Genomic DNA, 57,671 nt, shown 5'->3' with positions numbered 1-57,671 from the left:
CGTCCTCGGCGAAGCCGCACGGCACCGACGCGGCCGGTTGCTGGGTGAGGTTGAAGGGGTAGCTGAAGGGCGTCCATTCCATCCATTCGCCCAGGCCGGAACCCGGCGGCACGTTGTGCCCGGCGGCGAAGGCGGTGAGCGGCAGCATGGGCGAGACCAGCAGGTCGTAGCGCCTGTGGAACCCGGCCATGTGCGCCACCAGCGCCGCGCGGGCTTCCAGGGCCAGGGTGTAGTCGTGAAGGCTGATGCCTTGGCCCTGCCGGGCAATGCGCAGCAGGCCCGGGTCGAGCTGCTGGCGTTGCTCCTGGCTCAGTTGCCCGGCCAGCCGCGCGGCGCCGGCGAACCACAGGGTATTGAACAGTTCCAGCGGGTCGCTGAACCCCGGGTCGACCTGCTCGACGTCGGCGCCCAGTTGCGCCAGGCGTTCCACCGCCCGGGCCACCACCCGTGCTACCTGTGGTTGCACCTTCACGTAGCCGAAATCGGCGCTGTAGGCGATACGCAGGCCTTTGAGATCAGTGCTCTGCGGCAACCAGGGCGTGCTGCGTGGGGCCCCGGCAAGGCCGTCGCGGGCATCCGGGCGGGCGACGGTTTGCAGCATCAGCACCGCATCGTCGACGGTGCGGGTCATCGGCCCCAGGTGCGAGAGGATAGTCATGGCGCTGGCCGGCCACTGCGGCACGTAGCCGAAGGTCGGCTTGATCCCGAAGGTGCCGGTGAAGGCGCAGGGAATGCGGATCGAACCACCGGCATCGCTGCCCTGGTGCAGCACGCCGAGGTTCAGCGCGGCCGCGGCGGCCGCGCCGCCGGAGGAACCGCCGGCGGTGGTGCGGGTGTCCCAGGGGTTGCGGGTGATGCCGTACAGCGGGTTGTCGGTCACGCCTTTCCAGCCGAATTCCGGGGTGGTGGTCTTGCCCAGCAGCACCGCGCCGGCGTTGCGCATAAAGGCCGGGAAGGGCGCATCGACGTCCCAGGGGCCGCTGGCGGAGGTGGTTTTCGAGCCCTTGCGGGTGGGCATGCCACGGGTCAAGGTCAGGTCCTTGATCGAGGCCGGCACGCCGTCCAGCGCACCGCAGGGCTGGCCCTTGAACCAGCGCTGCTCGGAGGCTTTTGCCGCGTCCAGCGCGCCTTGCGGGTCGACATGGCAATAGGCGTTGACCTGCGGGTTGAAGCGCTCGATGCGCGCCAGGGCGTCTTCGGTCGCTTCCACCGGCGACAGGCGTTTGTCACGGTAATGGGCGAGCAGTTCGACGCCGCTCATCTCGGCGATTTCGCGGTGTCGGGTCATGCCGTCGCTCCTGCTTGCGCCGCGTTGACCATGGCCCGCAGCAACACGGCGCAACCGTCGGCCAGGTCCTGGGGCGCGGCGTTTTCGATTTCGTTGTGGCTGATGCCGCCTTCGCAGGGCACGAAGATCATTCCGGCCGGGCCCAGCTCGGCGATGAAGATCGCGTCGTGCCCGGCGCCGCTGACGATGTCCATATGGCTCAGGCCCAGCTGTTCGGCGCCCTGGCGTACCGCGGCGACGCAGGCGGGGTCGAAGTCCAGTGGCGGGAAATCGGCGGTGGGGGTCAGCTCGAAGCCCAGGCCGTGCTGCTGGCAGGTGTCCTCGATCACCTGGCGCACCTCGTCGACCATGGTTTGCAGTTTGTCGGCATGCAGGTGGCGCAGGTCGAGGGTCATCTGCACCTGGCCGGGAATCACGTTGCGCGAGCCCGGGTGCAGGCTCAGGCAGCCGACCGTGCCACAGGCGTGGGGCTGTTGCTCGTGGGCGATGCGGTTGACCGCGCTGACCACCTGGGCGGCGCCCACCAGGGCGTCCTTGCGCAGGTGCATCGGCGTCGGCCCGGCATGGGCCTCGACCCCGGTCAGGGTCAGGTCGAACCACTTCTGGCCGAGGCAGCCCATGACCACGCCTATGGTGGTCTGGCGGTCTTCCAGCACCGGGCCCTGTTCGATGTGCGCCTCGAAATACGCGCCCACCGGATGGCCGAGCACCGCCCGCGAGCCGGCATAACCGATGCGCCGCAACTCGCTGCCCACCGACAGCCCCTGTTCGTCCTGCTTGCGCAGGGTGTCGTCGAGGTCGAACTTACCGGCGAACACCCCGGAGCCCATCATGCACGGCGGGAAGCGCGAGCCTTCTTCGTTGGTCCAGACCACCACCTCGAGCGGCGCCTCGGTCTGCAGGCCGAGGTCGTTGAGGGTGCGGATCACCTCCAGGCCGGCCATCACCCCGTAGCAACCGTCGAACTTGCCGCCGGTGGGCTGGGTGTCGATATGGCTGCCGGTCATTACTGGCGGCAGCTGCGGGTTACGCCCGGCGCGGCGGGCGAAGATATTACCGATGCCGTCGATGCTGACGCTGCACCCGGCCTCTTCGCACCAGCGCACGAACAGGTCGCGGGCCTGGCGGTCGAGGTCGGTCAGGGCCAGGCGGCACACGCCGCCCTTGGCGGTGGCGCCCAGCTGCGCGAGGTCCATCAGCGATTGCCAGAGGCGTTCGCGGTTGACCAGCGGGGTGGCGTCTTGCAACGGGGGTACGGACACAATCGGACGGTTCATTTCACTCTCCCCTCAGGCGCTCAGGGCCAGGTAGCGGTTCTTGATGCTTGGGTCGGCGCGAAAGTCCGCGGCGCTGCCCTGGTAGACCACGCGCCCCTGTTCGAGGACGTAATGGCGGTCGGCGAGCTTGTCGCAGACCATCAGGTTCTGTTCCACCAGCAGCACCGGCAGGCCGTCGTCCTTGATCTTGCGCAGGATCTTCACCAGCTCGTCGACGATCACCGGGGCCAGGCCTTCGGTGGGTTCGTCGAGAATCAGCAGCTTGGGATCGTTGAGCAGGGCACGGGCGATGGCGAGCATCTGCTGCTCGCCGCCGGACAGCGCGTGGCCGGCGTTTTTGCGCCGCTCCTTGAGGCGCGGGAACATGCCGTAGACATCCTCCAGCTGCCAGCGGCTGCTCTTGCGCTGGGCGATGCGCAGGTTTTCCTCGACGCTGAGCAGGCGGAAGATGCCGCGGTGTTCCGGCACCAGCGCCAGGCCCTGGCGGGCGATCTCGAAGATCTTCTTGCCCACCAGCTCCTGGCCGTTGAAGCGGATCTGCCCCTGGCGCGGGCAGATGATCCCGAGAATGCTGCGCAGGGTCGTGGTCTTGCCTGCGCCGTTGCGCCCCAGCAGGGTCACCAGCTCGCCGGCGTCGACCTGCAGTGAGACGCCTTCGAGGACGTGGCTCTTGTCGTAGTAGGAATGGATATTCTCGACGGTCAGCATCAGGCGGCTTCTCCCAGGTAGGCGCTGCGCACGCGCTCGTCGGCGCGGACGAATTGCGGTGTGCCCTCGACCAGGATCTGGCCGTGGCTCATGACGGTGATGCGTTGGCTGATGGACATGACGATGCTCATGTTGTGTTCGATCAGCAGCACCGTGTGGTCGCGGCCCAGGTCGCTGATCAGCTGGGTCATAATCGGGATGTCGTCGATGCCCATGCCGGAGGTCGGCTCGTCGAGCATCAGCAGTTTCGGTCTGGAGCAGATCGACATGCCGACTTCCAGCACCCGCTGCTGGCCGTGGGACAGTTCGCCGGCGAGGGTGTCGGCGCGTGCCGTCAGTTGCAGGCGTTCGAGCACCTGGTCGGCCATCTCCAGATGTTCGCGGCGGCTGTCGACGTGGCGCCAGAAGTTCAGCGCCGCCAGGCCATCGCGGCCCTGGGCGGCCAGGCGCAGGTTTTCCCGCACGCTGAGGTTCTGGAACAGGCTGGTCAGTTGGAACGAACGGGCCATGCCCAGGCCGACCCGGCCGTGGGCCGGTTTCTTGATGATGTTCTTGCCGTTGAACAGGATCGCCCCGGCGGTGGCCTGGCGTTCGCCGGTCAGGCAGTGGAACAGGCTGGTCTTGCCGGCGCCGTTGGGGCCGATGATGGTGTGGATGGTGCCGGCCTCGACCTTCAGGTTGACGCCGTTGACCGCGTGGAAGGCGCCATAGGCCAGCTCCAGGTCCTGGGTTTGCAGCAGGTACTGCGTCATGACAGTTTCTCCTCGGTCGGCAGGGCCGCCTTGCGTGGCCCCCGGATGCGTTCGAACAGGCTCGACAGGCCGCCCCACAAACCGCCACGCATGAACACCACCACCAGGATCAGGATGATCCCCAGCAGCATCAGCCAGCGTGGCCAGAGGTCGGACAGGAACTCGCCGAGCAGCACGATGGAACCGGCGCCCAGCAGGGAGCCGAACAGCGAGCCGGTGCCGCCGACTATGGTCATGATCAGGATGTTTTCCGACATCGCCAGGTCGATGTTCGACAGCGGTACGAAATGCAGGAGCATGGCGTACAGCGCCCCGGCGATCCCGGTGACCGCGCCGGACAGCATGAACACCAGGATCTTGAAGTGCCGGGTGTCGTAGCCGATGGCGGCGGCGCGGGTTTCGTTCTCGCGGATCGCCATCAGCGTGCTGCCGAACGGCGAGGCGATCACCCGGCGCGCGCCGATGAAGATCAGCAGGAACAGCACCGCGACAAAGGCGTAGAAGTAGCGCGCATCGCCGAGCGACAGCAGCACGGTGTCGCCGAGGCGGATCTCCGGGCGCGGCACGCTGAGCAGGCCGTTGTCGCCGCCGGTCCAGTCGCTCAGGGTGTAGGCGATGAAGTAGGCCATCTGGCTGAAGGCCAGGGTCAGCATCACGAAGTAGATGCCGGTGCGCCGGATCGCCAGGGCGCCCACCAGCAACGCCAGCAACGCGCCCACCAGGGCCGCGCCGAACAGGGCGCTGAACAGGCCCAGCTGCAGGTGGATCATCAGCAGCGCGGCGCAGTAGGCCCCGGCGCCGAAGAAGATGCCCTGGCCGAACGACAGCAGGCCGGTGTAGCCCAGCAGCAGGTTACAGGCCAGCGCCGCGAGGGCGAAGATCAGGATCTCGGTGGCCAGGGTCGCCGACGGCAGCACCAGCGGCAGGCCGATCAGTACCGCGACCACCAGCCACGGCAGGGCGCGCGACTGGGTCTTGGCGAACGGCAGGGGATTTTTCTCGCTCATGTTCATGCTCTCCCGAACAGGCCGTAGGGACGGACCAGAATCACCGCCGCCATGGCGCCGTAGATCATCAGGCTGGCGCCTTGCGGCCAGAGGGTGGTCATCAGGCTCTGCACCACACCCACCAGCAGGCCACCCACCAGCGCGCCGCTGAACGAGCCCATGCCGCCGATCACCACCACCACGAAGGCCACGCCGAGGATTTCCGGGCCGACAAAGGGCTGGGCGCCGCGCAATGGGGCGAACAGCACCCCGGCGATCCCGGCCAGGGCCACGCCGAGGGCGAAGGTCATGGAGAACAGGCGAAAGATGTTGGTGCCCAGCAGCGACACGGTCTCGGTGCTTTCGCTGCCGGCGCGCACCAGGGCGCCGAAGCGCGTGCGCTCCAGCAGCAGCCACAGCGCCAGCCCGACCAGCGCCGAGAAGACGATGAGGAACAGGCGGTAGTAGGGGTAGACGAAGTCGCCGACGATCAGCACGCCGCGCAGCAGTTCCGGCACCGCGACGCTTTTGCCGACGGGGCCCCAGATCAGCACGCTGGCTTCCTGGATGATCAGCGCGATGCCCAGGGTCACCAGGATCTGGAAGGTGTGGGGCAGGTGGTAGATGCGCTGGATCAATAATCGCTCGATGGCCCAGGCCAGGGCCGCGACCACCAGCGGCGCGACCAGCAGCGCCAGCCAGAAGCTGCCGGTGAGGCTGACGGCGGTGTAGCAGATGTAGGCCCCAAGCAGGAAGAACGCGCCGTGGGCGAAGTTGACGAAGTTCAGCAGGCCGAAAATGATCGTCAGGCCCACCGCGATCAGGAAGTAGATCATCCCCAGGCCGAGGCCGTTGAGGATCTGGAACAGGTAAAGATTGAGCATGCGGGTACCCTCGACAGGGGGCCGGCGACTGTCGTCGGGCGGCCCGCTGCCTCTAGCCAGCGATGAAAAGGTCGGTCGGGGTCAGGCCAGGTTGCAGCCGGTGGCGCCGACATCCGGGAACGAGCGCCCGGAGCTGAGCACTTCGGCCAGGTCGTCCTTGTCGCGCATGCTGGCCGTGGCCTTGCCCTGCAGCAGGTAGTAATCCTTGATCACCTGATGGTCGCCGGCACGGATGCTTTCCTCGCCGGTCGGTCCCTGGTATGTCAGGCCTTGCATGGCCTTGGCCACGGTTGCGCCGTCGAAGCTGCCGGTGGCGACTATGGTGTCGAGCATGATTTTGGTGCCGATGTAGTCGGCGGCCAGCGGGTAGGTGGGGTTGATGCCGTACCTGGCCTGGGTCAGCTTGACCAGCTCGCGGTTGAGCGGGGTGTCGACCTGGTGCCAGTACTGCGCGCCGAGGTAGATGCCTTCGAGCACGTCGCTGCCCAGTTCCTGGAACTGGTCGAGCCCGGCGGACCACACCAGCAGCACTTTCATGCGTTCCTTGATGCCGAAGTTGACCGCCTGGCGCAGGGCGTTGGAGGACTGGCTGCCGAAGTTGAGCAGCACCAGCACGTCGGGCTGGGCGGCGATGGCGTTGGTCAGGTAGCCGGAGAATTCCTGCTCCTGCAACGAGTGGTAGCTGTTGCCGACGTGCTCGATGCCATGCTCGGCGCACACCTGTCTGGCGCCTTCCAGCAGTGCTTCGCCGAATACGTATTGCGGGGTGATGGTGTACCAGCGCTTGGCCTCGGGCAGGCGCTTGATCAGCGGCACCATGGTTTCGCGAATGGCGCCGTAGGTCGGCACCGACCAGCGAAAGGTCGAGGCATTGCAGTCCTTGCCGGTGACTTCGTCGGCGCCCACCGGGGTCATGAACACGCCGTTGACCTTGCCCACCTCCTTGGCCACCGCCAGCGCCGAAGACGACAGGGTGCAGCCCTGGAAGAATCGCGCGCCGTCCTGGGCAATCGCCTCCTGCACCTTGCGCACCGCCTTGCCGGCGTTGCCTTCGGTGTCGATCACCTTGTAGTTCAGCGGGCGGCCGAGCAGGGTCGGGTACTGTTCCACTGCCAGGCGCGAGCCCATGTCGGCGAACTTGCCGTAGCTGGCGAAGGCTCCGGACATCGACTTGAGCCCGTAGAAGGTAAAGGGTTCGGCGGCAAAGGCGTTGCGCACCCCCAGCGGAAGGCTGAGGCCTGCGGCAACGGTCAGACTGGCTTTCAACAACGTACGACGCTGCATGGGGTAACTCCCTGGTTTAGTTATTGGCAGGAGTGGCAATGGCAAAACGGCGCAGCAGCCTGTGTTCAGGCTTTGTTATTGGCGAAGCGGCGTGTGGCGGGTACGGCGGTTATCAATGGTGGTGGTCGAACTCCAGCAGGAAGTGTTGGGTGACCTCGCCCTCGAGGGCGCTCATATGGTGTTCGGCGTCGCACATGTGCTCGTGCATCAGCTGGCGTACCGCGGTTTCGTCCTCGGCTTTGAAGGCCAGCAACAGGCGCTTGTGGTAATCGAGGTTGGCGGCGTCGAACTGCTTGCGCTTGGGCTTGTAGGCTTTCTTCAGCACCACCAGGTCGCGCAGCAGGTCGTTGAGGAACTGCGCCATGAAACTCAGCAGCGGGTTGGGGCAGGCGCGGCCCAGCAGGTTGTGGAACTCCAGCTCGGCGATGCGCTGTTCGCGCTGGCCGGCCTCGCTGTCTTCCGGGGCGCTGCAGAAGTCGATATTGGCCTGCAGCGCCGCAAAATCGTCAGCGCTCAGGCGGCCGATCACCGACACCGCCAGCTCCACCTCGATGACCTTGCGCAACTGGTACACCTGCTCGCCGTCCATCTGCTGGAAGTGCAGGTAATTGCGCAGGGCGCGGCTCGCCGGTTCAGTGCCGGCCTGGTTCAGGTAGGCGCCGCCGCTGGGGCCGGTGCGGGTGTTGACCAGCCCTTCGACCTCCAGCGCCTTGAGCGCTTCGCGGGCCGAACCCTTGGAACACTGGAAGCTTTCCATCAATTCGCGCTCGGTCGGCAAGCGATCGCCGGGACGCAGGGCGTTGATCACAATGGAACGCTTGACCGACTCGACAATCACGTCGGAAAGCTTCTGGCGTTTGCGGCGAACAGGTCGTTTGAGCATGTTTTCGATTTATCGTATTAATGCGGATAAATAGTACTTAATAGGGCTGGGCCCGCTGCGTCAATCGTCCTGGGGGCGAGCTGTCGTTTTCGATGTGGGAGGGTCGTAATCAGAACCAGGATGAGTGGCGGCGAGGCGCTTGCCGAAGGTCCTCCATCCTGTGTCCAGCCACTAAGCTGATGGCAGGCCATGCGCTGCCATAGACGGGAGGAAATCATGATTCTGTGCAAACGTGCCTACGAGCCGGCGAGCGCCGACGACGGCTATCGGGTGCTGGTGGATCGCCTGTGGCCGCGCAACTGTCGCAAGGACCGATTGCCGCTGGACGAGTGGTTGAAAGACCTGGCGCCGTCCAGCGGATTGCGTCGCGCCTTCAAGACCGGCGAGCTGGATTTCGCCACCTTCCGCAGCCGTTACCGCCAGGAACTGGCGGCCCGCCCCGAGCATTGGTGGGCGTTGCTGGAACGCGCGCAAAAGGGTCGCTTGACCCTGGTGTATTCGGCCCACGATGAAGCGCACAACAATGCCCGGGTGCTGGCCGAGTGGCTGGAGGACGAGCTGGACCGGCAGGGCGAGGGCAGTTCGCCGGTCTGTTATGCGCATCTGTCGCCACCTGAATGAAGGCGCTGCGCTTCAGAGTTGCTTCAACATCACATAAGCCTCGCCGCCGCGTCGGTCGTGCATCAGCAGGAAGGTCTGGTTGTCGAGGGTGATTTTCGCCGGCAGGTGCTGCGCCACCGGGGTGCTGGAGAACTGCTCGGCCAGCTTGAGAAATTGCTCGGTCAGGGTCTTGTCCCGCTGCGACGGCGTGGTCACCGCGCATTGCTTGCCTTTCTGCACCTGGACCCCAAGGCTGTGGTCCGGCCTGAGCCCCATCCGCGCGTACCCGGCATCGTCCAGCCTGGCGATGCCATAGGCCTTGGCCGCGTTGTCGGCCCCGGCGAAGGAGGGCGCGGACTTCAGGCAGATATCGCGAAAGGCCAGCACGCCTTCGGCGATGGCTGCCGCTTCCTTGTCGATGACTTCGGGCGGGCTGGCGCAGCCGGCCAACAGGGCCAGGACCAGGCTCAAAGGGCTCAGGATCGCGCGGTTCATCGGACCTCCCAGGCATTCACGGGGCATGCTTATAGCCTAGCCAAGCTTCAGCCTGCGGGGGGGCCTGGGTGATGGGCGCCTCGCACCATGAAACATTTGTCATGGGCCGCCGGCGCCACCAGCCCCGACACTGGCTTTCACCTCCATGGCTCACGGACACCCCATGACGGCAGCAGCGGCGGCAAGCATCCTCGAAACGGTCGAAGGCCAGCGCCTCAATGGCGAGGCCTGCGAACCCTGGCGCGAGTGGGGGCCGTATCTGAGCGAGCGGCAGTGGGGCACGGTGCGCGAGGACTACAGCGCCGATGGCGATGCCTGGGCCTACTTTCCCCACGACCATGCGCGCAGCCGTGCCTACCGCTGGGGCGAGGACGGGCTGGCGGGGTTCTCCGACAAGGCCCAGCACTGGTGCCTGGGGCTGGCCCTGTGGAACGAGCGCGACAGCATTCTCAAGGAGCGCCTGTTCGGCCTGAACAACGCCGAAGGCAATCACGGCGAAGACGTCAAGGAGCTGTATTTCTACCTCGATGGCGTGCCCAGTCATGCCTATATGCGCATGCTCTACAAATACCCGCAGGCGGCCTTTCCCTATGAGGACCTGCTGCGGGAAAACGCCCGGCGCGGCCTGGACGATACCGAGTACGAGATCCTCGACACCGGGGTATTCGAGGACGATCGCTACTTCGACGTGACCGTGGAATACGCCAAGCACGCGGTCGACGACATCTTCATGCGGGTCACGGTGCACAACCGTTTTCATCAGCCGGCGCGTTTGCGGGTCTTGCCCCAGGTGTGGGCGCGCAATACCTGGAGCTGGGGCGGCGACTCGCGCAAGCCGAGCTTGCGCCTGGAGGGCGAGCAATTGCTGGCCCGGCATCCGCGGTGCTCGCCGATGCAGGTCAGCGCCTGGGGGCCGGAGCGTTGCGAGTGGCTGTTCTGCAACAACGAAACCAACTTCCCGAAGCTCGATGGCCTCGCCGCGCCCGGCCCGTTCAAGGACGGCATCAACGACTACTTGCTGGGAGGTTCCGCCAGCGCCATTGCCCGTGACGGCGGAACCCGCGCCGCCGCCCACTTCACCCTGGAGCTGGCCGGGCTGGAGAGCAAAAGCGTATACCTGCGTTTTGCTCCGACTGGCTCGCCCCAGGTCAGCGCCAGGCGCCTGTTCGAACAACGGCGGGCCGAGGCCGACGCGTTCTACGCCGCGCTGCAACAGGGCATCGCCGATGCCGACGCGCGCAATGTGCAGCGCCAGGCCCTGGCCGGGCTGCTGTGGTCCAAGCAACTCTACGATTTCGACGTCAACCGCTGGCTCGATGGCGACCCCGGCCAGCCCGCGCCGCCGGCGCCACACGCGCATCTGCGCAACAGCCATTGGCGGCACCTGGCGAACTTCGACATCGTGGCCATGCCCGACACTTGGGAATACCCCTGGTACGCCTCGTGGGACCTGGGTTTCCAGGCGGTGGCCCTGGCCTTGATCGATCCGGGCTTCGCCAAGCACCAGCTGTTGCTGCTGGTCAAAGACCGCTTCATGCATCCCAACGGGCAGTTGCCGGCCTACGAGTGGCGCTTCGACGACGCCAACCCGCCGGTGCATGCCTGGGCCAGCTGGCGGGTGTACCTGCGGGAAAAGGCCCTGACCGGCCAGGGCGACATGGACTTTCTCGAGCGGATCTTCCACAAGCTGCTGCTGAACTTCTCCTGGTGGGTCAACCGCAAGGACGCAGAAGGGCGCAACCTGTTCCAGGGCGGTTTCCTCGGCCTCGACAATATCGGCCTGTTCGACCGCTCGGCGCCCTTGCCGCCGGGCTACACCCTGGACCAGGCCGACGGTACCGCCTGGGTCGCGGCCTATGCCCTGGACCTGATGCGCATTGCCCTGGAACTGGCCAGGCGCAACCCGGTGTACGTGGATATCGCGGTGAAGTTCTTCGAGCACTTCCTGTACATCGCCGGGGCCATCAACCGGCTGGACAACGACGACACAAGGCTGTGGGACGAGCAGGACCGGTTCTTCTACGACGTGCTGCATCGCCCCGACGGTGGCAACGAACCGCTGCGCCTGCGCTCCATCGTCGGCCTGATGCCGCTGTTCGCCGTGCAGGTGCTGGAACAGCATGAACACGAATGCCTGCCGGGGCTGCGTGAGCGCTTGCTGGAGTTCATGCACCATCGGCCGGACCTGGCCAGCCTGGTGTCGCGCTGGAACGAACCGGGGCAGGGCAATCGCCTGTTGCTGGCACTGTTGCGTGGTGAACGCACCAAGGACCTGCTCAAGCGCATGCTCGACGAGGCGGAGTTTCTTTCCGACTTCGGCATTCGCTCACTGTCCAGAAACTTCGCCGAACAACCCTTTGCGCTGCAGGTCGACGGTCACCAACTGTGCGCCCGTTACGCGCCGGCCGATTCCGACTCACGGCTGTATGGCGGCAACTCCAACTGGCGCGGGCCGCTGTGGATGCCGATCAACTACATGCTGATCGAATCGCTGCGCGAGTTTCATCGCTACTACGCCGACAACTTCTCGGTGGAATACCCCAGCGGTTCCGGTTACCTGGCGTCCCTGGAGGAAGTCGCCGACAGCCTGAGCCAGCGCCTGACCCGCCTGTTCCTGCGCGACGAGGACGGACGACGCCCATCGATGTGCGCCTACGCGCAGTTGCAGGCCGATCCCCGGGACCGGGATCTGCTGCTGTTCCACGAGTACTTCCACGGCGACACCGGCCGCGGCCTGGGGGCCAGCCACCAGACCGGCTGGACGGCGCTGGTGGCGTTGTTGTTGCAGCCTGTAGCCGCTGCCGAGCCTGCGAGGCTGCGACAAGGCCTGCAGGGCCTTCAGCGGTCTTGAGAACGCTGCGCCCCTGCGGGTCGATCGCAGGCTGCGCCAGCGGCTACAGGGACGGGGGATCAGGCGCTCAAGGTATCTGGCTGCGGCACCGCCCAATCCTCGATCAACCGCTGCGGGGTGCAGCAGGTCTTGCGCTTGTAGACGAAGCCGGCGCATTTCTCGGCGAAGCCGTGGCGGTTCTGCACCATGTCCAGGTGCATCTGTTCCAGCTCGGCGTTGCGGCAGTGCTGCATCAGTTGCGGGTCGGCGTTGGCCTTGCGCTCGCGCAGGGCCTGGTATTTCGGTTCGGTCAGCACGGCGTTGGCCCGTTGCAGCAACCACAAGCCGAATTCGTCGGGGCAGCGCGGGCCGACTTCCTGGACCATGCCCATCTGCAGGGCCTGGAAGGCGTTGATCGGCAGGCACTCGTTGGTGAGTTTGTGCGCCATGGCGTGGCCGACGGCGCGGGGCAGGCTGTAGGTCCAGTATTCCGAACCGTACAGGCCCATGCTCTTGTAGTGCGGGTTGTAGACGGTATTGGCCCGGGCCAGCACCACGTCGGCCGCCAGCGCCAGCATCAGGCCGCCGGCCCCGGCATTGCCGGTTAGGCCGCTGACCACCAGCTGGCGGGCGCTGAGCAGCTCCTTGCAGACGTCGTCGATGGCCTGGATATTGTTCCAGGCTTCCAGGCCCGGCACCGGCGCGGCCTGGATCACGTTGAGGTGCACGCCGTTGCAGAACGCGCCACGCCCGCCCTTGATCAGCAGCACCTGGGTGTCCCGGGCCTTGGCCCATTGCAGCGCGCTGACCAGGCGCTGGCAGTGTTCGGTGCTCATGGCGCCGTTGTAGAACTCGAAGGTCAGCTCGCCGACGTGGCCCGACTCGCGGTAGCGGATCGGCTGGTAGGCCTCGTCGCTGAACGGCTCGCTGGCGACCGACCAGTCCAGGTGAGGGACGCCGTCCAGTTGGCCGGCCAGCACATGGCGGGCCGGCAGCTTGAAGTGTTCGGTGCCTGGCCGGGCCTTGCGCTTGAGGGAGCCGATCCACAGGCTGCGGTCGCCGCAGGCCACCAGCACGGCATCGTCGTGCACCGCCAGCAGTTCGCCGGGGATGCCGCTGCGGTTATCCAGGTGCGCGTCATACAGGTAGTACTGGCCGCCGGCGAGGCTGGCCAGGACCCCGGGCTGGCCATCGGCGGCGTCGATGCAGCGCTTGATGAAGGCGGCGCTGTCGTGCCAGCTGAAGCTGCGGTCGTCCTGTTTCATGTTCGGTTGCAGGCGGCCGCGCACTTGCGGCTGGCTGTAGTCCAGGGGCACAGGGACGAAGTCGCTGCCGAATTTTTCCACCACATCGCGGATGCAGTAGATCGCCGCGTCGGCCACCGGCCCGTTGTACAGCTCGGACTTGCGCACCTGCGCTGGCACCTTGAATTCCCAGGTGGACCAGACCGGCCCGGCGTCCATTTCTTCCACCGCCTGCAGGGCGGTGACGCCCCAGCGTTCGAGGTTGTTGCTGATGGCCCAGTCCAGGGCGCTGGCGCCGCGGTCGCCGACGATGCCCGGGTGAATGATGATCACCGGACGGGTCGGGTGGCGCCACAGCTGCTCGGGCACCCGGTCCTTGAGGAAGGGACAGATCACCAGGTCGGCGTCGGCCTGTTCGATCTGCCGGCAAACGTCTTCTTCGTTGGTGAACAGCACCACGCTGGGACGATGGCCGGACTGGCGCAGGTCCAGCCAGGCACGCTGGGTGAGACCGTTGAAGGCGGTGGACAGCAGAATGATCTTCAGCGATTGCATAGCGACTCTTCCTTGAGGATGAAGCGGGGCCGGCCGTTCCGAAAGCCGTCCCTGGCCGATGGAGGCGCCAGAGTAGTGGGGCTGCGCATGCGGTCTGCTGATCGAGATCAATCAAGTGTGTGGCGTGGTTTTTTGAGGCGCGGGATTGCCCGACTGAGGATTCAAGATTGCCGTCGATGGGCTGGAGGACGCAGGCGTCAGAACGACGTCGCTGAAACGACGAATCCCGCCGGAAGGCGGGATTCGTGGACAAGACAAGGGCTTCTCTGGGGAAGCGCTTACTTAGGCCGGGAACAGTTCGCTCAGCTTCATCGCCAGCATCATGTCGCCTTCGGCGCGCAGCTTGCCGCCCATGAAGGCCTGCATGCCGTCGGTTTCGCCGCTGACGATGCCTTGCAGGGTTTCGCCGTCCATTACCAGCGTGACCTGGGCGTCCGGGTTCTCGCCTTCCTTGAGCTCGCAGGTGCTGTCTTTGACGATCAGCGAGAAGTTCTTGGTGTCATCGATACGGAAACCGAAAACCAGGTCCAGGCCGGCAGCGGCAGCTGGGTTGAACTTGGCTTTCATGGCTTGTACGGCGTCGGCTACGGAGGTCATGGTTCGATCCTTTTATGGGTTGTTACAGCAAGGGTCACAGTGATCCGGACTCAGCGGAAAGTGATGAGTTCCGGGGCCTTCAACAGTTGCAGGTGGGCATGGCTGTTGAAGGAAGCCAGGGCAACCTCGCGACCGCGAAACTTCAGCAGGTTGAGCGAGGTATTGACGATTTGCCAATTCAGTTCGAAGGCCTGGGCGGCAGGCATCCGGGTAATCAGGTGGAGCAGGGCGGTGATGGTGCCGCCGGAGGTGAACACGGCGATTTTCTGAGTGTTGTCGGCCTGTTCCAGAATTCGCTGCAGGCCGGCCTGCACCCGTTCGACGAACCCCAGCCAACTTTCCAGGCCCGGTGGATCGTAGGTGCCGGCCAGCCAGCGGTCGATGATCAGGGCGAAGATTCTTTGGAACTCGGCGCGGTTCTGCGCGGCGTTGCGCAGGATGTCCAGGGCGTCGGGCTCCTCGGACAACATGGCGGGCAGCAGGGCGCGGATTACCGCGTCGGCATCGAATTCGTTGAACGCCGAATCGGTTTCCAGGATCGGCGTGGGCAGGCCCGCGGCGCTGAACTGCTGCAGGGCGGAATTGGCGGTGTGTTGCTGGCGACGCAGGTCGCCCGCCAGGCAGCGGTCGAAGTTCACGCCCAGTTCGACCAGGTGTTGACCGAGCACTTCGGCCTGGCGAATACCCGTGGTCGAGAGGACGTCGTAGTCGTCCGCACCGAAGGAGGCCTGGCCATGTCGAATCAGATAGATGCTGCCCACGTCCGCGTCATCCCGGTACGTTGAAAGTTTTGCGAGGTTATGAGGATGCCGGTGAGCTGTCAATGAAAAAACATACGCTTGTTTGAAATGCCCGTTAGAGCACGGTAACAGGAGGTTTCGCGACTGGCCGACGCCTGTCTGCGCCGGTATGCTGGAGCCATTCCGCCACGTGTTGGCAGTGATGCACGTCTTTAAGGAGTCCCTGTGGAGTTTCTCTCCGAGTACGCCAGTTTCCTGGCCAAAACCGTCACCCTGGTCATCGCCATCCTGGTGGTGCTGATCACCGCTGCCTCGCTGCGCAGCAAAGGCCGGCGCAAGGGCGCCGGGCAGTTGCATGTGAGCAAGCTCAACGATTTCTACAAGGGCCTGCGCGAGCGTCTGGAGCAGAGCCTGCTCGACAAGGACCAGCTCAAGGCACTGCGCAAGTCCGAGGCCAAGGCCGAAAAAAAACACAAGAAGCAGCACGAGGAAAAACCGCGGGTGTTCGTGCTGGATTTCAGCGGCGATATCAAGGCTTCGGCCACTGAGGGGCTGCGCCACGAAATCACCGCGCTGCTGAGCCTGGCCACGCCCAAGGATGAAGTGGTGCTGCGCCTGGAAAGCGCCGGCGGCATGGTGCACAGCTATGGGCTGGCCTCGTCGCAACTGGCGCGGATTCGCCAGGCCGGCGTGCCGTTGACGGTGTGCATCGACAAGGTCGCGGCCAGCGGCGGCTACATGATGGCGTGCATTGGCGAGAAGATCATCAGCGCGCCGTTCGCCATCCTCGGCTCGATCGGCGTGGTGGCGCAGTTGCCCAACGTCAACCGCCTGCTGAAAAAGCACGATATCGACTTCGAAGTGCTGACTGCCGGGGAATACAAACGCACCCTGACCGTGTTTGGCGAAAACACTGAAAAGGGCCGGGAGAAATTCCAGGAAGACCTGGATGTCACCCATCAGTTGTTCAAGAACTTCGTCTCCCGTTACCGGCCACAGCTGGTCATCGACGACGTGGCCACCGGTGAAGTCTGGCTGGGTGTCGCGGCGCAGGAGAAAAAACTGGTCGATGAGCTGAAAACCAGCGACGAATACCTGGCCGAGCGCGCCAAGAGCGCCGAGCTGTTCCACCTGCACTACGCCGAGCGCAAGAGCCTGCAGGAGCGGGTAGGGCTGGCGGCCAGCAATTCTGTCGACCGTGTGCTGCTGACCTGGTGGAGTCGCTTGACCCAGCAGCGTTTCTGGTAAGGGACACTGCGGGAACGAGTTTCTTCTGTAGGCGCGAGGCTTGCCCACGATCGCGGGCACCGCGTTAAAGATGCCGCGTTTAAAGATGACAGACACAAAAAAGCCCTGAACCGGTTTCCCGGTCCAGGGCTTTTTGTTGGCTCGGGCCTTAGCGGCGACGGAACAGCGGCAGCGGTTCGTCGGTGGCGGCCTGGTAGGTCACGGAGAAGTCCTTGAGGCTTTCCAGGGCTTCGTACGGGTCCTTGTCGGCGCGCAGGGCGTAGGCGTCGAACCCGCAGCGGCGCAGGTAGAACAGCTGGTCGCGCAGCACATCGCCGATCGCCCGCAGTTCGCCCTTGAAGCCGTAGCGGTCGCGCAGCAGGCGGGCGTTGGAGTAGTTGCGGCCGTCGGTGAAGGCCGGGAAGTTCAGGGCGATGACCTGGAAGTGCTGCACGTCATCGCCGATCTCCTCGGCTTCTTCATCGGCGTCCAGCCACACGCCCAGACCGCCGTCGCGGGCCTTGAGGGCGTGAGCGTGCTCGCGCCACAGGGCCAGCGGCACGATCAGGTCGTCGCAGTTGGAAATGCCGTCGAGGGTCGCGTCCTTGGGCAGCAGGTGCCAGGTTTCGTCGATGACCTCGTTGTTCTTAATGATTCGCTGCATAGACGCGCTCCTTGAAGAGGTCGATGCCAATACGTTGGTAGGTGTCGATGAAGCGCTCGTCTTCGGTACGTTGCTCCACGTACACGTCGATCAGCTTCGAGATCACGTCGGGCATGTCGTCCTGGGCGAAGGACGGACCGAGGATCTTGCCCAGACTGGCGTCGCGGCTGGCGCTGCCACCGAGGGAAACCTGATAGAACTCTTCGCCTTTCTTGTCCACCCCGAGGATGCCGATATGGCCCACGTGGTGGTGGCCGCAAGCGTTCATGCAGCCGGAGATGTTCAGGTCCAGCTCGCCGATGTCGAACAGGTAGTCCAGGTCGTCGAAACGGCGCTGGATGGATTCGGCGATCGGGATCGACTTGGCGTTGGCCAGGGAGCAGAAGTCGCCGCCCGGGCAGCAGATGATGTCGGTCAGCAGGCCGATGTTCGGCGTGGCGAAACCTTGTTCGCGCAGCTCGCCCCACAGGCTGAACAGCTGGCTCTGCTCGACGTCGGCGAGAATCACGTTCTGCTCGTGGGAGGTGCGCAGCTGGCCGAAGCTGTAGCGATCGGCCAGGTCGGCGATGCCGTCCAACTGCTTGTCGGTGACGTCGCCCGGGGCTACGCCCGTGGGTTTCAGCGACAGGGTCACGGCGACATAGCCCGGCTTCTTGTGGGCCAGGGTGTTGCGCGTGCGCCAGCGGGCGAAGCCCGGATATTGTTTGTCGAGTTCGGCCAGTTCGGCATCCTGGTTGACCAGGGCCTTGTAGTCCGGATCGACGAAGTGCTTGGCCACGCGATGCACTTCGGCTTCGGTCAGGGTGGTCTGGCCGCCGCGCAGGTGAGCCATTTCCGCTTCGACCTTCTCGGCGAACACCTCTGGGGTCAGGGCCTTGACCAGGATCTTGATCCGCGCCTTGTACTTGTTGTCACGCCGGCCGTAGCGGTTGTAGACCCGCAGGATGGCGTCGAGGTAGCTCAACAGGTCCTGCCACGGCAGGAACTCGTTGATGAAGGCGCCGACCACCGGGGTCCGGCCCAGGCCGCCACCGACCAGGACCCGGAAGCCCAGCTCGCCGGCGGCGTTGTGCACCGGCTCCAGGCCGATGTCGTGGACTTCGATGGCCGCGCGGTCCGAGGTCGAACCGTTGATGGCGATCTTGAACTTGCGCGGCAGGTAGGCGAATTCAGGGTGGAAGGTGGTCCACTGACGGACGATTTCACACCAGGGGCGCGGATCGATCAGCTCATCGGCGGCGACGCCGGCGAACTGGTCGGTGGTGACGTTGCGCAGGCAGTTGCCGCTGGTCTGGATGGCGTGCATCTGTACGGTTGCCAGCTCAGCCAGGATGTCCGGGATGTCTTCCAGCGCCGGCCAGTTGAACTGCACGTTCTGCCGGGTACTGATGTGGGCGTAGCCCTTGTCGTAGTCGCGAGCGATCTTGGCCATCATCCGTGCTTGGCGCGAAGTCAGCTGGCCATAAGGCACCGCCACCCGCAGCATCGGGGCAAAACGTTGGATATAGAGGCCATTCTGCAGGCGCAGAGGGCGGAATTCTTCTTCGCTCAGCTCGCCTGCCAGATAGCGCCGGGTCTGATCACGGAACTGCTTGACGCGGTCCTCGATGATCCGCTGATCGTACTCGTCGTATACGTACATATAGATCCTGTTCTCAGGCTTATCAGGTGACGCAGAGGCGGATGTCACCCAAGAAATTCTGCGCGCACGGCCGCGCACTCCCAACGGAGCCGGGCGAAGATACCAGTTTGCAGTTATGCGCAAAAGTGATGTTTGAGTATATGCAAAGAACCAAAACGACTAACGGTATCCAACCGGCTCAAACCCACATTTGTGGTGAGGGCAATCCTCGACTTAACTGTGCTCGAGTCTTTGTGCAATCACCGATAAAACCGACAAGAGGCGATGCTATGAGCAATCCAACCAAAGCAAGGAAAAGCGACAGCGCTGTCGATGCTTGGGCCATTCTCTTTCTGATCATTCTGGTCGTGGGAACGGCGGTGTTCTGGGTCAGTCATCAATAGTTGCGGTCAAGCGATGAGCAGAGTCCGAATTGTCTGTGGGAAATGACGATTTGCCGACATTGGCCAGTATTTTGCCAGTTATACTGCGGGGCAATATTCCGGGGCTCTGGTCGCAATGTTCAAGGTGTTTGGTAAGTGTCTGCTGCTGGTGCTGCTTGTACTGAGTCCAGCGTTCTGGGCCATGGCCCATGCCACCTCGGTGGTGTTTTTGAACCCGGGCCACTCCACTGAAACCTTCTGGGTCGGTTATTCACAGTTCATGCAGGCCGCGGCCAACGACCTCGGCCTGGATTTGCGCGTGCGTTATTCGCAGCGCGATTCGCAAACCACCATCCGCCAGGCCCGGGAAGCCCTGCAGGGCCCGGACCGGCCGGATTACCTGGTGGTGGTCAACGAGCAATATGTCGCGCCGGAGATCCTGCGCCTGTCCCAGGGCAGCGGGGTGAAGCTGTTCGTCGTCAACAATGCGCTGACCGCCAATCAGCAACGCTTGCTGGACGAGCGCCAGAGCCGTTATCCCGACTGGATCGGCAGCATGATCGGCAACGACGAAGAAGCCGGCTACCTGATGCTCAAGGAGCTGATTCGCCGTCATGGCCCGCTCGCTCCCGGGAAGTACATCGACCTGCTGGCGTTCTCGGGCGTGAAGAACACCCCGGTGGCGCAATCCCGCGAACAAGGCTTGCAGCGGGCATTGGCGGAGCACCCCGAGGTGCGCTTGCGGCAGATGGTGTATGGCGAGTGGAATCGCCAGCGCGCCTTTGAGCAGGCCCAGCAGTTGCTCAAGCGCTATCCGCAGACGCAGTTGATCTGGTCGGCCAACGACGAGATGGCCCTGGGGGCGATGGAGGCGCTGGAGCAGCAAGGGCGGCGACCGGGCAAGGATGTGCTGTTCAGCGCCCTGAACAGCTCGCCGCAGGCCTTGCAGGCATTGATCGACGGACGCCTGACGGCGCTGATCGCCGGGCACTTCACCCTGGGGGGCTGGGCGATGGTGGTGCTCAACGATGATGCCCGGGGGCTGAACCCTGCGGCCCATGGTGGCCCGAGCTGGCAACTGGGCGTGTTCCGGCTCCTGGACAAGGTCCAGGCGCAGCGTCTGCTGGAGTTGCAGGGGACACAGCAATACGGCGTGGACTTTCGCGGGTTGTCGGCCGAGGGCAAGCCGGCCGGCTACCCTTATCCCTTCTCGCTGAATCTATTACTGCACTGACAGGCGTTCAAAGCCCCGCCAGGTGCACGACCAGCTTGACGATACCGAACAGGGTCAAGGCGAACACCGCCGTGAACAGAATGCCCAGGATCATGAAATGGCTGGGCTTGCCGTGGGTGAAGTCGCGCTTGCGGTTCTTGCCGCTCTGCACGCCAAAGGCCGCAGCGGCGACGCTTTGCAGCATCTGCCAAAGGGTCGGCGGCTTGTCGTTGGTGGGGTCGTCCATAAATCCCTCGACACAAATGGGTGTGGGGAAAGCATAGACAATATTCGCGTAGCTCCCGCCCACACACTCTGTAGGAGCGAGCTTGCTCGCGATCAAAACGTCAAGACAGCGCGATTCTTCAGATTCACCGCGTCATCGTTGACGTCTATCGCGAGCAAGCTCGCTCCTACAATTTAGTTGTCGTAGCCCAGGTTCGGCGCCAGCCAGCGCTCGGTCACGGCCAGGTCCTGGCCTTTGCGCGCGCTGTAGCTGCTGACCTGGTCCTTATCGATCTTGCCCACGGCGAAGTACTGCGCCTGCGGATGGGCGAAGTACCAGCCGCTGACCGCCGCCGCCGGGAACATGGCGAAGTGTTCGGTGAGGAACACGCCGCTGCGCCCGGCCTTGCCTTCGGATGCCTCGGGATCGAGCAGGGCGAACAGGGTGCTCTTCTCGGTGTGGTCCGGGCAAGCCGGATAACCCGGGGCAGGGCGGATACCGCTGTACTGCTCCTTGATCAGCGCCTCGTTATCCAGTTGCTCGTCCTTGGCATAGCCCCAGTAGTTTTTACGCACTTGCTGGTGCAGCCACTCGGCGCAAGCCTCGGCCAGGCGGTCGGCCAAGGCCTTGACCATGATCGAGTTGTAGTCGTCGCCCTTGTCCTGATAGGCCTTGGCCACTTCTTCGGCGCCGATGCCGGCGGTAGTGATGAAACCACCGACGTAGTCGGTCACGCCGCTGTCCTTGGGCGCGACGAAATCGGCCAGGGAGAAGTTCGGCTTACCGTCGGTCTTGATGGTCTGCTGGCGCAGGTGGTGCAGCCTGGCCAAGGGCTGGCCGTCGTCGCCATAGACTTCCAGGTCGTCGTCCTGCACCTGGTTGGCTGGCCAGAAGCCGAACACCGCGCGGGCGCTGATCAGCTTCTCATCGATCAGCTTGTCGAGCATTTCCCGGGCGTCCTTGTACAACGCGGTGGCGGCTTCACCCACCACTTCGTCCTCGAGGATGCGCGGGAACTTGCCGGCCAGGTCCCAGGAGATGAAGAACGGCGTCCAGTCGATGTATTCGGCCAGGACCCGCAGGTCGATATTGTCCAGCACCTTGGCGCCGGTGAAGGTCGGCACGGTCGGCTGGTAGCTGCTCCAGTCGAACTGCGGCTTCTTGGCCACGGCCGCCGGGTAGCTCAGGCGCTCGGTGCGGGCGCTGCGGTTGGCGGTGCGCTCGCGGACTTCCACGTACTCTTCGCGGGTGCGCTGGACGAAACCGGCCTTGAGCTCCTTGGACAGCAGCTGGGTGGCCACGCCCACGGCGCGTGAGGCGTCGGTGACGTAGACCACCGCGTCATTGCTGTACTTGGGCTCGATCTTCACCGCCGTGTGCGCCTTGGAAGTGGTGGCGCCACCGATCATCAGCGGCAGGTGGAAGTCCTGGCGCTGCATTTCCCGGGCGACGTGGACCATCTCGTCGAGCGACGGGGTGATCAGGCCGGACAGGCCGATGATGTCGCACTTCTGTTCCTTGGCCACCTGCAGGATCTTCTCCGCCGGCACCATCACGCCGAGGTCGACGATGTCGTAGCCGTTACAGCCCAGGACCACGCCGACGATGTTCTTGCCGATGTCGTGCACGTCGCCTTTCACCGTGGCCATGAGGATCTTGCCCTTGGCTTGCGGCTTGTCGCCTTTTTCCAGCTCGATAAAGGGAATCAGGTGGGCCACGGCCTGCTTCATCACCCGGGCGGACTTGACCACCTGGGGCAGGAACATTTTGCCGGCACCGAACAGGTCGCCGACGATGTTCATGCCAGCCATCAGCGGGCCTTCGATCACTTCGATCGGGCGGGCGAAGGACAGCCGCGACTCTTCGGTGTCCTCGACAATGTGGGTGGTGATGCCCTTGACCAGGGCGTGCTCCAGGCGCTTGTTGACGTCCCAGTTGCGCCACTCTTCGGTCTCGGCTTCCTTGACGCTGCCGTCGCCCTTGTACTTGTCGGCGATGGCGAGGAGGGCGTCGGTGCCTTCCGGTGTGCGGTTGAGGATCACGTCCTCCACGGCGTCGCGCAGCTCCTGTGGGATCTGGTCGTAGATCTCCAACTGGCCGGCGTTGACGATACCCATGGTCAGGCCGTTGCGGATCGCATACAGCAGGAACACCGAGTGGATCGCCTCGCGCACCGGGTTGTTGCCGCGGAAGGAGAACGACACATTGGACACGCCGCCGGAACTCAGCGCATAGGGCAGCTCGTCGCGGATGTAGGCGCAGGCGTTGATGAAGTCCACCGCGTAGTTGTTGTGTTCCTCGATACCGGTGGCCACGGCGAAGATGTTCGGGTCGAAGATGATGTCTTCCGGCGGGAAGCCGACGTCGTTGACCAGGATGTCGTAGGAGCGCTTGCAGATTTCCTTCTTGCGCGCCTCGGTGTCGGCCTGGCCGGCTTCGTCGAAGGCCATCACCACCACGGCGGCGCCGTAGCGCTTGCACAGCTTGGCGTGATGAATGAACTGCTCGACGCCTTCCTTCATGCTGATGGAGTTGACGATGCCCTTGCCCTGGATGCACTTGAGGCCGGCTTCGATCACTTCCCACTTGGAGGAGTCGATCATGATCGGCACGCGCGAGATATCCGGCTCGCCGGCGATCAGGTTGAGGAAGGTCACCATGGCCTTCTTCGAGTCCAGCATGCCTTCGTCCATGTTGATGTCGATCACCTGGGCGCCTGCTTCGACCTGCTGCAGGGCGACTTCCAGGGCTTCGGTGTAGTTCTCTTCACGGATCAGGCGGGCGAACTTGGCGGAACCGGTGATGTTGGTGCGTTCGCCGACGTTGACGAACAACGACTGGCGATCGATGGTGAACGGCTCCAGGCCCGACAGGCGGCAGGCCTTGGGAATGTCCGGGATCTGCCGCGGGGCATAGCCGGCGACGGCCTTGGCGATGGCCTCGATGTGCCCCGGGGTGGTGCCGCAGCAGCCGCCGACGATGTTCAGGAAACCGCTCTGGGCGAACTCTTCGATGACCTTGGCGGTTTGCGCCGGCAGTTCGTCGTACTCGCCGAATTCGTTGGGCAGGCCGGCGTTGGGGTGCGCGGAGACGTGGGTGCTGGCCTTGTTCGACAGCTCTTCCAGATAAGGGCGCAGTTCGCTGGCGCCGAGGGCGCAGTTGAGGCCGACGGAGATCGGCCTGGCGTGGGCCACCGAGTTCCAGAAGGCTTCGGTGGTCTGCCCGGACAGGGTGCGGCCCGAGGCGTCGGTGATGGTGCCGGAAATCATGATCGGCAGTTCGAGGCCCAGCTCTTCGAACACGCCCTGCACGGCGAAGATCGCCGCCTTGGCGTTGAGGGTGTCGAAGATGGTCTCGATCAGGATCAGGTCGGCGCCGCCCTCGATCAGGCCCTTGGTGGCCTCGGTGTAGTTCTCCACCAGTTCGTCGAAGGTGACGTTGCGATAACCGGGGTTGTTGACGTCCGGCGACAGCGAGCAGGTGCGGCTGGTCGGGCCCAGGACGCCGGCGACGAAGCGCGGCTTGTCCGGGGTCTCCAGGGTCTTGGCGTCGGCCACCTGGCGGGCCAGGCGCGCGCCTTCGACGTTGAGTTCGTAGACCAGCGCTTCCATGCCGTAGTCGGCCATGGAAATCTGCGTGGCGTTGAAGGTGTTGGTCTCGAGGATGTCGGCGCCGGCATCCAGGTAGGCTTTCTCGATGCCGCCGATCACGTCCGGACGGGTCAGCACCAGCAGGTCGTTGTTGCCCTTGACGTCGCTCGGCCAGTCGGCGAAGCGTTTGCCACGGTAGTCCTGCTCCTCGAGCTTGTAGCTCTGGATCATGGTGCCCATGCCGCCGTCGAGAATCAGGATGCGCTCTTTGAGGGCTTGCTGAAGGGCTTGGAGGCGCGTGCTGCGATCGGACATGAAAGACTACCTGGAAGGGCCATTACGAAGGGCGAGGATCATAGCAAACCTGTGCGCTTTTAGAGCATGCGGCGCTTTTGCATGAATATCGCTCATGTTGGTGGCCGTGCTGGCCCGGTAGAATCGCCGGATTTTCTTATGGATTGGACCAGGGATATGTCTTACCGCGTTGTCATCGGCAGTGTGTTGCTGCTTTTAAGTTCGCTCGCCAGTGCCGAGGGTCCCGCGCCAGCGATCTCCTACACCCGCGATATCCAGCCGATCTTCACCGAGAAGTGCGTGGCCTGCCACGCCTGCTACGACTCGGCCTGCCAGCTCAACCTCGGCAGCGGCGAGGGCGCGGCCCGCGGCGCCTCGAAGATCCCGGTGTACGACGGCGAACGCAGCAAGGCGCAGACACCGACCCGCTTGTTCTACGATGCTTCCGGCAAGCACGCCTGGCAGGGCATGGGCTTCTACTCGGTGCTCGACGCCCAGGGCAGCCAGGCGGCGCTGATGGCGCGCATGCTGGAGCTGGGCCACAAGACGCCGTTGCAACCCAACGCCAAGCTGCCGGACAACATCGTCCTGGGCCTGAACCGCGAGAACATGTGCGCGCAACCGGCCGAATTCGACGGTTATGCCAAGGCCCATCCGCGCGAAGGCATGCCGCTGGCGGTGACCGGCCTGACCGATCAGCAATACCAGACCCTGCAACGCTGGCTGGCCTCCGGTGCGCCGATCGACGAGCAGGGCCTGGCGCCGAGCGCCAGGGAAGCGATGCAGGTGCTGCAATGGGAAAACCTGCTCAATGCCCCGGGCGCCCGGGAAAGCCTGGTGGCCCGCTGGCTGTTCGAGCACTGGTTCCTCGCCCATATCTACTTCGAGGGCGGCGAGCCGGGGCATTTCTTCCAGTGGGTGCGTTCGCGCACGCCGAGCGGCCAGCCGATCGACCTGATCAACACCCGCCGGCCCAACGACGACCCGGGCACCCAGGTGTATTACCGCCTGTGGCCGGTGCAGGGGGTGATCGTGCACAAGACCCACATCACCTACCCGCTGAGCGCGGCGAAGATGGCGCGGGTCAAGACCCTGTTCTACAGCGGCGATTACCAGGTCACCGCGCTGCCGGGTTATGGCCCGGGCCGCCGCGCCAACCCGTTCGAGACCTTCGAGGCGATTCCGGCCAAGGCCCGCTACCAGTTCATGCTGGATAACGCCGAGTACTTCGTGCGCACCTTTATCCGCGGTCCGGTGTGTCGCGGGCAGATTGCCACCGACGTGATCCGCGACAACTTCTGGGCGCTGTTCCAGGCCCCGGAACACGACCTCTATATCACCGACCCGGCCTACCGCGGCCAGGCCACGCCGCTGCTGGCCATGCCCGGGCAGAACGACGACGTTGGCAGCGTGCTGAGCCTGTGGCTGGCCTACCGCGACAAGCGCAACGAATACGAGATCCTGCGTCGCGATTCCTACGCCGATGCGCCGCCACCCAGCTGGTCGACCCTGTGGGCGGGCAACGACAATGCGTTGCTGAGCATCTTCCGTCACTTCGACAGCGCCTCGGTGACCAAGGGCCTGATCGGCGAGGTGCCGCAGACGATGTGGCTGTTCGACTACCCGCTGCTGGAGCGCACCTATTACCAGTTGGCGGTCAACTTCGATGTGTTCGGCAACGTCTCGCACCAGGCGCAGACCCGGCTGTACTTCGACCTGATCCGCAACGGCGCCGAGCAGAACTTCCTGCGCCTGATGCCTGCCGGCACCCGCGAGGAGTTTCTCGACGATTGGTACCAGAACAGCGGCAAGTTCAAGATGTGGCTGGACTACGAGTCCATCGACGACGACAAGGCCAGCGCCCTGGTGCTGGACGAAAAGGACCCGAAACGCGACTTCGCCAACCAGTTGCTGAACCGTTACGGCGACCTCAATGCGCGGCCCGATCCGATCAACCGCTGTGATGGCGCCTACTGCTCGCGGCCGAATATCGACCCGGCGCTGCAGAGCGCCGAACAGGCCCTCAGCGGCCTGGTTTCGCGGCCAGCGGCCGGCATGCGGGTCATCGACCTGTTGCCGGAAGCCACCATGCTGCGCATCCAGGCGCCGAGCGGCAAGCGGGTGTTCTACAGCATGCTGCGCAACCGCGCCCACAGTAACGTGGCGTTCCTGCTGGGCGAGTCGCTGCGCTACCAGCCCGGCCTGGACACCCTGACCATCTATCCGGGCGTGCTCAGCAGCTACCCGAACTTCATATTCAACATTCCCGCCGGGCAGGTGCCGGAGTTCGTGGCCGAGATGGAAAACGCCAAGGACGCCCACCGTTTCGAGAAAATCGTCGAGCGCTGGGGGATCCGTCGCAGCCATCCGCAGTTCTGGCAGTACTTCCATGACCAGACCCAGTACATCCTCGAGACCGATCCGAAAGAGGCGGGCGTACTGGACATGAACCGCTACGAGAACCTCTGAAGGCGCCAAGCCCTTGAAATCCCGGGTCGCAGCCCTCAGGTTGCGGCCCGGCCCATTCCGGAAAAGCCTTGTAAAAAATCCCAGGCGTTGCGTTGACCACGCAGCGCGGGCCTATCGACCAAGGTCTATCCCGACAAAAATACTAGGACTTTGTCCGGCACGCCGATTGGCGTAAACTGCGCCCACGCCTGCGAGGAATTTCCATGACCGCTATTACCATTACCGACGCCGCCCACGATTATCTGGCTGATCTGCTCTCCAAGCAGAACACCCCGGGCATTGGCATCCGCATCTTTATCACCCAGCCAGGGACTCAGTACGCCGAGACCTGCATTGCCTATTGCAAGCCGGGTGAAGAGAAACCCGAAGACAAAGCCCTGGGGCTGAAGAGCTTCACCGCCTACATCGACGCCTTCAGCGAAGGTTTCCTCGATGACGCGGTGGTCGACTACGCCACCGACCGCATGGGCGGCCAGCTGACCATCAAGGCACCCAACGCCAAGGTGCCGATGGTCAACGCCGACAGCCCGGTCAACGAGCGCATCAACTACTACCTGCAGACCGAGATCAACCCGGGGCTGGCCAGCCATGGCGGCCAGGTCAGCCTGATCGATGTGGTCGAGGACGGCATCGCCGTGCTGCAGTTCGGTGGTGGTTGCCAAGGCTGCGGCCAGGCCGACGTGACCTTGAAGGAAGGCATCGAGCGCACCCTGCTCGAGCGCATTCCCGAGCTCAAGGGGGTACGTGACGTCACCGACCACACGCAGAAAGAAAACGCCTACTACTAAGGCGTTCGCTGCGAACATGAAAAACGGCGCCCCGTGAGCGCCGTTTTTTTATGCCCATTATTCCAGGTGTCTTGCGGCGCCTGGATCGCGAGCAAGCTCGCTCCCACAGGGGGGCACGATCAACTGTAGGAGCGAGCTTGCTCGCGATACACCCTCAAGGCCGATACAGGTGCGCATGCCCCGCGCGATACAACGACGACTCGCTGAAACTGTCCGTGGCCAGCACCCGGCCCACCAGGATCAGCGCCGTGCGCCGAAAACCCTTGGCCTGGACCTTTTCGGCAATGTCCGCCAGGGTGCCCAGCACCCAGTCCTGGTCCGGCCAGGTCGCCCGGTGCACCACGGCAATCGGGCAGTCGGCGCCGTAGTGGGGCAGCAGCTCGGCGACAATCTTTTCCAGATGGTTGACCCCCAGGTGAATCGCCATGGTGGTGCCGTGGGCGGCCAGGCTGGCGAATGCCTCGCCGGCGGGCATCGAGGTCTTGTCGGCATAACGGGTCAGGATCACGCTCTGGGCGACGTCCGGCAGGGTCAGTTCGGCCCCCAGCAAGGCCGCGCAGGCCGCGGTGGCGGTCACGCCGGGGATGATCTCGAAGGGAATGCCCAGCTCGCGCAGGCAGCGGATCTGCTCGCCGATGGCGCCGTACAGGCTGGGGTCGCCGGAATGTACCCGGGCCACGTCCTGGCCTTTGCCATGGGCGTCCTTGATCAGCTCGATGATCTGTTCCAGGTGCAGCTCGGCGCTGTTGACCAGCTGTTCGGCGCGATGGCCCTGGAGCACGGCTTCGGGCACCAGGGAACCGGCATAGATGATGACCGGGCAGCTGTGGATCAGCCGCTGGCCCTTGACGGTGATCAGTTCCGGGTCGCCGGGACCTGCGCCGATAAAAAAGACGGTCATGGCGTTCTCCTGTGAAAAAAGGGGCGAGGCAACCTCACAGATGAAGATTGCTCATGATCAGCGGCGGGGATTATCGAAGATTTACCCGGAGCAGGCCAAGGCGAGGGTTGCCTGGGCGTATTTCTGCCGAGGGACCAGCAGCTTTGCCGGGCTTCGGGCCAGCTGTTCGGCCAGGGCCAGGGCGGCACTTTCGGCGACCCCGTAGCAGCCGGTGTGCTCGTAGGCGATCTGCGAACGATGGCTGAGTTGCAGCACATAAGGCGTCAGCTGGTTACTGCTGAAACAGGTCAGGGGCAGGTCCAGTTGCGCGGCCAGGGCCAGCAGGCCGGGTTCCTCGCGTTTCAGGTCGATGCTGGCCAGGGCCTTGATCTGCCCGAGGTTGATGCGATGGGCACTCAGGGTCTGGTCGAGCAGGGCGCGCAAGGTCTCCACCGGGCAGCCCCGCTGGCAGCCCAGGCCGACCACCAGGGTCGGCGCTGTGCTGGCGTGCGTCATGCCGAGTATTGATCGTCGCTCTTGCGGCGGAACAGCCAGGCGCTGATCAGGCCCAGGGCCAGCCAGAACGCGGCGTTGGTCAGCTGCGAAGCGATCTTGAACTGCGCCTCCAGCTCCTCCGGGGCGAGCATCGAATGCACTTGCGGCTGTGGCGCGCCGATGAGATGCGGCACGGCGAGGATAGCCACGCCCAGCACTTTCAGCAGCCAGTTCCGGGCGAAGACGATCAGGGCAATGCCGACCGCGGTGGAAGCGGCGGTGCCGACCCACCAGATCTGCCGTTGCGCCAGGTCCGCGGCGGCGGTGCCCGGCAGTTCGGGCGGCAGGCCGAGGGTCGGCGCCAGGCAGAAAGTCGCATAACCGGCCAGGCCCCAGAGCAGGCCCTGGGACGTACGGTTCGGCGCGCGCAGGGTGTAGAGACCGGCGAGCATCAGGGCGAAACCCACGGCGACCACCAGGTTGCCGCCGGTGGTGGACAGCACGCGCTGCCAGCCGTCTTGCGGCTCCCAGGCTTCGGCGTCATGACTATGGGCGGCGCTGCCGGCGGCATGCTCATGCACTGCTTCATGCTGGGCGGCCGGGGCCTTCTCGTAGGTTTCCGCCTCCAGGATCAGCGGCGCGACCCAGAAGCTTTGCAGCAGGGTCAGCAGCAGGGCCGCCAGCAACCCGGTGAAACCCGCGGTTTGCGCGATACGCTTGATCATCTCGGCAGGTCTCAGTGGCAAGGGAAGGCGGCGCTGTGACGGGTATCGTGGGCGGCGTTGTGCACCGCTTCGATATGGGAGAAACCGGCGAAATACACAAGGCACGCGCCGAGGATCGAGGCGCCGATGGCGACGACCAGGCGTTGGCTCAGAGTGGCGGTACTGCTGCTGGAATGGCTGGTGCTGCTGATGATCGACATGGCGCTTCCCTCTGGTGTGTCAGCGGGTGAATCGAGCGCAGCAAAACCCCGCGAGACGGGCCCGCGGGGAATTAACAGCGCCCGCCCACCGCGGGTTTGTTATGACTGTGTAGCGGGCCGGTCTCCGGGCTCGCGAGGGGCGGGGCTTGCGCCACGCCTGCAAGAATCGCCTTCCCATGCCGGACTGCTGGCACAGTGGATCTGATTCTTCGCTCGCTTACCGTTGCGGGGGCAGCACCGGACTGATCAAGGCTTTTGGCCTGTGACGCACCGGTTTCCCGTTTCACCCTGTGAAGGGCACCCGTAACAAGGTGTGTAGGAGAGCATGGGCGAGGGAGGGGCGTCAATTGGCAAGGGTTCTCGTTTTCGATCGCAATTGGCCTGTCCTCGTGCTGCATGAACATTGACCGCCCCCCAAGCTCTGCGTAGCCTTGCGCTCTCGAGGTTCTTCGGCGTCTGCCGAAGCTAAGAAGGGAACGCGGTCCAAGCCGCGGCTGCCCCCGCAACTGTAAACGGTGATGAACGATGCAAGGCCACTGCCAGGCGGCGGGAAGGCGCATCGTTGGCCAGTCGAACGACCGGCACGCCGTCAGCCAGGAGACCTGCCTCGGACCTGATTCTCACTACAACCGGGCGGGGTGATCCGGTGGCGAACCTTTCCGTGCAGCTGCCTGCGCGGTTCTCGTCCCGTATGCCCGCCACCTTGCCAAAGGGCATCCGATGAAAACACTGGCCAAACTTCCCGTCACCATCGTTACCGGCTTCCTCGGCTCGGGCAAAACCACCTTGCTGCGGCACATGCTGGACAACGCCCAGGGCCGACGCATCGCGGTGATCGTCAACGAGTTCGGCGAGCTGGGCATCGACGGCGAGATCCTCAAACAGTGTTCCATCGGTTGCACCGAGGAAGAAGCCAGCGGCCGCGTCTACGAGCTGGCCAACGGCTGCCTGTGCTGCACCGTGCAGGAAGAGTTTTTCCCGGTGATGCGCGAGCTGGTGGCCCGTCGCGGCGACCTCGACCATATCCTGATCGAAACCTCCGGCCTGGCCCTGCCAAAACCTTTGGTCCAGGCGTTCCAGTGGCCGGAAATCCGCAGCGCCTGCACTGTCGACGCGGTGATCACCGTGGTCGACAGCCCGGCCGTGGCCGCCGGCACCTTCGCCGCCTTCCCGGACCAGGTCGACGCCCAACGCAAGCTCGACCCGAACCTGGACCACGAGTCGCCGCTGCATGAGCTGTTCGCCGACCAGTTGTCCAGCGCCGACCTGGTGATCCTCAACAAGGCCGACCTGATCAGCCCGGCAGACCTGGCCAAGGTGCGCCTGGAAGTGGCCGAGGAGCTGCCGCCGGCGGTGAAAGTCATCGAAGCCAGCAGCGGTCGCCTGCCGCTGGACGTGCTGCTGGGCCTGGGCAACGGCTCGGAAGAACACATCGACGGCCGCCACAGCCATCACGATCATCACCACGATGGCGACGATCATAATGATCATGACCACGACGCCTTCGATTCCATCTCCATCGAGCTGCCCCAGGCCGACGAAAGCCTGCTGCTGGACGCCCTGACCCAACTGGTGGTGCAGCACGGCATCCTGCGGGTCAAGGGTTTCGCGGCGATCCCCAACAAGCCGATGCGCCTGTTGATCCAGGGCGTGGGCACGCGTTTCGACAAGCACTTCGACCGCCAGTGGGGTGCCGACGAAGCCCGTACCACGCGCCTGGTGCTGATCGGCCAGGCGCTGGACGCTGTGCTGCTCGAAGCGCAATTGCGCGCCGCGCTCAGCGTGTAAGCCATGCACCTGCTCAGGACCCAGCCCGGCGGTTTCGTGTCGGATGACAACATTGCCGACCTTGGACAGACCCCCGCCGAGCTGGTGATCCTGTGCAGCGGCGACTCCAGCCTGGCGCTGCTGGCCGAAGCGGCGCAGCAACTGCCAGAGGACTACCCGAGCTTTCGCCTGGCCAACCCGATGCAGGTGCAGAACCATGCCTCGGTCGACCTGTATGTCGACCAGGTGCTGCGCCACGCCAAGGTGATCCTGCTTTCCCTGCACGGTGGCATCGCCTATTGGCGTTATGGCATCGAGCAACTGGTGCAGCTGGCGCAACGCGGCGTGCAGCTGATCCTGGTGCCGGGCGACGATCGTCCGGACCCGGAACTGAGCGACCTGAGCACGGTGCCTGCCGGCGACCGCGAGCGCCTCTGGCACTTTCTGCGCCAGGGCGGCATGGGCAATGCGCTGAACCTGTACCGCTGCCTGGCCAGCGGCTGGCTGGGGCGCGATTACCCTTGGTCCGAGCCGCAGACCCTGCCGCGCACGGCGATCTACCACCCGCACAAAAGCAGCGCCGCCCTCAGCGATTGGCAAGCCGACTGGCGGGCCGGCCAACCGGTGGCGGCGCTGCTGTTCTACCGCTCGCATTTGCAGGCGGCCAACACTGCCTTTATCGATGAGTTCTGCCGGCGCTTGTTAGCGGCGGGCCTGAACCCGCTGCCGATTGCCCTGGCCAGCCTGAAAGAGCCCGGTTGCCTGGCGGTGGTCGAGGACCTGCTGGATGAAGTGCAGGCAGGGGTGATTCTCAACACCACCGGTTTTGCCCAATCCAGCCCGGAGGCGCCGCACCTGCGACCGTTCCGCCGCGATATCCCGGTGATCCAGGCCATCTGCGCCCAGGACAACGAACCCGGCTGGCGCGCCAGCGAGCAGGGCCTGGGGCCGCGGGACCTGGCGATGCACATCGCCTTGCCGGAACTGGACGGGCGCATCATCAGCCGGCCCATCAGCTTCAAGGACCTGGCCTGGCGCAGCGAGCGCAGCCAGTCGGACGTGGTCTGCTACCGCCCGGCCCCCGAGCGCATGGATTTTGTCGCCGAACTGGCACGGCGCTGGGTCGATCTGGCCCGGCTGCCGAATGCTGAAAAACGCATCGCCCTGATCCTCGCCAACTACCCGACCCGCGACGGTCGTATCGGTAATGGCGTGGGCCTGGATACGCCGGCGGCGGCGTTGAATATCCTGCGCGCCCTGCACGCCGAGGGTTATCCGTTGCCGGCCGAGTTGCCGGACAGCGGGACGGCGCTGATCCAGCAACTGCTCGGCGGGGTCAGCAACGACCTGGACAGCCTCGACCTGCGCCCGTGCCAGCAAAGCCTGGCGCTGGAGGAGTACCAGGCCATGTTCGACGCGCTGCCTGAAGCCAATCGCCTGGCGGTGACGGAACGTTGGGGCGGGCCGGAAAACGACCCGATGTTCCGCGGCGGGCGGCTGATGATCGCCGGCCTGCGTTTTGGCCTGACCTTTGTCGGCATCCAGCCGGCACGCGGTTATCAGGTCGATCCGAGCGCGGTCTATCACGACCCGGACCTGGTGCCGCCCCACGGGTACCTGGCGTTCTACTTCTGGCTGCGCCAGACCTACGGCGCCCACGGGCTGATCCACGTCGGCAAGCACGGCAACCTGGAGTGGCTGCCGGGCAAGGGCGTCGGCCTGTCCGAAAGCTGCTGGCCGGACGTGCTGCTGGGGCCGCTGCCGAATATCTATCCATTCATCGTCAATGACCCGGGCGAGGGCGCCCAGGCCAAGCGCCGGACCCAGGCGGTGATCATCGACCACCTGATGCCGCCGCTGACCCGCGCCGAAACCTACGGCCCGCTGCGCGACCTGGAACTGCTGGCCGACGAGTACTACGAAGCCCAGTTGCTCGATCCGCGCCGCGCCCGCGAGTTGCAGAAAGACATTCTCAAGCTGGTGCGGGTGACCCGGATCGACCGTGAACTGCAACTGGACGGGCAGCTCGACGGCGAGGCCGACGCGGCGCTCTGGCTGCCGCGCCTGGACACCTACCTGTGCGACCTGAAGGAGTCGCAGATCCGCGATGGCCTGCATGTGTTCGGCGAATCGCCCGTGGGCCGTCTGCGTATCGACACCTTGCTGGCCTTGCTGCGCATTCCCCGTGGCGATGGCCGGGGCGGGCAGTCGAGCCTGTTGCGGGCTCTTGCCAAGGCTTTCGAGCTGGGTTTCGATCCGCTGGATTGCGCCCTGGCCGAGCCCTGGAGCGGGCGCCGGCCACAGGCCTTGCAGGATCTCAGTGAGCAACTGTGGCGCACCGCCGGCGATGCCCGCGAACGCCTGGAGCTGTTTGCCGGGCGCTTGATAGAAGCGGCCTTGGCCGGTGAGGTCGAGCAACTGAGCGAGTCCGGCTGGAGCGAGGTCAAGGCGATCATCGACAGCCTGCGCGAAGTAGTGGCGCCGCGCCTGGATGCCTGCGGTCCGGCGGAGATGGGCGGCTTGCTGGCTGCCCTGGACGGGCGTTTCGTGCCGGCCGGGCCCAGCGGCGCACCGAGTCGCGGGCGCCTGGACGTGCTGCCCACCGGGCGCAATTTCTACTCGGTGGATGTGCGCAACCTGCCGACCACCACCGCCTGGCGCATCGGTTTCCAGTCGGCCAACCTGATCCTCGAACGGCACCTGCAGGACCATGGCGACCACCTGCGTCAGCTCGGCCTGTCGGTGTGGGGCACCGCGACCATGCGCACCGGCGGCGACGATATCGCCCAGGCCATGGCGTTGATGGGCGTGCGCCCGGTGTGGGCCACCGGTAGCCAGCGGGTCGACGACTTCGAGATCCTGCCGCTGAGCCTGCTGGACCGCCCACGGGTAGACGTGACTTTGCGGGTGTCCGGGTTCTTCCGCGATGCCTTCGCCAACCTGATCCGCCTGTTCGACGCCGCGGTGCAGGCGGTGGCCGCGCTGGACGAGCCGGACGACCTCAACCCGCTGGCGGCCAAGGTCCGCGCCGAGCGCCAAGCGCTGGAGCAGTCCGGCCTGGATGCCGAGGCCGCGCGGCGCCAGGCCGGCTGGCGGATCTTCGGCGCCAAGCCCGGGGCCTATGGCGCGGGCGTGCAGGGCGCTATCGACGCTCGCCTGTGGCAGAGCCGCGAGGACCTGGCCGAGGTCTATCTGAACTGGGGCGGCTACGCCTATGGCGGCGCCGACGAAGGCACCGCGGCCCGTGGCCAGTTCGCCCAGCGCCTGAGCCAGGTGCAGGCGGTGCTGCAGAACCAGGACAACCGCGAGCACGACCTGCTGGATTCCAACGACTACTACCAGTTCCAGGGCGGCATGCTCGCGGCGGTGGAAAGCCTCAGCGGCAACACGGCCGCCAGCTACCATGGCGACCATAGCCAGCCGGAGCTGCCGAAAATCCGCAGCCTCAAGGAGGAGCTGAACCGGGTGATCCGCTCCCGCGCGGCCAACCCGAAGTGGATCGCAGGGGTGAAACGCCACGGCTACAAGGGCGCCTTTGAAATGGCCGCCACCGTGGATAATCTGTTCGCCTTCGACGCCACCACCGAACTGATCGACGATCACCAGTACGCCCTGCTGGCCGATGCCTATCTGCTGGACCCGGCGACCCGCGAATTCATCCGCCAGCACAACCCCCATGCGTTGCGCGACATGACCGAGCGCCTGCTCGAGGCCCAGCAGCGCGGGATGTGGCAGGCGCCCGGCGAGTACCGCGAGGCCCTGGAAAACCTGCTGCTGGATATTGAAGAAGATGGCTGATGCTCCTGTAGCCGCTGCCGCGGGCTGCGATCGGGCCCGCAGGGCCCGCTGGGGCAGGCGACGCGGCCGGTCAGATGCCAAAGCGTCGTCTGTTTTATGCCGACTGCGTCGTCAATTGCAGCCTGCGGCAGCGGCTACATCGATTGATGTTCGTGCACCCCTTTACCGAGAACCGACATGAGCGATACCCCACATTTCCCGCTGTCCGCCGTGGTCGGCGCCGATGACCTGAAACTGGCGCTGTGCCTGACGGCCATCGACCCGAAAATCGGCGGGGTGTTGATCGAAGGCCCGCGGGGCATGGCCAAGTCGACCCTGGCCCGCGGCCTGGCGGACCTGCTGGCCAGCGGGCAGTTCGTCACCTTGCCCCTGGGCGCGACCGAAGAGCGCCTGGTCGGCACCCTGGACCTGGACGCGGCGCTGGGCGAAGGCCGGGCGCAGTTTTCCCCGGGGGTGTTGGCCAAGGCCGATGGCGGGGTGCTCTACGTCGACGAGGTGAACCTGCTGCCGGACCATCTGGTGGACCTGCTGCTGGACGTGGCCGCCAGCGGCACCAACCTGATCGAGCGCGACGGTATTTCCCACCGGCACTCGGCCAGGTTCGTGCTGATCGGCACCATGAACCCGGAGGAGGGCGAGCTGCGTCCGCAACTGCTGGACCGCTTTGGCCTCAACGTCGCCCTGAGCGGGCAGACGCCGCCCACTGAGCGGGGACAGATCATTCGTCGGCGGCTGGATTTCGACAGCGATCCCCAGGGTTTCTGCCAGCAGTGGGCCGCCGAGCAGGCGGCGCTGCGCCAGCGCTGCCAGCAGGCGCGGCTGTTGCTGGCGGAGATCGCCCTGGACGATCGAGCGCTGGAGCGGATCACCGAACGCTGTTTCGCCGCCGGCGTCGATGGCCTGCGCGCGGACCTGGTCTGGCTGCGTGCCGCCCGCGCTCATGCGGCCTGGCGTGGTGCCCGGGCTATCGAGGAGCAGGACATAGACGCCGTGGCCGAATTCGCTCTGCGCCATCGCCGTCGCGACCACCCGCCGAGCGCGGCGCATCAGCCGCAGCCGTCTTCCGCGCCATCCCCGGCCCAATCCAGCCCCGCCGAAGGCCAGGGCCAATGGGGTGAATTGCCGGCCCAGGCGCTGGCCACCGGCGCCCGGCGTGAAGTGCCGAGCTGGCCAAAAAAGCCCTAGGCATTCGCCCCCGGTCCGACGCGGGGGCGAATGCCAAGTCCCGCGCCGGGCGGTTGGACAAGGGCAGGCAAGGCCGCGCGCGCGCGGCCGTCCATGGTTCGATCAACTGGCCGGGCACCTTGCTCAACGGTCGACCCCGCCAGTGTGACGATCTGCTGTGGCACCTGCGCAGCCGTTCGCCCCATGAGCTGTGGCTGGTGATCGTCGATGCGTCGGCCTCGACCCGCCGCCATCAGGCACTGAGCGATGCCAAGGGCCTGCTGGCCCAGCTGTTCGACGATGCTTACCGGCAGCGCGCACGCCTGGCCTTGCTGACCGCCAGCGGCCGCGCGCCGAACTGGCAGGTGCAGGGACTGAAGGCCTCGAAGGATTTGCGCGACTGGCTCGACGGGCTGGGCGCGGGCGGTGGCACGCCGTTGCTGGCGGCCTTGGCCGAGGCAGGGCGGTGGCTGGTTTCGCGGCAGAAGCGTTACCCGGCCGAGCAGCAGCGGGTACTGCTGCTCACCGATGGCCGGCTCAAGACCTTGCCGCCCTTGGAGCACCTGGGTTGCCCGACCCTGTTGATCGATATCGAACGCGGGCCGATCCGCCTCGGCCGCGCTCGCGAGCTGGCGCAGCAGCTGGATGCGCAGTACCGGCATATCGATGGGGTGTGATGGGGTGAGGGCAGTCCGGCCGTGAGCCGGCCGACGACTGCCCCCGGATCAGCGTTTTAGCCGCCGAAAGGAGCGGAACGGATGGCTTCGCCTTTCCTGGCGCAGGAAGGCGGGTTGGTCATGCCCAGGGTGAGCAGGTTGCCGCCGTTGATGATGCAGTTGAACTCCTTGTTGTCGTTGGTTTTCAAGGCCACATAGGTGTTGGTGCCTTCGGTGCGACGGCTGATGATGCTGACGTCCGAGGGGGCATAACCCAGGGCGCCGCTGGTCTGGGATTTGATCTGTTCATCGCTCAGGGTATTGGTCTTGCCGGCGATCGAATTGCAACCGGCGAGTCCGAGGGTGAGGGCGCAAGCCAAGGCAAGGGGGACGACTCTCATGTGTTGCTCCTTTATTAGGGTGAGGTCCGCCGGAAATCCTAGCAGCGGCGTATTTTTTTGCTGGGTGCCCTGGATGTTTTTTGCGATCCGCTGCGCGAATTGAGCATTACCAGCCGACGGACGGATGCGTTTGCTCGGGCGCCCCGTCCTTTCCCTTGAGTGCGGGCAAGAGGATCCCCTTGCTTGCGCTCTTGCATCGGCTATTACCTGGCCATTTCCTGTCGGTACTGGCGCTGTTCAACTGGTCGAGCAGCAGCGCCAGCCAGGGGCGTACTTGAGGTTTGGGCGCCCGCCCGCGACTCAGGCGATGCATCTGCAGGCGGACGATGGTTATGGGCCTTGGTCATGGCCACCGAACGATTTCAATGGCCGTAGGGCGGACCCTCGCCTGATTTCACTCCACGCTCAGCGTCAAAGGCCGTGGCTGCGGGATGGGATTGCGCATCAGCGTGCCTACCGTCACTGCCGCCAGCAGCGCCAGCAGGCCGGCCACCCAGAGCACCATGCCGAAACCGTCGATAAAGGCCTGGCGGGCCAGTGGTTCGACCAGTTCTTTCGCGGAGTCGGGCAGCAATGCCAGGGCTGCGGGCATGTCGCCGGCCACCACCCGGGAGGCGATGGCCTGGTCCTGGTCGAGCCATTGCGCGGCGTTTGCGCCCAGGCTGGCGTGCAGGCGTTGCTGGGTATGGCTGCCGAGCAGGGCGCCGAACACGCCAATGGCCAGCATGATGGCGCTGAAGCGCATGGTGGTGCTCAGGCCCGAGGCCATGCCGGCGCGGTCGCGGGGTACGCAGGCCATGATGTTTTTCTGCGTGTCGCCGTTGAGCAGGCCGGCGCCAGCACCCGTCACCGCGATGGCCAGGGCAAAGCTCAGGTAGCCGCCAGCCTGCACGGCCCAGGCGGCGAGCAGGTTGCCGCAACCGACCAGGGTCAGGCCGGCGGCCATCAAGGTCGCCGGGGCATAATGCGTCGCCAGGCGCACGCCGATGCGCGGGCAGATCAGCATGGTCAGGGCAAATGGCAGCATGCCCAGCCCCGAGGCGATCGCCGAGAAGCCCAGACCGTTCTGCAGGTAGAAGGGCAGCAGGGTCATCATCACCTGGGCGCAGCCGGCGTAGGCGAACATCCCCAGCAGGGCACCGATGAAGCGCGGATGGCGGAACAGCTGCAGGTCGACCATGGGCCGGCGCTGCACCCGCTCGATCAGCACGAACAGCCCGAGCAACGCCACGCCGCCCAATAGTCGGGCGTAGGTCAGCGGGTGGCTCCAGCCGATGCGATTGGCTTCGATCAGGCCCCAGATCAGGCACAGCAGGCTGGCGCTGAAGGCCAGGCTGCCCCAGGGATCGAGGCGGGCGGCCTGGGTGTCGCGGGACTCGGGTATCGCACGCAACACCATCAGCACCAGCAGCCCGCCCACCGGCAGGTTGAGGTAGAAGATCCAGCGCCAGCCAATGAACTCGGTGATCAGTCCGCCGACGGTGGGCGCGGCGGTCATCGCCACGCCCATGCAAGCCCCCCAGAACGCCCAGGCCTTGGCCCGTTCGACCTCGTCATGGAAGGTGTGGCCGATGGTGGCCAGGGCCGAGGTCAGCAGCAACGCCGCGCCGACCCCCTTGATCGCCCGGGCGATGTCGAGCAACAGCACGTTGGGCGCGGCGCCACAGCCGAGGGAGGCGAGGATGAACAGCCCGAGGCCGCAGAGCAGGGTGCGCTTGCGCCCGAAGCGGTCGGCCAGGCTGCCGGCCGGCAGTAGCAGCGCGGCGAAGGCCAGCATGTAGGCGCTGACCACCCATTCGATATCGGCGAAGTTGGCCCCCAGGTCGCGGGCGATGCTCGGCAGGGTCACCGCGACAATGTTGGTGTCGAGCACGATCAGCGAGCACACCCCGGAAGCGGTGAGCAGGGTCAGGCGCGGGCTGGCCGGCCTCATGGCTGCACCCGTTGACCCAGCGCGGCGAGGGCGGCCTGGGCGATTTCATCGTCATGGGCCGGGGTGTCGGCGCTGATGCCGATGGCGCCGATCACCTGGCCGTCGACGCGGATCGGCTGCGCGCCTTTCATCATCAGCAGGCCCGAGGTGATGGCCGCCTGGCGCCCGCCGTTGATGGCGTTTTCCAGGTCGCCGGAAGGGCGCTTGAACAATGCCGAGGTCCGCGCCTTGCCCTGGGCCAGTTCGATACCGGCCACCACCGGCGCGCCGTCCATGCGCGCGCTGAGGATCGGCCAGCCGCCGTCGTCGACGATCGCCACGGCGCAGGGCCAGCCCTTGGCCGAGGCGGTGTCCTGGGCGGCCTTGAGCAGTTGTTGGGCGGTGGCGAAATTGAGGATTGCCTTCTGGGCAACGTCGGCGTCTTTCTCGGCGGCGAAAGTCGTGGGCACGCTGCAGCAAGTGATCATGGCCAGAAACAGTGGTTTGACGTGCATGGCGTGGGCTCTCTACTGTGAAGGTCTGGCCAGCTTATCCCGGGCTTTCGCCCGTTCTGTTAGGCGAGCTGGAGCACTTCATTACCTTTGAGCTAACGAATTTATGGAAATCCGTCATTTCCGCTATTTCCTGGCGGTGGCCCGACAACGCAATTTCACCCGCGCCGCCGAGCAACTGGGCATCGCGCCGCCAACCCTGAGCCGGCAGATCCAGGACATGGAACAGGCCCTGGGCACCCGCTTGTTTGTGCGCCAGCAGCGCGAGGTCAGCCTGACCGAGGCCGGCGCGGCCCTGGTGCGCGAGGCCGAGGCCACGGTGCGCCAGTTCGAGTTCGCGCAGCGTAACGCCCAACGCGCCGGGCGCGGCGAAATCGGCCATATCGAGCTGGGATACGTGGCCTCGGCGGTGTATTCGGGGCTTCTGCAAAAACAGGTGCAGCGCTTTGCCCGGACGTCAGCCTGAGCGTGCGCGAAAGCCCGATGGCGGCGTTGCCCGGACTGGTGGCCGAGGGGCGGTTCGACATCGGTTACATCCGCTCGCCCATGACCCTGCCCGAAGGGGTGGAGGCGGTCCGCCTGGATGGCGAAGGTTTTGTCCTGGCGCTGCCCGCCGAGTCCTGGCTGGGACGCTTGCCGGAGATCGCCCCGGCCCATCTGCATAACGAGACCTTCGTGCTTCCGGAACAGATCAGCGGCACCTTGCAGGTCGCCGCCGAGGGCGGTTACGCGCCGAAACTGGGGGCGCAGCCCGGCGGCCTGGTGGCGGTGCTGGCCCTGGTCTCCCTGGGGCAGGGGGTGGCCGTTGTGCCGGAATCGGTGGTCGGGCACGTGGGGCTGCCCAATGTGTTGTACCGGCCGATCCAGGGCAGCACGGCTGCGTCCTGGCTGTCGCTGATCCACCGCCGCTTCGAAAAGGCCCCGGCGGTGGCGCGTTATATCGAGCAGGTCAGAGGCACATTGCGGGGGTAGGGGCGATGCGGCCGCTGAGGTAGTTTTGCTCTAAGCCGGCCAGCAGCGGCTGAAATGTTTTGTAAAAAATTCTTCGGAGCCTGTAGGCACAAGGCTTCGAGCGCAACTGCGCAACTTCTTGCGCAATTCATGGTTGCTAGAGTGGCGGGCTCAATGGAACGACTGACAAGCGCCTGACAGATCGCGCTGCTCGGGAGGGAGCGGGATGGTTCGATTTCAAGGACTGAGATCCTCAATTCGTCTTTATGGCTTGGTCACGGTCACCGGTATTCACGACCAGCCTGCCCTGGATCCGGTGCAGATAAGTTGCGTCGGCGACCTCGATGCACCCACCGTCCGGGTGTTCATTTCCCGGCTGGACGCGGAGATCTACCTGCGCGCTTCCCATCTGCGCAACTATCGTGTGGTGCCACTTCGATCGTTCGATCCTTCCCAGCTCCTCAATCAGGCTAATGGCTGGTTGAAACTCAATATCTGCCTGGGTTTCGCCGCCCAGGACGACTGCCTCCTCAGTATCGATCAACAGGAAGTGATTCCGGTCGGGCTGACGGCCTGGACCCGGCCGGTCCTGGATTATCAGGGTTATTACCTGCAATGGTCGGACACGGAATTACCCGAGTACCTGCTAAGTGCCTATAAAAGTGTTGGCGCACCGGACTACAACCGGCAGCTCAACGAACTGGACGATTGGGCGCCAGCGGCCATGGAGCGCACTGTTACCGAAGCACTGCAGATGTCACCCCCGTTCAAGGCCCCCGGCTCGACGGCCAGCCAGCTCGCATTATTCGATGTGGAGGATGCCTGTTGGCGCTTTGGTCTCTTCCAGATCGATGGCCTAGGGACAACACGCAATACCTAACGGATAAAGGAGATTGCAATGAGTGGAAAACCTGCGGCACGTGTCACGGATATGACCGCTTGCCCGTTGCCCGGGCACGCCAGTAACCCGATTGTCTCGGGATCGCCCGACGTATTGTTCGATGGGCTCAGCGCGGCGCGGATGACCGACACCACGGCCTGCGGCAGTGCCCTGGTCAGTGGGGTGGTTGCCAATGTGCTGATCAATGGCTTGCCGGTCGCGACCCTGGGCACGACCGGTAATCACGGGAATGTGGTGGTGAGCGGGTCGGGAAGCGTGATCATCGGGCAGCAGGTCAGTGCCGCGGCTGTCGCTCCCCTGATCAAGATTCCCGGGCTTTGCCTGCCGTGCCTGTTGGCGGCGGCGCAGCGCAATGAAGCCTTTGTCCCGCTGCAAAACCTGGGGAACTGATCATGAGTGTTCCTGGCAATGGACGCCGGACTGATCCGAATGTTCTGCAATTTCGTACCCATATTCGTCACTGTCTGGAGCAGCACCCTGAAACCCGGCTCTATGTGCTGGTGGATGGCGCCCGGTACATGACCCTGGAGAACCGCCTGGACGCGGCCGGGGCGGCGATCCGCGTCGAGTGGTTGCTGGCCGCTACCGAGCTGGACGAAATCAGCCGTGGGGGACCAGCGCTGGTGGAGTTCATGACAAATAGCGACGAGGCCTCGCAACTGCTCGACTGGCTGATCGAGCGCGACCAGAAGTCGCCGCTGGTTTCATGGCTGTGGAGCGAGCGCTCCTTTGAGGCGCTGAGCAACCATCTCAAATCCCATTTGTTCAGCCGTCTGCCGGACGGCCGGATGGCGTTGTTTCGTTATTACAACCCGATCGTCCGCCGCAGCCTGGAGGCTGTCCTGGACAGCGAACAGCGAATGGCCCTGATGTTGCCGCTCGATCGCTGGCAGATCTGGCAGCCATTGGTCCTGGCGTACCAGACGTATTACCGGGTCGGGCAGGAGGCTCGCCATGCTTGAGTTGACGGCAGACCAGCTGAAAGCGCTGGAGCAGGTTCGGCAAAATGAGGTGATCGAGAAGATCATGCTCGAGATACGTCAGCACAATCCTCAATGGCTCGAGCAGAAGGGCCAGTGGCAGACGATCCAGTACCTCAAGGACTACCGGGAAAAAGCCTGGGCGCTGCAAATCGAAGAGCCCGATACGGTTGAAAGCTTCATGCGCTTTGGCCTGCAGTTTCCTGGTTTCGAAGAAACACCCGGGTTTATCCGATGGATGAAAAGGCCGGTAAACGACACCCCGGAGCAGCGTTTTCGCGATTACGAAAGCGTCATGGATTTCGTCCAGGGGCAACGCGCCTGGCGTGCAGCACTCAAGACAGGGATGCCTGAATGACCAGTTTCATCAGTGGAGCCGTAGCGCAACTGGCACCTCCCATAAGCAGTGGGGTGCGTTTGCCATTACCTCGCAGTGGACCGAGGCTGCCTTTCGATATACCCATTCCCGCGCCGCCTCGATTGCCGATGCCGCCGCCACGACCGTTGCCGGTTCCGCCCCCGGAAGTCGTCCCCCGGCCGCTACCGAACCCAAGACCGGTGCCGCAGCCTCTGCCGCTACCCGGGACCAAACCCGAGGCGCTGCCCAAGGCGGATGCGCCGGCAAGCACCCGGGACCGGACCAGGGAGGCGGAGAGAGAGTGCAAGACCCAGAAGAAAGACTGCGTGAAGTGCCCGCCCGAAGACGGGCATATGTACGTTCCGGTCAACGGGAAGGGACACAGCATGAGTGACCTGTCGAGCAGGTACCAAAACTGGGTGACCAACTTCCCGTTTCCCTGGGAGTGGCTGTGGAGTGCTACTGACTGGGACGGTTTTGTGAAAAGCCGCTGTACCCTGCAAGAGGCCAAGGCCAACTACAAGTTCATGCTCATATTCGGTTTCAAGCATCCGAAGTTTGCCAAGAGCCTGGAGAAGGATCTGATCGTGAAGGCGTTCACCCAGGCAGGCAAGGCCAAGCCCAGCCCGCCGGTGAGGCTGGAGTGGCATTTTCTTCAGCGGGAGGTTTACGAGTATTGCTCCGAGAGGTACGAGGAGGGCGGGCTCACCAACCTGACGGCCTATTGGAATCCGATGCCTGGAACCAAAGATCATGAGGAATACGAGGAAGTGCGTCGCGAGGAGCAAAAGGCGCTGGAAGAATACAAAAAGCAGCATCCGGACATAATCGCCTGAGACCGTATGGAGTACTCATGGACACATTCAAGCGTTTCAATTTCAAGCTGAGCTTTGATAAGCAGAAGATTGCCCAGGTTACCGAGCAGCAACAAATCGACAGGAGCCTGGCCTTTCTCAAGGCGATAGGCGAGATCGACCCCATTCTCAAGAACTGGTTCTTGTGCGCCGAAGGCAAGGATGACGGCCTGACGCACAATGTGCTCCTCGACCCGAGCAGCTTGCGGCGGGAAATAGCCTCCTGGAAAGACTCGGACTTCGACGTCAATGACATGAGTTTTGTGTTGTGGAACGGGATACCTGATCCGCTGAAGGGCGGGCTTTCGATCACCTATCACGCCCGAAGCGGCGGTTCGTTGCCCGCGGGCATCGAGTTTTCCGAAGCGGGGACACTGGTCCGTTGCCTGCCGGATCCTCGACAGGGCATTGTCGAGTTGATGAACGCAGCGGTCGATCTCTGGCCGGAGATCTATTGGGGCGTGGCCGCTCCCAACGAGTACTTTCGCAAGCAGCGGGTGTTCCAGGACCGGCAGACCATCGGCTGGATCGGTTATTGCCCGCACCCTCTGTCGGCGGCCGATTTTCCGGAGGTCGCCGAGCTGCGTCCCACTCAATCGAAGGGCACCATCGTCGTTGCCTGCCCCGGCATCATGGACGAGAAGAACGTCCAGCATGTGCAGGTGGTGGGTGACACCGATATCAAGCTGGTGGAACTCGGGCTGTTGCCCGGACGCTATTGAGTCGCACGGGCAGGCTCGCTTTTGCTGGGGCGAGCTTGCCTGCGATAGCCGTGGCCAGACACCCCGATAAGATCTTGAAATGATTTCCCCCATGGGAAATTCCCCTTGAGGTTGTAGGATTCAAGTCCGTTTTTCTTCACAGGACTTGCATGAACACCCTCTCGGAGCCCCCCAGTCGTCCTTATTCCTGGACACCTCAGCCTTTCCTCGCTCGATCCGCCTTGCGACGCCTTCCGCCAGTCATAAGGCGCGGCCGTTACCCCGAACTCGCTGTTTTTCGCTGCTCGCCACCGGTCGTCGCGACCGTTGGGCGCTGGCCTGCGTTCGCCGCTCAAAGGCCTTGTGGCCTTGCCTTGCCGTGTCCGGCTGTGTGAATTCACTGGAGAGATAGAGTCGTTTTTATGGAATGGATAATGGACCCCACGGCCTGGCTTGGCCTGTTGACCCTGATCGTGCTGGAGCTGGTGCTGGGGATCGACAACCTGGTGTTTATCGCGATCCTCGCGGACAAGTTGCCGCCCCACCAGCGTGACCGCGCGCGGATCATCGGCCTGTCCCTGGCGCTGCTCATGCGCCTGGGCCTGCTGGCGAGTATTTCCTGGTTGGTGACCTTGACCGCGCCGCTGTTCGAGGTGTTCGGCAAGAGCTTCTCCGGTCGCGACCTGATCATGCTGTTCGGCGGTGTGTTCCTGTTGTTCAAGGCCACCATGGAGTTGCATGAGCGCCTGGAAGGTCATGTCAGCCAGCGCGCCGGCAATGCCGCTTACGCGTTGTTCTGGCCGATCGTCGCGCAGATCGTGGTGCTCGATGCGGTGTTCTCCCTGGACGCGGTGATCACCGCCGTGGGCATGGTCGACGAACTGGCGGTGATGATGATCGCGGTGATCATTTCCATCGGCCTGATGATCGTCGCCAGCAAGCCGCTGACCCGCTTCGTCAACGCCCACCCGACGGTGATCATGCTGTGCCTGGGCTTCTTGATGATGATCGGTTTTGCCCTGACCGCCGAAGGCCTGGGTTTCCACATCCCGAAAGGCTACCTGTACGCGGCCATCGGTTTCTCGATCCTGATCGAGCTGTTCAACCAGATCGCCCGTGCCCGCCGCAAGAAATCCATGCAGGGCCTGCGGCCGATGCGTGAGCGCACGGCCCATGCGGTGATGCGCCTGCTCGGCGGTCGCCAGTTGGCGGTGGAGGAGGTGGGCGAAGAGATCGCCGACCTGCTGGACAATGGCGAAGCGCCGAGCACCGAGCTGTTCGACCGCCGCGAGCGGGTGATGATCAGCGGCGTGCTGCAACTGGCCGAGCGACCGATCCGCACCTTGATGACGGTACGCGCCGACGTCGACTACATCGACCTGGCCGACGATGCCGAAGCCATCCGCAACAGGCTGATGCATTCGTCCTACTCGCGCCTGCCGCTGATTCGCGACGGCGCGGTGGAAGAGCCGCTGGGCTTCGTGCACAAGAAGGAACTGCTCAAGGAATACCTGGCCGGCAACGAGCCGAACCTGGAACACCTGGCGCGCACGGCGATCAACCTGCTGGACAGCTTCTCGATCCTCAACGCCCTGGAGCAGATGCGTAAAGCCTCGACCCACATCGCGTTCGTGATCAACGAATTCGGCGATTTCGTCGGCGTGCTGAGCATGACCGACATCCTTGAATCCATCGCCGGCGAGCTGCCCGACGCCAGCGAAATCGAAGGCCCGGACATTGTCGAGGAGCAGGGCGGTTTCATGGTCAGCGGCGCCTTGAACCTGGCGCAGATCCGCCAGCGCACCGGTTTCAGCGCCGAGCCGACCGAGGACTACCAGACCCTGGCCGGGCTGGTGATGAGCCTCCTGGACCGCTTGCCGGTGATTGGCGACCGACTGCAATGGCAGGACTGGACGCTGCAGGTGGTGACGGTGGAGGAGCGGCGAGTGACCCGGGTGCTGCTGCACCGGCAGGATGCCGCATGAGCCATGAGGTGAAAAAGCCGGACGCGAGTCCGGCTTTTTTTTGCCCGGAACATGGCTCGGACCCGGGGCCAGGCTCCGGCTGATTAAGTTTTACTTAAAAGCTTTCAACCCCGTGGCTGATTATCATTGCCGGGTGGCTACCGCAGACTGGTTTCGTATCTCCATGCACCCTCGCTCTTGCCGCGAGGGTCTTGAAACGAGCGGTCTATGTCAGTCAATCCCGCAACACCCCCGCAGCCAGCCCGGGTCGAATGCCCGGCCATGGCGGAGCTTTCCGCCACGGCGGCCGTCCACTCGGCCCTGGCCTGTTGCCAACTGCTGCTGCAACTGACCCAGGAGCGCGCGCCACAGGCCGCCGACCCGGGAACCGAACGCAACCTGCGCCGGGCGCTCAAGGACTACGCCCGGGGCGCCGGCGTCGATCTGCGCCTGGAGCGTCTGGCGCTGGCCCGGCTGACCCCGAAGATGCTGCCCCTGGTCTGGCGCGACCGCAGCGGCGCGTTCATCCTGCTGGCCCGGTTGTCCGACGCGCAGGCGCTGATCCAGCGACCCTCAGCCCATACCCCGGATGTGATCGATCGCGCGCAGTTGGCCGAAGAGTGGAGCGGCGAGGTGATTCGCCTGCGCCAGGGCGGCCTGCGCTTCGATCTGTCCTGGTTCGTTCCGGAGCTGCTGCGCCATCGACGGATCCTCGGCGAAGTGCTGCTGTGCTCGCTGCTGCTGCAAGTGCTGGCCCTGGCGACCCCGTTGTTCTTCCAGGCGGTGATGGACAAGGTCATGGTGCACCGGGCGCTGTCGACCCTCGACGTGCTGGTGATGACCCTGGTGGTGGTCGGCCTGTTCGAGGTGCTGCTCAAGGGCCTGCGCGAATACCTTTCGGCGCACACCGCCAATCGCATCGATATCGGCCTGGGGGTCAAGCTGTTCCGCCATCTGCTGGGCCTGCCGCTGCTGTACTTCAAGCAGCGCCAGGTCGGCGCGATCATCACCCGGGTCCAGGAGCTGGACAGCATCCGCGAGTTCCTCACCGGCTCCTTGCTGACCCTGTGCGTGGATGTGGCCTTCACCCTGGTGTTTTTCGCGGTCATGGCCTGGATCTCCTGGCCGCTGACGCTGCTGGTGCTGCTGACCCTGCCATTGTATGTGCTGCTGGCCTGGGCCAGCAGCGGCCCGCTGGAGAAGCGCATCGAACGGCAGTTCTACAGCGCCGCGCGCAACACGGCCTTTCTCAATGAGACCGTGAGCAGCAGCGAAACCATCAAGAGCCTGGCGGTGGAGCCGCGCATGCAGCGGCGCTGGGAGGCGCAGACGGCGGAGATGGTCGAGGCCGGTTTTGCCAGCCAGACCCTGGGCAGCGCGATCAGCCAGATGGTCACACTGTTGCAGAAAGTCACGGCGGTGGCGGTGATCTGCTGGGGCGCGAGCAAGGTCATCGACCTGCAGATGACCATTGGCCAACTGATCGCCTTCAACATGATGCTGTCCCACGTCAGCCAGCCCCTGGCCAAGCTGATCGAGGTCTGGCAGCAGTTTGTCCGGGTGCGGGTGTCGGTGGACAAACTGGGCGACATGCTCAACCTGCCGGTGGAGCAGGCCGAGGGCGACCAACGCCCGGCGCAGGCCCTGCGCGGCGAGGTGCGCATCGAGCAAGTGACGTTCCGCTACCGCCCGGAACTGGAGCTGGTGCTGCGCGGCCTGGACCTGCACATCGCCGCCGGCCAGACCCTGGGCATCGTCGGGCCGTCCGGGTCGGGCAAGAGCACGCTGACCCGCCTGCTGCAAAAACTCTATACCCCCGATGCCGGGCGCATCCTTATCGATGGCGTGCCGCTGCAGCAGCTGCAACCGGCCTGGTTGCGCAGCCAGATCGGCGTGGTGCTGCAGGAAAACTACCTGTTCAACCGCAGCGTGCGGCACAACATCGCCCTGCGCCATCCCACGGCGTCCCTGGAAAGTGTGATCGCCGCGGCGCGCCTGGCCGGCGCTCACGATTTCATCCTGCGCCTGCCGCTGGGCTACGACACGGTGCTGGCCGAAGCCGGCAGCTCGCTGTCCGGCGGCCAGCGGCAACGCATCGCCATTGCCCGGGCGCTGATGGGCGATCCGCGGATCCTGATTTTCGACGAAGCCACCAGCGCCCTGGACGACGAATCCCAGGCGCTGATCCAGGACAACATGGCGCGCATCGCCGAGGGCCGCACGGTGATCATCATCGCCCACCGGCTGTCCGCGGTCCGCCATTGCCAACGCATCATCGCCCTGGAGCAGGGGCGTATCAGCGAGTCGGGCAGCCACCATGAGCTGCTGGCCAACGGCGGTTGTTATGCGCGCTTGTGGGCGCTGCAACAGGCGCTGCGCAAGGAGGCCGAATGATGCGCGGCTTATTGACCCATTTGCGACGCGCCTGGCAGCAGCTGCGCGAGGCGCCGGCGCTGCGGGGGCGCAGCCGCGACGAATACGAGTTCCAGCCCGGTTACCTGGAGATCGTCGAGCGCCCGCCCGCGCCCTGGGCCCGCGGCACGGCACTGCTGTTGATCCTGTCGATCCTGCTGGCCCTGGGCTGGGCGATCCTCGGGTTCCTCGACATCCATGCCAGCGCCGCCGGGCGCCTGATGGTCTCCAGCTACACCAAGGTGATCCAGGCCCATGAGGCCGGCGAAGTGCGGGCCATCCATGTGCGGGACGGGCAGCGGGTCAAGGCCGGCGACGTGCTGGTGGCGCTGAACCCGATCGGCATCGACGCCGAGCTGAGCGAGTTGCGCGCGCAGCTGGCGTTCAAGCGCCTGGAGCTGGCCCGGGCCCGCGCGCTGCTGACCCCGGACCCGCTGGGCAGTTACCAGGCGCCTGACGGCCTGGACGCGGAACAGCTCGCCGCGGCGCGGGAACAGTTGGCGAGCACCTGGAAGGAGATCCGCGCCAACCTCGACAGCCTCAACGCCGAGATCGCCATCAACCAGGCCAACCAGCGGGCCCGCAATGGCGAGATCGCCGCCCTGGGCAAGCTGGCCAGCAACGTCCGCCGGCGCCTCGATGCGCGCCGGGCGATGGCGGCCGAACAACTGATGCCTAGGGTCGAATTGCTCGAACAGGAAAAGGAACAACTGGAGGTCGAGCGTTCCCTGGCCCAGCAACATGCCGAGCTGCAGGTGCTCAAGGCCCAGGCGCAGAACCGCCGGGAGCAGCGCGACAGCTTCCTGGCCAGGACCCAGCGCGAGCAGCACGACTTGCTCAACCGCAGCCACCAGGATGTCGCGGTGCTCGAACAGCAATTGATCCGCGGCCGCGACCGGCAGCGCCTGCAAACCCTGCTGGCGCCGGTGGACGGCGTGGTCCAGCAACTGGCGGTGCATACCCTGGGCGGCGCGGTGCAGCCGGCGCAGCAACTGCTGGTGATCGTGCCCGAGGGCGCCGAGCTGGATGCCGAGGTCATGGTGCTGAACAAGGACGTCGGTTTCGTCAGGGCCGGCCAGCCGGTGGAGATCAAGGTCGACGCCTTTCCCTACACCCGCTACGGCACCTTGCGCGGCACGGTCGAGCATGTCTCCGGCGACGCCATCAAGGACGAACAGCTGGGCCTGGTGTTCCCGACCCGGATCCGCCTGGAGCGCGCCGCGATCGCCGCGGGGCAGGGGTGGATGCCCTTGCAGGCCGGGATGAGCGTGACCGGCGAGATCCGCACGGGCGAGCGGCGGGTGATCAATTACCTGCTGAGCCCGATCCGCGAGTATCAATCCGAAGCGTTGCGGGAGCGTTGAGCATGACCACAGCCTTCAATCCCGCGGCCGAACAGGCGCCGACTATCCTCGATACCGGCCTGCATGCACTGGCCTGGGCCGCCCGACGGTTTGACCTGAGCATCAGCGCGGCGCAACTGAACCACCGCCTGGGGCGGGTCGAGGGCCTGGCCGACAGCCTCGACCTGCGGCGCTGCGCCGGCTGGATCGGCCTGCGGGCGCGGGTGGTGCAAAGCCAGGTGCAGCGTTTGCAGCACCTGCCGTTGCCGGCGCTGCTGGAAACCTCCCAGGGCTGGGCGGTGCTGGACGCGGTGGACGGCGACCAGGTGCGGTTGTTCTGGCCGTTGCAGGGGCAGTGCCAGAGCTTGTCTCGCGAGGAGCTTGAAGCGCTCTGGCAGGGCCAGGTGCTGCTGCTGGCCGAGCGGCATGTCGAACCCAGGGCGCGCGGTTTCGGCATCGGCTGGTTCCTGCCGTCGATCCTCAAGCATATGCGGCAGTTTCGCAGCGTGCTGCTGGTGTCGCTGATGCTGCAACTGGTGGCGCTGGTCACGCCGCTGCTGTTCGAGAACATCATCGACCGGGTCCTGGTTAGCCGCGGCCTGTCCAGCCTGCAAGTGCTGGGCATCGCCATGCTGGCCCTGGCGCTGTTCGAACCCCTGTTCGGCCTGCTGCGTTCCTGGCTGTTCAGCAACGTGGCGAGCAGGATCAACGCCGAGTTGTCGGCGCGCCTGTACCAGCATCTGATCCAGCTGCCGCTGGGCTATTTCCAGGGCCGGCAGACCGGCGAAATCATCGCCCGGGTCGGCGAGATGCAGCAGATCCGCCAGTTCCTCACCGGCTCGGCCCTGACCCTGGTGCTGGACCTGGCCTTCTGCGGGCTGTTCATCGCCGTGATGTATGCCTACGCGCCGCTGCTGACCTGGGTGGTGGTCGGCTCCCTGGCCTTGTACTTCCTGTTCTGGCTGTGTGTGGGGCCCTTGCTGCGTAGCCGGGCCTTGCGCGAATACGAGTTGAACGCGGCCAACACGGCCTTTCTCGCCGAGGCCGTGACCGGCATCGAGACCATCAAGACCGGGGCCATCGAAAGCGGCTTCCAGCAGCAGTGGCAACGCCAGCTGGCGGCCTATGTGCGCGCGGCGTTCCACACCCGCATCGTCGGCATCTGGGCCGGGCAGGGCATCGGCGTGATCCAGAAACTCACCGCGGCGCTGTTGCTGTGGTGGGGGGTGATGCTGGTGCTGGACGGCCAGTTGAGCCCCGGCCAACTGGTGGCCTTCAACATGCTGGCCGGCCATGTGGTGGAGCCGATCCTGCGCCTGGCCCAGGTCTGGCAGGACTTCCAGCACACGCTGATTTCCCTGCGGCGCCTGGGTGACATTCTCGACACCGAGTGCGAAAGCGGCAGCGGCGGCCTGGCCTCGGTGCCGGCGTTGCAGGGTGGGGTGAGTTTCCAGGGCGTGCGCTTTCGCTATGAGGAGGATGGCCAGGAGGTCCTGCGCAGCCTCGACCTGGAGATCCGGCCGGGGGAATTCGTCGGCATCACCGGGCCTTCCGGCTCCGGCAAGTCGACCCTGACCCGCCTGTTGCAGCGCCTCTATGTGCCCCAGCACGGCCGGGTGCTGGTGGACGGCATCGACCTGGCCATCGCCGACCCGGTGGCCCTGCGCCGCAACATGAGCGTGGTGCTGCAGGAAAGCGTGCTGTTCGCCGGCAGCGTGGCCGAGAACATCCGCCTGTGCCGGCCCCAGGCCAGCGATGCCGAAGTGCAGCATGCGGCCAGCCTGGCGGGAGCGTCGGCTTTTATCGAAGCCTTGGCCCAAGGCTACGAGACCCAGGTCGGCGAGCGCGGCGGCCAGCTTTCCGGCGGCCAGCGCCAGCGCATTGCCCTGGCCCGCGCGCTGCTGAGCAACCCCGGAATCCTGCTCCTGGACGAAGCCACCAGTGCCCTGGACTACGAGTCGGAAGCGGCGGTGATGGCCAACCTGCAGGGCATCGCCCAGGGCCGCACGGTGATCAGCGTGGCCCATCGCCTCAATACCCTGCGCCACGCCGACCGGATCCTGGTCATCGACCAGGGCCGGGTGCTCGAACAGGGCACCCACGAACAGCTGCTCGCCCTGGACGGGCTGTATGCCCGGCAGTGGGCCTTGCAGATGAAGGATTGAACCCACTGACGGCAGGAGTACGCACGAACCAGGCATGCCTCCCCACCCCGGATATTCATAGCGACAGGCAGCCTTTCGCGCCACGAAGGGCTTCGCTCAAAACAGACAAAGGATCACTGCAATGGCTTCCATGTCCAAGGACTTCACGCGCCTGCTCAATACCCTGATCGATCAACAGATCAAGGCGGCAGGCAGGCAAACCGAATGGTTCAACATGAGCGCCGACGAGCGCGCCGCGTACATCGCCCAGGTCGGCGAGCGCCTGCTGGAAATGCAACAGAGCACCCTGAGCGTGCTGGCCGCCCAGCACTATCAGATGCAGGACAACCCGGTCTCGGTCGGCGACCAGTTGCAGACCCTGCAACAGCGCCGCAAACAGATGAACGCCATTCCCGACACCCCGGCCACCAGCGTCTACAAGCTGCAACTGGACCGCGACATCCAGTTGTACAGCCGCCAGCAGACGGCGATCAGTCACTATGACAGCACCTGGAGCAAGGCCCTGGGCATGCTCAGCCCCGCTGGCGCCAAGCAACTGGACATCAAGGGCTTGAAGGCTGATGCGTTGGCCAAGCAGGACAAGCTCAATGGGCGGATCAAGCGCCTGGAGCAGCAGCTAACCATTCAGGTGGCCGATTCCACCTTCAGCCAGGCCTACGTGACACTGTTCTCCGAGCTGCAGGCCTACAAGGACGTCAGCGCCCGCTACAACACCTTGCTCAAGGCCACGCCCGAGCTGCAGGCCGCGAGCCTCGACGCGCTGGCCAAGGCGCCCCGGGCCTCCGACGATCTGCCGGTGAACATTTCCCTGCTGATGATGGAAGAGCGCCCCGGCTATATCCGCATGAACGTGGCGCTGGTCAATGCCAGCACCGATGGGCGTTTCAAGGACTTCTTCCTGGAGAACGGCAGGCTGGTGGTGCCCACCGACGGGGTGCTGAACTTCTCCTTCGGCACCGCGGCCCGCTCCCTGGCCTGGCAGCAACAGTACCGGCTGAAGAACGAGCCGCCGTCCTTCCGCTCGCCGACCTACGCGCCGATTCGCTCGGTGCTGGTCAAGACGTCCTTTGTCGAGCAGTACTTCGCCAACCACCTGGTGTCGGAAAGCTCCCTGCGCGAAGGCTTCAAGGCCCAGGTGCTGGGCAACGGCCACAAGCTGCTGTTGACCAGCGTCGATCGCAAGGTGCCGAACCAGGTCGGCATCCAGGTTTCCGGCCAGTCGCCCAGCACCACCGTCACCCGCAAAGTGCCCCTGGCCGGCGCCTTGAGCGAGCTGATCAACCAGAACGCCGACATCGCCAGCTTCCAGACCATTGGCCTGGAAGGTTTTCGCCAGAACAGCTACCACCCCGACCGTGACGGCGTCTTCGTCAATATCCACGAGCTCGAACGCTCGGTGGGCCTTGCCGAGCGCCAGTACCTGCTGGAAATGCCTCAGGGCGGCGAGTACCGCGCTGCGACGCCTTTTACGCTGATGACCGTCGACGGCGACAAGGTCAGCAGCAGCCACCTGAGCAAGGCGCAGACCGAAGCCCTGTATCAATACAACGCGGCGTTTTTCGACAAGCTGGAGCAGCTGCGCGACGGTGGCATCAAGGCCAGCCGCCTGTTCGAAGGCAGCCGCGAACGCGCGGCCTTCACGCAGCAGCTGGCCCGCTTGCTCGAACGCAACCACATCACCCCGGCCGGGGTGCTGATGCCGGAACACAGCCGCGCCAGCCTGCGCGATATCAAGGGCAACAACCTGAACAAGGTGCTCTGGGAGCAGGCCTTCGCCGCGTCGGTCTGGCAGAGCCGCGACAACGACGCGCTGCTGTTCGGCCTGGCCGACAAGCTGGTGAACAACCAGGCGGTGGCCAAGGTCCTGCAAGGCGGTTATGTGCAGAGCGACATTGCCCAGGCCAAGTTGCTGCTGGCGCCGCTGTACGAGCCATGGCGGGCCCGGGCGATCGAGGCGGAAACCCAACGGGTCGCCGCGGCCAACGCGGCGCAGCATCCTGGCAACCCGAAAGTGCATGTGTTCGATCAGGTGGCGGTCGAGCGTTCCCTGGACAGCAAGCTGCTGACCCTGTTGTTGCGTGGCGCCGAAGGGCTGGAGCCAGCCGATGGCAAACTGCGCCCGACTGTCGAGGCGCTGCTGTCGAGCGACCAGGGCCGCAGCCTGCGCAAGCAGGCGCTGTTCCATGCCCTGCGCCCGGTGGCCGACAGCTTTTCCAAGGCCGCGGTGCCGGTCAATGCCCATGCCGCGCTGGCGCCGCAGAGTGGCGCCGACAAGGTCATGATCAACAACCGGCTGAATCAGCCCGACCCCTACCTGATCCTCAATACCCACCCGGAGCAGGCCCAGGCCGATACCACCTTCCTGATCGCGGACGACAAGTACCGCAGCTACAGCCAGTTCCGTCCCGACCCGGGCAATGCCGCCACCCGCTACATGAACGACCTGGACACGCCCTTCGTGGGCGGCATTTCCGGGACCACCCAGACCGTCAGCAATGCCTTGCCGGAGTTGTTCGGTGGCGCGCCGAGCGTCAAGCAGTACTGGCAGTTCCAGATGGCCAACGCGGCCTTCATGATCCGCAACGGCTACCACTCGTTCTTCGAGACCCTGTATGTCGCCGCCCGTTATGAACCCCAGGGGCCGGGCAGTATCGGCCAGGACCTGCTGCAGATGTTTGACCGCTACCGCGCCGAAGGCAGCAGGGAGGCGTTGCACGGCGAGCTGTATGACGGGGTGATGGCCCGCGTGCTGCCCATCGTCAACCAAGGCTTGCCGGTGGCCGAGGAGTTCCATCCGCCGCGTTTCACCAGCGTTGGCCCGCTGCCCGCGCTGCTGGGGCAGGCGGCGAAGGACCTGCAGCTCAAGACCGGGCTGGCCTCGTTGGGAGCCGGGTTCGAGCCGCGCCAGGGCAGCGCCGACATTCGTCAGTTCGCCGCCGACCCTGTGCAGTTCGCCAAGACCCATACCCTCAGTGCCGAGGCCCTGGTCAAGTCGGGACGCTTGCCGGCCCAGGGCAACGTGCAGTTGGTCAAGGTCGCGCCGAACCTGTACGAGCTCGAATACACCGAGCACAGCGCCAATGACGTTGCCGGCGGCAACAGCGTGCCGGCGTATTTTCTCGGCTACAACGGCCCGAACCAGGCCAATGCCGCGCCGGCCTATGTGGACATTCCCAAGCACGCGGCCGCGGGCAGCTTCCTCTTCACCGGGACCTTGTCGGGCTGCTCGCTGGTGGTGACCAGCCTGGACGCCAATACCTTCCGGGTCTACCACGACGGTCGGGTCAACAGCTCGCTGCTGTACGACAACGTGGTGATGGCGGTCGACTACAAGGACTATCAGGTCGCCGGCACCGCCGAGGGCCTGGCCGCGGCCTACATGCAGTATGTCGATGGCCAGTGGCAGCTGGTGTTCCAGCGCCAGGAGTACCAACGCGACGGCCAGATGGTCTGGCCGAAGCTGCGCGACGGCGCGCAACCCCTGCAGATCCAGAACGCCGACCTTCAGGTGGTGGAACGCAACCGGGCCGAGTTCGCCGCCTACCGCGAACAGGTGCACCAGAACCTGAAGAAAGTCGCGACCCAGTTCGGCGTGTCGGTCGAAGGGGTGGCCGACGGTGTCTACCGCGAGGGCGCCTTTTCTCCCGAGCATCCGGCGATCGCCGCCTGGAACCAGCTGCGCGAAGCGGTCCAGGCCAAGGTCAACGCCGATATCCAACAGCTGGCCGACAAGCGCTACCAACTCCAGCAAGACCGGCGCGGGGCCAGCGACAAGGGCCTGATCGACCAGCAGATCAAGCAGCTCAACCTCACCCAGGACTACTACCGGGCGCAGTACGACCCGGTGTTGCGCGAAGCCGGCTCGGTGGAAAAGACCTGGCTCTGGCAGCAGATCAAGGCCAAGGACGGCACCACAGCGGTGGTGCGCACCGACGATACGGCGATCCAGGGCGGGGGCGAGGAGCGCGCCAGCAGCGTCGGCGAGCGTTACGCGATTGCCGAGGCCTATCAGCGCGGCGCGCGCGGCACGGCGTTCAGTGATGGCCTGCGGGATTTCCGTGAGATCAAGATCCCCGGGGTGGACGACAGGATGTCGGCCCTGGAGATGAAGCAGCTGTTTCTCGACGGCACCCTCACGCCCCGCGAGCGTGGCGCCCTGAGCGGGCGCATCACGGAAACCGCCCAGGCCGAGTACATCGACAAGGTGCTGCGCCAGACCGCGGTGTTCAGTGAAGACTTCCACAAGGCCGGCAGTGTCTTCGACCGGCTGGCGCCGCAGGACTTCTACCTGTCGCTGGTGGGCGACCGTTCCGGCGGCCGTTGCTACCCCCTGGTCCGGGCGATGGCCGTGGCCCTGGCCAGTGGCGGCGAGGCGGGCGTCAACAGCCTGGTGCAGAAGCTGTTCCTGGCCTCCGCCGACCCTCAGGCGGGCAGCTCGACACTGCTCAAGAACAGCCTGATCCGCCTGCACTCCAATGTCGAAGCGGTCCAGGCTTCCAGGGAGCTGGGGCAGGTCAAGTTGTCCGAGGTGGTATCGCGGCTGGCCGCCAGCAGCGGCACCTCGATGTTTGCCCTCAATACCCAGAATCACTCGATGATGGTGGGCAGCACGCAGACCGCCGAGGGCCGTCGCTACTACTTCTATGACCCGAACGTGGGGATCTTCGCTTTCGACTCCACCAAGGCCCTGTCCAAGGCCATGCAGCAGCACCTGGTGGAGCGCAACCTGGCCGCGCACTATGGCTCGTTCGGCACCAAGTCGCTGCCGGCCTTCAACCTGATCGAGATCGACACCGGCAAGATGGCCGAGGTGCCGGTGGGCAACGGGCTGAATGTGGCCGATCTGTCGCGGCCCGAGGAACTGGCCGGGGTCATCGGCCAGCGCCGCCAGGTCGAGCAGGCGGTGGACGCCCGGCAGCGCGTCAGCGAAGACC

The 57,671-nt window shown here is 65.0% G+C and carries 44 protein-coding genes, 1 pseudogene and 2 riboswitches (2 of these 47 only partly in view); of the genes and pseudogenes, 22 read left to right on the top strand and 23 right to left on the bottom strand.

From position 1 onward, the window contains the following. The 8 genes from BMY68_RS22615 to BMY68_RS22580 all read right to left on the bottom strand — a co-directional run. Positions 1–1,288, bottom strand: the 5' portion of a protein-coding gene (locus BMY68_RS22615; RefSeq protein WP_085534247.1) for an amidase. Its footprint begins 125 nt before the window's first position; the window shows 1,288 of its 1,413 coding nt (coding positions 1–1,288); it begins with the start codon at positions 1,286–1,288; its stop codon lies off the left edge, out of view. Beyond that, entirely contained in the window at positions 1,285–2,565 is a 1,281-nt protein-coding gene (locus tag BMY68_RS22610; RefSeq protein ID WP_085534249.1) for a Zn-dependent hydrolase, read from the bottom strand. The genes BMY68_RS22615 and BMY68_RS22610 overlap by 4 nt, the downstream gene beginning before the upstream one ends. 12 nt (positions 2,566–2,577) lie before the next feature. Continuing rightward, on the bottom strand, positions 2,578–3,273 hold the full coding sequence (locus BMY68_RS22605) for an ABC transporter ATP-binding protein (RefSeq protein ID WP_007932342.1): 696 nt from the start codon (positions 3,271–3,273) through the stop codon (positions 2,578–2,580). Next, on the bottom strand, positions 3,273–4,025 hold the full coding sequence (locus BMY68_RS22600; RefSeq protein ID WP_085534251.1) for an ABC transporter ATP-binding protein: 753 nt from the start codon (positions 4,023–4,025) through the stop codon (positions 3,273–3,275). The genes BMY68_RS22605 and BMY68_RS22600 overlap by 1 nt, the downstream gene beginning before the upstream one ends. Continuing rightward, positions 4,022–5,032, bottom strand: a complete 1,011-nt coding sequence (locus BMY68_RS22595) for a branched-chain amino acid ABC transporter permease (RefSeq protein ID WP_009044478.1) — start codon at positions 5,030–5,032, stop codon at positions 4,022–4,024. The genes BMY68_RS22600 and BMY68_RS22595 overlap by 4 nt, the downstream gene beginning before the upstream one ends. A gap of 2 nt (positions 5,033–5,034) precedes the next feature. Beyond that, entirely contained in the window at positions 5,035–5,895 is an 861-nt protein-coding gene (locus BMY68_RS22590; RefSeq protein ID WP_009044477.1) for a branched-chain amino acid ABC transporter permease, read from the bottom strand. 81 nt (positions 5,896–5,976) lie between these two features. Then, the gene (locus tag BMY68_RS22585; protein WP_085534253.1) at positions 5,977–7,179 is read right to left on the bottom strand and encodes an ABC transporter substrate-binding protein; all 1,203 of its coding nucleotides are present in this window, start codon (positions 7,177–7,179) and stop codon (positions 5,977–5,979) included. Positions 7,180–7,291: 112 nt separating this feature from the next. After that, positions 7,292–8,062, bottom strand: a complete 771-nt coding sequence (locus BMY68_RS22580) for a FadR/GntR family transcriptional regulator (protein WP_085534255.1) — start codon at positions 8,060–8,062, stop codon at positions 7,292–7,294. Between the two features lie 216 nt (positions 8,063–8,278). Between BMY68_RS22580 and BMY68_RS22575 the strand changes: the two genes are divergently transcribed. Then, entirely contained in the window at positions 8,279–8,683 is a 405-nt protein-coding gene (locus BMY68_RS22575; RefSeq protein WP_085534257.1) for a DUF488 domain-containing protein, read from the top strand. Between the two features lie 12 nt (positions 8,684–8,695). On the opposite strand, the gene BMY68_RS22570 is transcribed toward BMY68_RS22575, so the two are convergent. Further along, on the bottom strand, positions 8,696–9,157 hold the full coding sequence (locus BMY68_RS22570; protein ID WP_085534259.1) for a hypothetical protein: 462 nt from the start codon (positions 9,155–9,157) through the stop codon (positions 8,696–8,698). 163 nt (positions 9,158–9,320) lie between these two features. On the opposite strand from BMY68_RS22570, the gene BMY68_RS22565 reads away from it, so the two are divergent. Next, positions 9,321–12,008, top strand: a complete 2,688-nt coding sequence (locus BMY68_RS22565; protein ID WP_085534261.1) for an MGH1-like glycoside hydrolase domain-containing protein — start codon at positions 9,321–9,323, stop codon at positions 12,006–12,008. 59 nt (positions 12,009–12,067) lie between these two features. Here the strand turns inward: BMY68_RS22565 and BMY68_RS22560 are convergent, their stop codons facing one another. From BMY68_RS22560 to BMY68_RS22550, 3 genes are all read right to left on the bottom strand, one after another. Beyond that, the gene (locus BMY68_RS22560) at positions 12,068–13,786 is read right to left on the bottom strand and encodes a hydrogenase maturation protein (protein ID WP_085534262.1); all 1,719 of its coding nucleotides are present in this window, start codon (positions 13,784–13,786) and stop codon (positions 12,068–12,070) included. Between the two features lie 282 nt (positions 13,787–14,068). Further along, positions 14,069–14,383 carry an SCP2 sterol-binding domain-containing protein gene (locus tag BMY68_RS22555; protein WP_007921837.1) on the bottom strand — a complete coding sequence of 105 codons (315 nt, stop codon included), beginning with the start codon at positions 14,381–14,383 and terminating at the stop codon, positions 14,069–14,071. A 50-nt stretch (positions 14,384–14,433) separates the two neighbouring features. Continuing rightward, positions 14,434–15,144 (bottom strand): histidine phosphatase family protein, encoded by a 711-nt coding sequence (locus tag BMY68_RS22550; RefSeq protein WP_085534264.1) that lies wholly within the window; start codon positions 15,142–15,144, stop codon positions 14,434–14,436. A gap of 204 nt (positions 15,145–15,348) precedes the next feature. Here BMY68_RS22550 and sohB point away from each other — a divergent pair, with 204 nt between their 5' ends. Continuing rightward, a complete protein-coding gene (gene sohB / locus BMY68_RS22545; RefSeq protein WP_085534266.1) occupies positions 15,349–16,371 on the top strand; it encodes a protease SohB in 1,023 nt (340 codons plus the stop codon). Between the two features lie 148 nt (positions 16,372–16,519). Here sohB and BMY68_RS22540 read toward each other — a convergent pair whose 3' ends face one another. Together BMY68_RS22540 and BMY68_RS22535 are read right to left on the bottom strand one after the other, a co-directional pair. Further along, on the bottom strand, positions 16,520–17,014 hold the full coding sequence (locus BMY68_RS22540; RefSeq protein WP_007921840.1) for a DUF934 domain-containing protein: 495 nt from the start codon (positions 17,012–17,014) through the stop codon (positions 16,520–16,522). Then, positions 16,998–18,656 (bottom strand): nitrite/sulfite reductase, encoded by a 1,659-nt coding sequence (locus BMY68_RS22535; protein WP_085534268.1) that lies wholly within the window; start codon positions 18,654–18,656, stop codon positions 16,998–17,000. Before BMY68_RS22535 ends, BMY68_RS22540 begins: the two co-directional genes overlap by 17 nt. Before the next feature lie 498 nt (positions 18,657–19,154). On the opposite strand from BMY68_RS22535, the gene BMY68_RS22530 reads away from it, so the two are divergent. Further along, positions 19,155–20,252, top strand: a complete 1,098-nt coding sequence (locus BMY68_RS22530; RefSeq protein ID WP_085534270.1) for an ABC transporter substrate-binding protein — start codon at positions 19,155–19,157, stop codon at positions 20,250–20,252. A gap of 7 nt (positions 20,253–20,259) precedes the next feature. On the opposite strand, the gene BMY68_RS22525 is transcribed toward BMY68_RS22530, so the two are convergent. Both BMY68_RS22525 and metH read right to left on the bottom strand, forming a co-directional pair. Beyond that, a complete protein-coding gene (locus BMY68_RS22525; protein ID WP_009044467.1) occupies positions 20,260–20,478 on the bottom strand; it encodes a DUF2970 domain-containing protein in 219 nt (72 codons plus the stop codon). Positions 20,479–20,651: 173 nt separating this feature from the next. Next, on the bottom strand, positions 20,652–24,362 hold the full coding sequence (metH, locus tag BMY68_RS22520; RefSeq protein ID WP_085534272.1) for a methionine synthase: 3,711 nt from the start codon (positions 24,360–24,362) through the stop codon (positions 20,652–20,654). A gap of 156 nt (positions 24,363–24,518) precedes the next feature. Here metH and BMY68_RS22515 point away from each other — a divergent pair, with 156 nt between their 5' ends. Both BMY68_RS22515 and nfuA read left to right on the top strand, forming a co-directional pair. Next, entirely contained in the window at positions 24,519–26,810 is a 2,292-nt protein-coding gene (locus tag BMY68_RS22515; RefSeq protein ID WP_085534274.1) for a fatty acid cis/trans isomerase, read from the top strand. Between the two features lie 203 nt (positions 26,811–27,013). Further along, positions 27,014–27,598, top strand: a complete 585-nt coding sequence (gene nfuA / locus BMY68_RS22510) for a Fe-S biogenesis protein NfuA (protein ID WP_007921862.1) — start codon at positions 27,014–27,016, stop codon at positions 27,596–27,598. 154 nt (positions 27,599–27,752) lie between these two features. Here the strand turns inward: nfuA and cobM are convergent, their stop codons facing one another. From cobM to BMY68_RS22490, 4 genes are all read right to left on the bottom strand, one after another. Next, complete coding sequence (gene cobM / locus BMY68_RS22505) at positions 27,753–28,499, bottom strand: precorrin-4 C(11)-methyltransferase (protein WP_085534276.1); 747 nt, start codon at positions 28,497–28,499, stop codon at positions 27,753–27,755. An 81-nt stretch (positions 28,500–28,580) separates the two neighbouring features. Then, entirely contained in the window at positions 28,581–28,994 is a 414-nt protein-coding gene (locus BMY68_RS22500) for a cobalamin biosynthesis protein (protein WP_085534278.1), read from the bottom strand. Further along, positions 28,991–29,698, bottom strand: a complete 708-nt coding sequence (locus BMY68_RS22495; RefSeq protein WP_085534280.1) for a CbtA family protein — start codon at positions 29,696–29,698, stop codon at positions 28,991–28,993. The genes BMY68_RS22500 and BMY68_RS22495 overlap by 4 nt, the downstream gene beginning before the upstream one ends. 11 nt (positions 29,699–29,709) lie before the next feature. Beyond that, on the bottom strand, positions 29,710–29,898 hold the full coding sequence (locus BMY68_RS22490; RefSeq protein ID WP_085534282.1) for a CbtB domain-containing protein: 189 nt from the start codon (positions 29,896–29,898) through the stop codon (positions 29,710–29,712). A 97-nt stretch (positions 29,899–29,995) separates the two neighbouring features. Further along, a riboswitch (cobalamin riboswitch) is annotated at positions 29,996–30,218 on the bottom strand. Between the two features lie 105 nt (positions 30,219–30,323). Then, positions 30,324–30,523, top strand: a riboswitch (cobalamin riboswitch). Positions 30,524–30,618: 95 nt separating this feature from the next. Between BMY68_RS22490 and cobW the strand changes: the two genes are divergently transcribed. From cobW to BMY68_RS22470, 4 genes are all read left to right on the top strand, one after another. Next, the gene (cobW, locus tag BMY68_RS22485) at positions 30,619–31,686 is read left to right on the top strand and encodes a cobalamin biosynthesis protein CobW (RefSeq protein WP_085534284.1); all 1,068 of its coding nucleotides are present in this window, start codon (positions 30,619–30,621) and stop codon (positions 31,684–31,686) included. 3 nt (positions 31,687–31,689) lie between these two features. After that, entirely contained in the window at positions 31,690–35,463 is a 3,774-nt protein-coding gene (gene cobN, locus BMY68_RS22480) for a cobaltochelatase subunit CobN (protein WP_085534286.1), read from the top strand. 177 nt (positions 35,464–35,640) lie between these two features. Further along, a complete protein-coding gene (locus BMY68_RS22475; protein ID WP_085534288.1) occupies positions 35,641–36,648 on the top strand; it encodes a magnesium chelatase ATPase subunit I in 1,008 nt (335 codons plus the stop codon). Between the two features lie 53 nt (positions 36,649–36,701). Continuing rightward, complete coding sequence (locus BMY68_RS22470) at positions 36,702–37,304, top strand: vWA domain-containing protein (RefSeq protein ID WP_175534864.1); 603 nt, start codon at positions 36,702–36,704, stop codon at positions 37,302–37,304. 56 nt (positions 37,305–37,360) lie between these two features. Here the strand turns inward: BMY68_RS22470 and BMY68_RS22465 are convergent, their stop codons facing one another. The 3 genes from BMY68_RS22465 to BMY68_RS22455 form a co-directional block, all read right to left on the bottom strand. Continuing rightward, a complete protein-coding gene (locus BMY68_RS22465) occupies positions 37,361–37,684 on the bottom strand; it encodes a hypothetical protein (RefSeq protein WP_085534289.1) in 324 nt (107 codons plus the stop codon). 394 nt (positions 37,685–38,078) lie between these two features. After that, a complete protein-coding gene (locus BMY68_RS22460) occupies positions 38,079–39,617 on the bottom strand; it encodes an MFS transporter (RefSeq protein ID WP_085534291.1) in 1,539 nt (512 codons plus the stop codon). Beyond that, positions 39,614–40,111, bottom strand: a complete 498-nt coding sequence (locus BMY68_RS22455) for a GlcG/HbpS family heme-binding protein (protein ID WP_085534293.1) — start codon at positions 40,109–40,111, stop codon at positions 39,614–39,616. Before BMY68_RS22455 ends, BMY68_RS22460 begins: the two co-directional genes overlap by 4 nt. Before the next feature lie 103 nt (positions 40,112–40,214). Here BMY68_RS22455 and BMY68_RS22450 point away from each other — a divergent pair. The 12 genes and pseudogenes from BMY68_RS22450 to BMY68_RS22395 all read left to right on the top strand — a co-directional run. Next, positions 40,215–41,080 (top strand): annotated as a pseudogene (locus BMY68_RS22450) (LysR family transcriptional regulator). Between the two features lie 205 nt (positions 41,081–41,285). Further along, positions 41,286–41,939 carry a hypothetical protein gene (locus tag BMY68_RS22445; RefSeq protein ID WP_139214901.1) on the top strand — a complete coding sequence of 218 codons (654 nt, stop codon included), beginning with the start codon at positions 41,286–41,288 and terminating at the stop codon, positions 41,937–41,939. A gap of 18 nt (positions 41,940–41,957) precedes the next feature. Continuing rightward, a complete protein-coding gene (locus BMY68_RS22440) occupies positions 41,958–42,350 on the top strand; it encodes a PAAR domain-containing protein (protein ID WP_085534297.1) in 393 nt (130 codons plus the stop codon). A 2-nt stretch (positions 42,351–42,352) separates the two neighbouring features. Then, positions 42,353–42,922: a DUF4123 domain-containing protein gene (locus BMY68_RS22435; protein WP_009044449.1), complete on the top strand. Its 570-nt coding sequence runs from the start codon at positions 42,353–42,355 to the stop codon at positions 42,920–42,922. After that, positions 42,915–43,298, top strand: a complete 384-nt coding sequence (locus tag BMY68_RS22430) for a hypothetical protein (RefSeq protein WP_085534300.1) — start codon at positions 42,915–42,917, stop codon at positions 43,296–43,298. Before BMY68_RS22435 ends, BMY68_RS22430 begins: the two co-directional genes overlap by 8 nt. Before the next feature lie 386 nt (positions 43,299–43,684). Further along, entirely contained in the window at positions 43,685–44,134 is a 450-nt protein-coding gene (locus tag BMY68_RS30295) for a Tox-REase-5 domain-containing protein (RefSeq protein WP_085534428.1), read from the top strand. A gap of 17 nt (positions 44,135–44,151) precedes the next feature. Further along, positions 44,152–44,874: an Imm52 family immunity protein gene (locus tag BMY68_RS22420; protein ID WP_085534302.1), complete on the top strand. Its 723-nt coding sequence runs from the start codon at positions 44,152–44,154 to the stop codon at positions 44,872–44,874. A gap of 401 nt (positions 44,875–45,275) precedes the next feature. Continuing rightward, positions 45,276–46,838, top strand: a complete 1,563-nt coding sequence (locus BMY68_RS22415) for a TerC family protein (RefSeq protein WP_085534304.1) — start codon at positions 45,276–45,278, stop codon at positions 46,836–46,838. 261 nt (positions 46,839–47,099) lie between these two features. Next, positions 47,100–49,211, top strand: a complete 2,112-nt coding sequence (locus tag BMY68_RS22410) for a type I secretion system permease/ATPase (RefSeq protein WP_085534306.1) — start codon at positions 47,100–47,102, stop codon at positions 49,209–49,211. Then, positions 49,211–50,593, top strand: a complete 1,383-nt coding sequence (locus tag BMY68_RS22405; protein ID WP_085534308.1) for an HlyD family type I secretion periplasmic adaptor subunit — start codon at positions 49,211–49,213, stop codon at positions 50,591–50,593. Before BMY68_RS22410 ends, BMY68_RS22405 begins: the two co-directional genes overlap by 1 nt. Positions 50,594–50,595: 2 nt before the next feature. After that, positions 50,596–52,737, top strand: a complete 2,142-nt coding sequence (locus tag BMY68_RS22400; protein WP_085534310.1) for a type I secretion system permease/ATPase — start codon at positions 50,596–50,598, stop codon at positions 52,735–52,737. A 121-nt stretch (positions 52,738–52,858) separates the two neighbouring features. After that, on the top strand, positions 52,859–57,671 hold the 5' portion of the coding sequence (locus BMY68_RS22395) for a TcdA/TcdB pore-forming domain-containing protein (protein WP_085534312.1). Its footprint extends 4,163 nt past the window's final position; 4,813 of the gene's 8,976 nt are visible here — the first part of the coding sequence; its start codon is at positions 52,859–52,861; the stop codon falls past the right edge of the window.

It is taken from the genome of Pseudomonas sp. NFACC41-3 (assembly GCF_900109505.1).
GTDB lineage: Bacteria > Pseudomonadota > Gammaproteobacteria > Pseudomonadales > Pseudomonadaceae > Aquipseudomonas > Aquipseudomonas chlororaphis.
This window is presented reverse-complemented; position numbering and strand designations above follow the sequence as displayed.

Excerpts from the sequence above, each read along its gene's own strand:
- BMY68_RS22515 (WP_085534274.1), top strand. The coding sequence starts at position 24,519 with ATGTCTTACCGCGTTGTCATCGGCAGTGTGTTGCTGCTTTTAAGTTCG.
- BMY68_RS22435 (WP_009044449.1), top strand. The coding sequence starts at position 42,353 with ATGAGTGTTCCTGGCAATGGACGCCGGACTGATCCGAATGTTCTGCAA.
- BMY68_RS22400 (WP_085534310.1), top strand. The coding sequence starts at position 50,596 with ATGACCACAGCCTTCAATCCCGCGGCCGAACAGGCGCCGACTATCCTC.
- BMY68_RS22610 (WP_085534249.1), bottom strand. The coding sequence starts at position 2,565 with ATGAACCGTCCGATTGTGTCCGTACCCCCGTTGCAAGACGCCACCCCG.
- BMY68_RS22540 (WP_007921840.1), bottom strand. The coding sequence starts at position 17,014 with ATGCAGCGAATCATTAAGAACAACGAGGTCATCGACGAAACCTGGCAC.
- metH (WP_085534272.1), bottom strand. The coding sequence starts at position 24,362 with ATGTCCGATCGCAGCACGCGCCTCCAAGCCCTTCAGCAAGCCCTCAAA.
- BMY68_RS22495 (WP_085534280.1), bottom strand. The coding sequence starts at position 29,698 with ATGATCAAGCGTATCGCGCAAACCGCGGGTTTCACCGGGTTGCTGGCG.
- BMY68_RS22530 (WP_085534270.1), top strand. The coding sequence starts at position 19,155 with ATGTTCAAGGTGTTTGGTAAGTGTCTGCTGCTGGTGCTGCTTGTACTG.
- BMY68_RS22555 (WP_007921837.1), bottom strand. The coding sequence starts at position 14,383 with ATGACCTCCGTAGCCGACGCCGTACAAGCCATGAAAGCCAAGTTCAAC.
- BMY68_RS22460 (WP_085534291.1), bottom strand. The coding sequence starts at position 39,617 with ATGAGGCCGGCCAGCCCGCGCCTGACCCTGCTCACCGCTTCCGGGGTG.
- BMY68_RS22585 (WP_085534253.1), bottom strand. The coding sequence starts at position 7,179 with ATGCAGCGTCGTACGTTGTTGAAAGCCAGTCTGACCGTTGCCGCAGGC.
- BMY68_RS22525 (WP_009044467.1), bottom strand. The coding sequence starts at position 20,478 with ATGGACGACCCCACCAACGACAAGCCGCCGACCCTTTGGCAGATGCTG.
- BMY68_RS22405 (WP_085534308.1), top strand. The coding sequence starts at position 49,211 with ATGCGCGGCTTATTGACCCATTTGCGACGCGCCTGGCAGCAGCTGCGC.
- BMY68_RS22420 (WP_085534302.1), top strand. The coding sequence starts at position 44,152 with ATGGACACATTCAAGCGTTTCAATTTCAAGCTGAGCTTTGATAAGCAG.
- BMY68_RS22560 (WP_085534262.1), bottom strand. The coding sequence starts at position 13,786 with ATGCAATCGCTGAAGATCATTCTGCTGTCCACCGCCTTCAACGGTCTC.
- BMY68_RS22465 (WP_085534289.1), bottom strand. The coding sequence starts at position 37,684 with ATGAGAGTCGTCCCCCTTGCCTTGGCTTGCGCCCTCACCCTCGGACTC.
- BMY68_RS22590 (WP_009044477.1), bottom strand. The coding sequence starts at position 5,895 with ATGCTCAATCTTTACCTGTTCCAGATCCTCAACGGCCTCGGCCTGGGG.
- BMY68_RS22580 (WP_085534255.1), bottom strand. The coding sequence starts at position 8,062 with ATGCTCAAACGACCTGTTCGCCGCAAACGCCAGAAGCTTTCCGACGTG.
- BMY68_RS30295 (WP_085534428.1), top strand. The coding sequence starts at position 43,685 with ATGAGTGACCTGTCGAGCAGGTACCAAAACTGGGTGACCAACTTCCCG.
- BMY68_RS22570 (WP_085534259.1), bottom strand. The coding sequence starts at position 9,157 with ATGAACCGCGCGATCCTGAGCCCTTTGAGCCTGGTCCTGGCCCTGTTG.
- BMY68_RS22410 (WP_085534306.1), top strand. The coding sequence starts at position 47,100 with ATGGCGGAGCTTTCCGCCACGGCGGCCGTCCACTCGGCCCTGGCCTGT.
- nfuA (WP_007921862.1), top strand. The coding sequence starts at position 27,014 with ATGACCGCTATTACCATTACCGACGCCGCCCACGATTATCTGGCTGAT.
- BMY68_RS22565 (WP_085534261.1), top strand. The coding sequence starts at position 9,321 with ATGACGGCAGCAGCGGCGGCAAGCATCCTCGAAACGGTCGAAGGCCAG.
- BMY68_RS22490 (WP_085534282.1), bottom strand. The coding sequence starts at position 29,898 with ATGTCGATCATCAGCAGCACCAGCCATTCCAGCAGCAGTACCGCCACT.
- cobW (WP_085534284.1), top strand. The coding sequence starts at position 30,619 with ATGAAAACACTGGCCAAACTTCCCGTCACCATCGTTACCGGCTTCCTC.
- BMY68_RS22500 (WP_085534278.1), bottom strand. The coding sequence starts at position 28,994 with ATGACGCACGCCAGCACAGCGCCGACCCTGGTGGTCGGCCTGGGCTGC.
- BMY68_RS22575 (WP_085534257.1), top strand. The coding sequence starts at position 8,279 with ATGATTCTGTGCAAACGTGCCTACGAGCCGGCGAGCGCCGACGACGGC.
- BMY68_RS22595 (WP_009044478.1), bottom strand. The coding sequence starts at position 5,032 with ATGAGCGAGAAAAATCCCCTGCCGTTCGCCAAGACCCAGTCGCGCGCC.
- BMY68_RS22475 (WP_085534288.1), top strand. The coding sequence starts at position 35,641 with ATGAGCGATACCCCACATTTCCCGCTGTCCGCCGTGGTCGGCGCCGAT.
- cobM (WP_085534276.1), bottom strand. The coding sequence starts at position 28,499 with ATGACCGTCTTTTTTATCGGCGCAGGTCCCGGCGACCCGGAACTGATC.
- BMY68_RS22605 (WP_007932342.1), bottom strand. The coding sequence starts at position 3,273 with ATGCTGACCGTCGAGAATATCCATTCCTACTACGACAAGAGCCACGTC.
- BMY68_RS22535 (WP_085534268.1), bottom strand. The coding sequence starts at position 18,656 with ATGTACGTATACGACGAGTACGATCAGCGGATCATCGAGGACCGCGTC.
- BMY68_RS22415 (WP_085534304.1), top strand. The coding sequence starts at position 45,276 with ATGGAATGGATAATGGACCCCACGGCCTGGCTTGGCCTGTTGACCCTG.
- BMY68_RS22600 (WP_085534251.1), bottom strand. The coding sequence starts at position 4,025 with ATGACGCAGTACCTGCTGCAAACCCAGGACCTGGAGCTGGCCTATGGC.
- cobN (WP_085534286.1), top strand. The coding sequence starts at position 31,690 with ATGCACCTGCTCAGGACCCAGCCCGGCGGTTTCGTGTCGGATGACAAC.
- BMY68_RS22445 (WP_139214901.1), top strand. The coding sequence starts at position 41,286 with ATGGTTCGATTTCAAGGACTGAGATCCTCAATTCGTCTTTATGGCTTG.
- BMY68_RS22455 (WP_085534293.1), bottom strand. The coding sequence starts at position 40,111 with ATGCACGTCAAACCACTGTTTCTGGCCATGATCACTTGCTGCAGCGTG.
- BMY68_RS22430 (WP_085534300.1), top strand. The coding sequence starts at position 42,915 with ATGCTTGAGTTGACGGCAGACCAGCTGAAAGCGCTGGAGCAGGTTCGG.
- BMY68_RS22440 (WP_085534297.1), top strand. The coding sequence starts at position 41,958 with ATGAGTGGAAAACCTGCGGCACGTGTCACGGATATGACCGCTTGCCCG.